The organism is Pseudomonas sp. SR18, assembly GCF_023701505.1.
In the GTDB taxonomy this organism is placed as follows: Bacteria; Pseudomonadota; Gammaproteobacteria; order Pseudomonadales; family Pseudomonadaceae; genus Aquipseudomonas; species Aquipseudomonas cyclaminis.
The window spans coordinates 1-53,050 of sequence record NZ_JAMQAU010000026.1 but is presented as its reverse complement, the minus strand read 5'-3'; the positions used below and the strand labels follow the sequence as shown (position 1 = coordinate 53,050).

At 60.2% G+C, this 53,050-nt stretch carries 52 protein-coding genes and 7 tRNA genes; 25 read left to right on the top strand and 34 right to left on the bottom strand.

Annotated elements, in window-relative coordinates:
* The first annotated feature begins 50 nt into the window (after window positions 1–50).
* From NDJ82_RS26605 to NDJ82_RS26595, 3 genes are all read left to right on the top strand, one after another.
* Window positions 51–126 (top strand) — tRNA-Gly (locus NDJ82_RS26605).
* A 103-nt stretch (window positions 127–229) separates the two neighbouring features.
* Window positions 230–305 (top strand) — tRNA-Glu (locus NDJ82_RS26600).
* Between the two features lie 3 nt (window positions 306–308).
* Window positions 309–384, top strand: a tRNA-Gly gene (locus NDJ82_RS26595).
* A 108-nt stretch (window positions 385–492) separates the two neighbouring features.
* On the opposite strand, the gene NDJ82_RS26590 is transcribed toward NDJ82_RS26595, so the two are convergent.
* The gene (locus NDJ82_RS26590; RefSeq protein WP_250926616.1) at window positions 493–2,232 is read right to left on the bottom strand and encodes a dipeptidase; all 1,740 of its coding nucleotides are present in this window, start codon (window positions 2,230–2,232) and stop codon (window positions 493–495) included.
* 213 nt (window positions 2,233–2,445) lie between these two features.
* Window positions 2,446–3,072, bottom strand: coding sequence for an alanyl-tRNA editing protein (locus NDJ82_RS26585; RefSeq protein ID WP_250926615.1), 627 nt, complete (start codon window positions 3,070–3,072; stop codon window positions 2,446–2,448).
* 89 nt (window positions 3,073–3,161) lie between these two features.
* On the opposite strand from NDJ82_RS26585, the gene NDJ82_RS26580 reads away from it, so the two are divergent.
* The gene (locus NDJ82_RS26580; RefSeq protein WP_099582804.1) at window positions 3,162–4,109 is read left to right on the top strand and encodes a LysR family transcriptional regulator; all 948 of its coding nucleotides are present in this window, start codon (window positions 3,162–3,164) and stop codon (window positions 4,107–4,109) included.
* Here the strand turns inward: NDJ82_RS26580 and NDJ82_RS26575 are convergent, their stop codons facing one another.
* Together NDJ82_RS26575 and NDJ82_RS26570 are read right to left on the bottom strand one after the other, a co-directional pair.
* On the bottom strand, window positions 4,110–4,517 hold the full coding sequence (locus tag NDJ82_RS26575) for a PA2817 family protein (RefSeq protein ID WP_078732357.1): 408 nt from the start codon (window positions 4,515–4,517) through the stop codon (window positions 4,110–4,112).
* A gap of 75 nt (window positions 4,518–4,592) precedes the next feature.
* Window positions 4,593–7,040 carry an acyl-CoA dehydrogenase gene (locus NDJ82_RS26570; protein WP_158877371.1) on the bottom strand — a complete coding sequence of 816 codons (2,448 nt, stop codon included), beginning with the start codon at window positions 7,038–7,040 and terminating at the stop codon, window positions 4,593–4,595.
* A gap of 158 nt (window positions 7,041–7,198) precedes the next feature.
* Between NDJ82_RS26570 and NDJ82_RS26565 the strand changes: the two genes are divergently transcribed.
* The 4 genes from NDJ82_RS26565 (at window position 7,199) to NDJ82_RS26550 (ending at window position 10,375) form a co-directional block, all read left to right on the top strand.
* Complete coding sequence (locus NDJ82_RS26565; protein ID WP_191960402.1) at window positions 7,199–7,858, top strand: transglutaminase-like domain-containing protein; 660 nt, start codon at window positions 7,199–7,201, stop codon at window positions 7,856–7,858.
* A gap of 56 nt (window positions 7,859–7,914) precedes the next feature.
* A complete protein-coding gene (locus NDJ82_RS26560; protein ID WP_112194368.1) occupies window positions 7,915–8,532 on the top strand; it encodes a glutathione S-transferase in 618 nt (205 codons plus the stop codon).
* Window positions 8,533–8,666: 134 nt separating this feature from the next.
* Entirely contained in the window at window positions 8,667–9,599 is a 933-nt protein-coding gene (locus tag NDJ82_RS26555) for an ABC transporter ATP-binding protein (protein WP_099582808.1), read from the top strand.
* Window positions 9,596–10,375, top strand: coding sequence for an ABC transporter permease (locus tag NDJ82_RS26550; protein ID WP_099582809.1), 780 nt, complete (start codon window positions 9,596–9,598; stop codon window positions 10,373–10,375). The genes NDJ82_RS26555 and NDJ82_RS26550 overlap by 4 nt, the downstream gene beginning before the upstream one ends.
* Before the next feature lie 70 nt (window positions 10,376–10,445).
* Here NDJ82_RS26550 and NDJ82_RS26545 read toward each other — a convergent pair whose 3' ends face one another.
* Window positions 10,446–10,985: a TetR/AcrR family transcriptional regulator gene (locus tag NDJ82_RS26545; protein WP_099582810.1), complete on the bottom strand. Its 540-nt coding sequence runs from the start codon at window positions 10,983–10,985 to the stop codon at window positions 10,446–10,448.
* 91 nt (window positions 10,986–11,076) lie between these two features.
* On the opposite strand from NDJ82_RS26545, the gene NDJ82_RS26540 reads away from it, so the two are divergent.
* The 3 genes from NDJ82_RS26540 (at window position 11,077) to NDJ82_RS26530 (ending at window position 15,436) form a co-directional block, all read left to right on the top strand.
* Window positions 11,077–12,279: an MFS transporter gene (locus NDJ82_RS26540; protein ID WP_250926614.1), complete on the top strand. Its 1,203-nt coding sequence runs from the start codon at window positions 11,077–11,079 to the stop codon at window positions 12,277–12,279.
* 77 nt (window positions 12,280–12,356) lie between these two features.
* Complete coding sequence (locus NDJ82_RS26535; RefSeq protein ID WP_250926613.1) at window positions 12,357–13,505, top strand: TDT family transporter; 1,149 nt, start codon at window positions 12,357–12,359, stop codon at window positions 13,503–13,505.
* Between the two features lie 56 nt (window positions 13,506–13,561).
* A complete protein-coding gene (locus tag NDJ82_RS26530; RefSeq protein WP_099582813.1) occupies window positions 13,562–15,436 on the top strand; it encodes an MFS transporter in 1,875 nt (624 codons plus the stop codon).
* Between the two features lie 117 nt (window positions 15,437–15,553).
* On the opposite strand, the gene sugE is transcribed toward NDJ82_RS26530, so the two are convergent.
* The 3 genes from sugE to rdgC form a co-directional block, all read right to left on the bottom strand.
* Entirely contained in the window at window positions 15,554–15,868 is a 315-nt protein-coding gene (sugE, locus tag NDJ82_RS26525) for a quaternary ammonium compound efflux SMR transporter SugE (RefSeq protein ID WP_017136389.1), read from the bottom strand.
* 105 nt (window positions 15,869–15,973) lie between these two features.
* Window positions 15,974–16,939 carry a bile acid:sodium symporter family protein gene (locus NDJ82_RS26520; RefSeq protein ID WP_099582815.1) on the bottom strand — a complete coding sequence of 322 codons (966 nt, stop codon included), beginning with the start codon at window positions 16,937–16,939 and terminating at the stop codon, window positions 15,974–15,976.
* Window positions 16,940–17,032: 93 nt separating this feature from the next.
* The gene (gene rdgC / locus NDJ82_RS26515; protein ID WP_150675788.1) at window positions 17,033–17,953 is read right to left on the bottom strand and encodes a recombination-associated protein RdgC; all 921 of its coding nucleotides are present in this window, start codon (window positions 17,951–17,953) and stop codon (window positions 17,033–17,035) included.
* A gap of 159 nt (window positions 17,954–18,112) precedes the next feature.
* Between rdgC and NDJ82_RS26510 the strand changes: the two genes are divergently transcribed.
* The 4 genes from NDJ82_RS26510 to NDJ82_RS26495 all read left to right on the top strand — a co-directional run bounded on the left by NDJ82_RS26510 (window position 18,113) and on the right by NDJ82_RS26495 (window position 18,632).
* Window positions 18,113–18,188: transfer RNA gene (locus NDJ82_RS26510), tRNA-Val, on the top strand.
* A gap of 19 nt (window positions 18,189–18,207) precedes the next feature.
* Window positions 18,208–18,284, top strand: a tRNA-Asp gene (locus NDJ82_RS26505).
* Between the two features lie 176 nt (window positions 18,285–18,460).
* A tRNA-Val gene (locus NDJ82_RS26500) sits at window positions 18,461–18,536 on the top strand.
* Window positions 18,537–18,555: 19 nt separating this feature from the next.
* Window positions 18,556–18,632 (top strand) — tRNA-Asp (locus tag NDJ82_RS26495).
* Between the two features lie 78 nt (window positions 18,633–18,710).
* Here the strand turns inward: NDJ82_RS26495 and NDJ82_RS26490 are convergent.
* From NDJ82_RS26490 to NDJ82_RS26480, 3 genes are read right to left on the bottom strand one after another with little or no spacing between them, the layout of a single operon-like run.
* Window positions 18,711–18,884, bottom strand: a complete 174-nt coding sequence (locus NDJ82_RS26490; RefSeq protein ID WP_250926612.1) for a hypothetical protein — start codon at window positions 18,882–18,884, stop codon at window positions 18,711–18,713.
* 57 nt (window positions 18,885–18,941) lie between these two features.
* Window positions 18,942–20,108: a catalase family protein gene (locus NDJ82_RS26485; protein WP_250926611.1), complete on the bottom strand. Its 1,167-nt coding sequence runs from the start codon at window positions 20,106–20,108 to the stop codon at window positions 18,942–18,944.
* Window positions 20,105–21,913 (bottom strand): di-heme-cytochrome C peroxidase, encoded by a 1,809-nt coding sequence (locus NDJ82_RS26480; RefSeq protein WP_250926610.1) that lies wholly within the window; start codon window positions 21,911–21,913, stop codon window positions 20,105–20,107. The genes NDJ82_RS26485 and NDJ82_RS26480 overlap by 4 nt, the downstream gene beginning before the upstream one ends.
* A gap of 247 nt (window positions 21,914–22,160) precedes the next feature.
* Here NDJ82_RS26480 and bamJ point away from each other — a divergent pair, with 247 nt between their 5' ends.
* From bamJ to NDJ82_RS26460, 4 genes are all read left to right on the top strand, one after another.
* Window positions 22,161–22,892, top strand: coding sequence for a BamJ family beta-barrel-assembly machinery protein (bamJ, locus tag NDJ82_RS26475; protein WP_099584450.1), 732 nt, complete (start codon window positions 22,161–22,163; stop codon window positions 22,890–22,892).
* Between the two features lie 311 nt (window positions 22,893–23,203).
* Window positions 23,204–23,662: a YkvA family protein gene (locus NDJ82_RS26470; protein WP_099584451.1), complete on the top strand. Its 459-nt coding sequence runs from the start codon at window positions 23,204–23,206 to the stop codon at window positions 23,660–23,662.
* Window positions 23,663–23,754: 92 nt separating this feature from the next.
* Complete coding sequence (locus tag NDJ82_RS26465; protein WP_250926609.1) at window positions 23,755–24,093, top strand: helix-turn-helix domain-containing protein; 339 nt, start codon at window positions 23,755–23,757, stop codon at window positions 24,091–24,093.
* Window positions 24,090–24,461, top strand: coding sequence for a hypothetical protein (locus NDJ82_RS26460; RefSeq protein ID WP_005786715.1), 372 nt, complete (start codon window positions 24,090–24,092; stop codon window positions 24,459–24,461). The genes NDJ82_RS26465 and NDJ82_RS26460 overlap by 4 nt, the downstream gene beginning before the upstream one ends.
* On the opposite strand, the gene NDJ82_RS26455 is transcribed toward NDJ82_RS26460, so the two are convergent.
* Both NDJ82_RS26455 and NDJ82_RS26450 read right to left on the bottom strand, forming a co-directional pair.
* Window positions 24,458–26,227, bottom strand: a complete 1,770-nt coding sequence (locus tag NDJ82_RS26455) for a bifunctional diguanylate cyclase/phosphodiesterase (protein ID WP_099584480.1) — start codon at window positions 26,225–26,227, stop codon at window positions 24,458–24,460. The genes NDJ82_RS26460 and NDJ82_RS26455 overlap by 4 nt on opposite strands.
* Window positions 26,228–26,345: 118 nt before the next feature.
* The gene (locus NDJ82_RS26450; protein WP_177411518.1) at window positions 26,346–28,427 is read right to left on the bottom strand and encodes a carboxy terminal-processing peptidase; all 2,082 of its coding nucleotides are present in this window, start codon (window positions 28,425–28,427) and stop codon (window positions 26,346–26,348) included.
* Window positions 28,428–28,565: 138 nt separating this feature from the next.
* On the opposite strand from NDJ82_RS26450, the gene NDJ82_RS26445 reads away from it, so the two are divergent.
* Entirely contained in the window at window positions 28,566–29,528 is a 963-nt protein-coding gene (locus tag NDJ82_RS26445; protein WP_250926608.1) for a zinc-binding dehydrogenase, read from the top strand.
* Window positions 29,529–29,656: 128 nt separating this feature from the next.
* Here the strand turns inward: NDJ82_RS26445 and NDJ82_RS26440 are convergent, their stop codons facing one another.
* The 6 genes from NDJ82_RS26440 to NDJ82_RS26415 form a co-directional block, all read right to left on the bottom strand.
* Window positions 29,657–30,310: an HAD family hydrolase gene (locus NDJ82_RS26440; RefSeq protein WP_250926607.1), complete on the bottom strand. Its 654-nt coding sequence runs from the start codon at window positions 30,308–30,310 to the stop codon at window positions 29,657–29,659.
* 29 nt (window positions 30,311–30,339) lie between these two features.
* Window positions 30,340–31,329 (bottom strand): ABC transporter ATP-binding protein, encoded by a 990-nt coding sequence (locus NDJ82_RS26435; RefSeq protein WP_099584456.1) that lies wholly within the window; start codon window positions 31,327–31,329, stop codon window positions 30,340–30,342.
* On the bottom strand, window positions 31,326–32,126 hold the full coding sequence (locus tag NDJ82_RS26430; RefSeq protein WP_099584457.1) for an ABC transporter permease: 801 nt from the start codon (window positions 32,124–32,126) through the stop codon (window positions 31,326–31,328). Before NDJ82_RS26430 ends, NDJ82_RS26435 begins: the two co-directional genes overlap by 4 nt.
* Window positions 32,113–32,949, bottom strand: coding sequence for an ABC transporter permease (locus NDJ82_RS26425; protein ID WP_099584458.1), 837 nt, complete (start codon window positions 32,947–32,949; stop codon window positions 32,113–32,115). The genes NDJ82_RS26430 and NDJ82_RS26425 overlap by 14 nt, the downstream gene beginning before the upstream one ends.
* On the bottom strand, window positions 32,946–33,752 hold the full coding sequence (locus tag NDJ82_RS26420) for an alkaline phosphatase family protein (protein ID WP_250926606.1): 807 nt from the start codon (window positions 33,750–33,752) through the stop codon (window positions 32,946–32,948). The genes NDJ82_RS26425 and NDJ82_RS26420 overlap by 4 nt, the downstream gene beginning before the upstream one ends.
* 125 nt (window positions 33,753–33,877) lie before the next feature.
* A complete protein-coding gene (locus NDJ82_RS26415) occupies window positions 33,878–34,954 on the bottom strand; it encodes an ABC transporter substrate-binding protein (RefSeq protein ID WP_032886007.1) in 1,077 nt (358 codons plus the stop codon).
* A gap of 353 nt (window positions 34,955–35,307) precedes the next feature.
* Between NDJ82_RS26415 and NDJ82_RS26410 the strand changes: the two genes are divergently transcribed.
* Complete coding sequence (locus NDJ82_RS26410) at window positions 35,308–36,033, top strand: UTRA domain-containing protein (protein WP_099584460.1); 726 nt, start codon at window positions 35,308–35,310, stop codon at window positions 36,031–36,033.
* On the opposite strand, the gene NDJ82_RS26405 is transcribed toward NDJ82_RS26410, so the two are convergent.
* The 9 genes from NDJ82_RS26405 to soxR all read right to left on the bottom strand — a co-directional run bounded on the left by NDJ82_RS26405 (window position 36,014) and on the right by soxR (window position 42,753).
* Window positions 36,014–36,928 carry a metal ABC transporter substrate-binding protein gene (locus NDJ82_RS26405; protein WP_250926605.1) on the bottom strand — a complete coding sequence of 305 codons (915 nt, stop codon included), beginning with the start codon at window positions 36,926–36,928 and terminating at the stop codon, window positions 36,014–36,016. The genes NDJ82_RS26410 and NDJ82_RS26405 overlap by 20 nt on opposite strands.
* Entirely contained in the window at window positions 36,928–37,827 is a 900-nt protein-coding gene (locus NDJ82_RS26400; RefSeq protein ID WP_250926604.1) for a metal ABC transporter permease, read from the bottom strand. Before NDJ82_RS26400 ends, NDJ82_RS26405 begins: the two co-directional genes overlap by 1 nt.
* Window positions 37,824–38,570 carry a metal ABC transporter ATP-binding protein gene (locus NDJ82_RS26395; protein WP_112194397.1) on the bottom strand — a complete coding sequence of 249 codons (747 nt, stop codon included), beginning with the start codon at window positions 38,568–38,570 and terminating at the stop codon, window positions 37,824–37,826. Before NDJ82_RS26395 ends, NDJ82_RS26400 begins: the two co-directional genes overlap by 4 nt.
* A complete protein-coding gene (locus tag NDJ82_RS26390) occupies window positions 38,567–39,487 on the bottom strand; it encodes a metal ABC transporter substrate-binding protein (protein ID WP_250926603.1) in 921 nt (306 codons plus the stop codon). Before NDJ82_RS26390 ends, NDJ82_RS26395 begins: the two co-directional genes overlap by 4 nt.
* Window positions 39,488–39,506: 19 nt before the next feature.
* Window positions 39,507–40,067, bottom strand: coding sequence for a DUF6162 family protein (locus tag NDJ82_RS26385; protein ID WP_250926602.1), 561 nt, complete (start codon window positions 40,065–40,067; stop codon window positions 39,507–39,509).
* The gene (locus tag NDJ82_RS26380) at window positions 40,064–40,387 is read right to left on the bottom strand and encodes a hypothetical protein (protein ID WP_099584466.1); all 324 of its coding nucleotides are present in this window, start codon (window positions 40,385–40,387) and stop codon (window positions 40,064–40,066) included. Before NDJ82_RS26380 ends, NDJ82_RS26385 begins: the two co-directional genes overlap by 4 nt.
* Window positions 40,384–40,920, bottom strand: a complete 537-nt coding sequence (locus NDJ82_RS26375; protein WP_099584467.1) for a PA2404 family protein — start codon at window positions 40,918–40,920, stop codon at window positions 40,384–40,386. The genes NDJ82_RS26380 and NDJ82_RS26375 overlap by 4 nt, the downstream gene beginning before the upstream one ends.
* On the bottom strand, window positions 40,920–42,119 hold the full coding sequence (locus NDJ82_RS26370) for a PepSY-associated TM helix domain-containing protein (RefSeq protein WP_191948293.1): 1,200 nt from the start codon (window positions 42,117–42,119) through the stop codon (window positions 40,920–40,922). Before NDJ82_RS26370 ends, NDJ82_RS26375 begins: the two co-directional genes overlap by 1 nt.
* A 193-nt stretch (window positions 42,120–42,312) precedes the next feature.
* A complete protein-coding gene (soxR, locus tag NDJ82_RS26365) occupies window positions 42,313–42,753 on the bottom strand; it encodes a redox-sensitive transcriptional activator SoxR (protein ID WP_112194403.1) in 441 nt (146 codons plus the stop codon).
* Window positions 42,754–42,853: 100 nt separating this feature from the next.
* Between soxR and NDJ82_RS26360 the strand changes: the two genes are divergently transcribed.
* A complete protein-coding gene (locus NDJ82_RS26360; protein WP_099584470.1) occupies window positions 42,854–43,219 on the top strand; it encodes an antibiotic biosynthesis monooxygenase in 366 nt (121 codons plus the stop codon).
* On the opposite strand, the gene NDJ82_RS26355 is transcribed toward NDJ82_RS26360, so the two are convergent.
* The 4 genes from NDJ82_RS26355 to msuE are packed head-to-tail and all read right to left on the bottom strand — an operon-like array spanning window position 43,208 to window position 47,279.
* Complete coding sequence (locus NDJ82_RS26355; protein WP_099584471.1) at window positions 43,208–44,311, bottom strand: sigma-54 interaction domain-containing protein; 1,104 nt, start codon at window positions 44,309–44,311, stop codon at window positions 43,208–43,210. The genes NDJ82_RS26360 and NDJ82_RS26355 overlap by 12 nt on opposite strands.
* Window positions 44,312–44,323: 12 nt before the next feature.
* Complete coding sequence (locus NDJ82_RS26350; RefSeq protein WP_250926601.1) at window positions 44,324–45,511, bottom strand: acyl-CoA dehydrogenase family protein; 1,188 nt, start codon at window positions 45,509–45,511, stop codon at window positions 44,324–44,326.
* A gap of 55 nt (window positions 45,512–45,566) precedes the next feature.
* The gene (ssuD, locus tag NDJ82_RS26345; protein ID WP_250926600.1) at window positions 45,567–46,706 is read right to left on the bottom strand and encodes an FMNH2-dependent alkanesulfonate monooxygenase; all 1,140 of its coding nucleotides are present in this window, start codon (window positions 46,704–46,706) and stop codon (window positions 45,567–45,569) included.
* 9 nt (window positions 46,707–46,715) lie between these two features.
* On the bottom strand, window positions 46,716–47,279 hold the full coding sequence (gene msuE, locus NDJ82_RS26340; protein WP_099584481.1) for an FMN reductase: 564 nt from the start codon (window positions 47,277–47,279) through the stop codon (window positions 46,716–46,718).
* Window positions 47,280–47,678: 399 nt separating this feature from the next.
* Between msuE and NDJ82_RS26335 the strand changes: the two genes are divergently transcribed.
* The 3 genes from NDJ82_RS26335 (at window position 47,679) to NDJ82_RS26325 (ending at window position 51,190) form a co-directional block, all read left to right on the top strand.
* A complete protein-coding gene (locus tag NDJ82_RS26335) occupies window positions 47,679–47,948 on the top strand; it encodes a hypothetical protein (protein ID WP_191960387.1) in 270 nt (89 codons plus the stop codon).
* Between the two features lie 233 nt (window positions 47,949–48,181).
* Window positions 48,182–49,342, top strand: a complete 1,161-nt coding sequence (locus NDJ82_RS26330; protein WP_250926599.1) for a cysteine desulfurase family protein — start codon at window positions 48,182–48,184, stop codon at window positions 49,340–49,342.
* Between the two features lie 39 nt (window positions 49,343–49,381).
* Complete coding sequence (locus NDJ82_RS26325) at window positions 49,382–51,190, top strand: aminopeptidase P family protein (protein WP_250926598.1); 1,809 nt, start codon at window positions 49,382–49,384, stop codon at window positions 51,188–51,190.
* A gap of 107 nt (window positions 51,191–51,297) precedes the next feature.
* Here NDJ82_RS26325 and NDJ82_RS26320 read toward each other — a convergent pair whose 3' ends face one another.
* On the bottom strand, window positions 51,298–51,579 hold the full coding sequence (locus NDJ82_RS26320) for a hypothetical protein (protein WP_099584478.1): 282 nt from the start codon (window positions 51,577–51,579) through the stop codon (window positions 51,298–51,300).
* Window positions 51,580–51,743: 164 nt separating this feature from the next.
* Complete coding sequence (gene rhtA, locus NDJ82_RS26315) at window positions 51,744–52,631, bottom strand: threonine/homoserine exporter RhtA (protein WP_158877418.1); 888 nt, start codon at window positions 52,629–52,631, stop codon at window positions 51,744–51,746.
* Window positions 52,632–53,050: the final 419 nt, after the last annotated feature.

The window sequence follows — 53,050 nt, the reverse complement described above, 5'->3', positions numbered from 1 at the left end:
GCCCTTTCACGGCGGTAACAGGGGTTCGAGTCCCCTAGGGGACGCCATTTGCGGGAATAGCTCAGTTGGTAGAGCACGACCTTGCCAAGGTCGGGGTCGCGAGTTCGAGTCTCGTTTCCCGCTCCATTTTAAGCAGTGTTGCCTTCGGGCGGCACTGAGTGAAACCAGGGCCTAATCTTCGGATTCGGCCTCTGGGCACTGAAATACACACCATGTGTTTCAGTAGCGTGTCCCCTTCGTCTAGTGGCCTAGGACACCGCCCTTTCACGGCGGTAACAGGGGTTCGAGTCCCCTAGGGGACGCCATTTGCGGGAATAGCTCAGTTGGTAGAGCACGACCTTGCCAAGGTCGGGGTCGCGAGTTCGAGTCTCGTTTCCCGCTCCATATTCAAGAAAAAAGCCACTCAATCGAGTGGCTTTTTTTTGCCTGGGATTTGAGCAACACCCTGAAGTGAGACACCAACGCCCGCCTGGCGACGGGCGCGAACGCGGGTCAGAGCGTGGGCAGTTGGCCGATGCGGCCCATCATTTCGGTGACGATTTGCAAGTCCAGCAAGAACTGGTCGACCGTCTTGAACTCGTTGTCGGTATGTCCGGTGTACTTCACTTCCGGGCGCGCGAGGCCAAACTGTACACCGTTCGGCAGCTCGTGGACCGAGGTGGCGCCGGCCGAAGTACCGAATTTATGTTCCATGCCCAGGTTTTCGCTGGCGACCGCGAGCAAGGCCTTCACCCATTCACCTTCCGGGTTGCGGAACATCGGCTCGGCCACCGAGTAGGTGAAGTCCACGTTGACCTTGGTCTTCTTGTCCCAGGCGCTCAGTTTCTCGGCGATCTCAGCCTTGAGTTTCTCCGGGGATTTGCCCTTCGGCACCCGCAGGTTGACCGCCAGCTTGAAGGCGTTGTCGTCCAGCCCGACAAAGGTCAGCGACGTGGTCAGCGGCCCCATAAAGTCATCGGAGAAGCCCACGCCCAATTTGCCACCCAGGTAATCCAGGCCCCAATTGTCGGACGCATACCGTGCTGCGTCGGTGATGTGGTTGTGCTTGAGGGCAATCTTGCCGTCGACGCTGTGGATCAGCTCCAGCATGCGCGCCACCGGGTTGATACCGGCCTCTGGCTCGGAGGAGTGCGCCGACACCCCGGTGACGGTCAGTTTGACATCCTTGCCCACGACCTTGGCGCTCACCTCAAAATCACCACCGTTGCGCTTGGCGTATGCCGTGCCGGCGTTTTGCAGGCTGGCTGCAAATTCGGCAGGTTTTTCGCTGACGAACGTGGCCACCGACGCCGACGGAATCTGGTTGGTGGCCATGCCGCCGGTCATTGCGATGATTTCTGCACCTTTGCCTTCCCCTTTACGGCGCGGGAAAGTGGCCATGACGGTGCCATAACCTTTTTCGGCAATCACCACCGGATAGCCGCCGTCCAGCGCCAGGTTGTATTGCGGCGTCGGGTTGCGTTCGAAGTAGTAAGGGATTGCGTCGCCGGAGGTTTCTTCAGTGGTGTCCACCAGCAGCTTGAAATTACGCGCCAACGGCAGCTTTTCTTCCTTGATCACCTTCATGGCATACATCGCTACCACAATGCCGTTTTTATCATCCTCGGTGCCCCGGCCATACATGCGGTCGCCGATCAGCGTGACCTTGAAGGGATCGAGGTGGGTGCCGTCCTTCAATACCCAGTTTTCCGGTGTCACCGGCACCACGTCGGCGTGAGCGTGGATACCCACTACCTCGTCGCCGCTGCCTGCCAGGGAGATTTCATACACGCGGTTGTCGACGTTACGGAAATTCAGGTCAAAGCTCTCGGCCAGGGCCTGGATCTTGTCGGCAATCCGAATGAATTTCGGGTTCTTGTATTGCGGCACACCGTCCACGTTGAAGGTCGGGATTTCCACCAGTTCGCGCAGGGTGTCGAGGGCGGCTTTGCCGTACTTCACTCGGGTGTAAATGCCCAGCAAGCGATGGATGTCGTTCTGCTGGTCGGCGCTCAGGGTCTGGTTGTCGAGGAAGGCGCTGATGGCCGGGCCCACGTCAGCGGTTTTACCCAGGTCGCTCTTGGCCAGGGTGCTGAGGAAACCACGAAAATCGTTAACTGACGTTTCGTTGAAACCCTTCAGAATTGCCGTGCTTTGCTCCGGCGTAATGTTGGCAAAAACGGCGGTGCTCATCACCGAAAGGCTCGCCGCGAGCAAGGTCGCAGCTGCCAATTGCTTGAGGGGAAAGTGCATGGTTAGAGGCATTCCTTTGCAAAGGGAGAGTAGGGGGTTTCTGATCAATGTGTCAGAAACATTTCCACACACTAACACTGCAAAGGTGGGCCAGGGAGGCCAAAAAGAGGCTTATCTAAAAACTCGATAGCACCCTCGAATGCGCACGTTGCAGCGCTGTAACCTGCGGTTTAGAGGCGTCTCTGGGCGCAGTGCTCGAAGAATCGTCGCGGTTTAGTCCAGGCTGTACCGCACCGACAGCGCGCCCTTTTTTTCCGACAGGGCCAGGATAGTTACCTCACCCAGCTCGCCAAGTGTTTGCACATGGGTACCGCCGCAAGCGTAGGTGGGCAGCTCGCCGAAGCCCACCTCGCGGGTGCCGTCATCCAGGGCCATATGGCGCGGATAATCTGCGGCGATCCATTGGTTGATCCGCTGCTGGAGGGACTCGGCGTCAATGGCTTGCGCGCTTTCGCCACGGATAAAAGTGATCTTGCCTTCGCCCGGCCAGTGGTGCGCCTTGATCGGCATCCAGCCCAGGGTTTCGCCGGCGTTGCCGATCAAATGTCCGGCGGAATGCAGGCGTGTGTGCAGGGTACGGCGTGGTTCATCGACCCGCGCGGTGATGGGACCCACAGCTACAGGTTGGTTGACATAGTGCACCACGCGATCAGCTTCCTGAGTGACGCGCAGGACCTGAGCATCACCGAGCCAGCCCGTGTCGAACGGCTGGCCACCGCCCTGGGGATGGAAAATCGTCGACTGTAAAATGACCGCAAACTGGTCGTCGCAGTGCGTGCAGCTCAGTACTTCAAGCTCGGCACTGAGGTGATCGTGGGTGAAAAACAGGCGCTCGGTCATCTTCTACATCCGCATCAGGGTTCTGCGGGCAGTATAAATAGTGCTTGGATAGGTGATAATCCGCTCAAATATCAATGGACCTGTGCGTCATGAGCATCAATCTTCCGTTACCGCTGCTGGGGGAAATGGCGATTTTCGTCAAGGTGGTAGAGACCGGCAGCTTCTCCGGAGCGGCACGGCAATTGAGCGTTTCGCCCTCGGCGGTGAGTCGCAGTATTTCGCGCCTGGAAAAGGCCCTGGCTACCCGGTTGCTGCAACGCACCACGCGCAAACTGCGCTTGAGCGAAGGCGGTGAAGAGGTGTTCAAGCGCTGCCAGGAGATGGTCAGCGCAGCGCGTTCGGTGATGGAAATAAGTGGCCAATTCACCCATGAGGCCGAGGGGCTGGTGCGGGTCAGTGTGCCTAAGGCGGTGGGGCGGTTTGTGGTGCACCCACATATGCCGGAGTTTCTGCGGCGGTATCCCAAGGTGGATGTGCAGTTGATCCTAGAGGACCGGCAGGTAGACATGATCGATGACAATGTTGATCTGAGCATTCGCATCACCGACAGCCCGCCGCCGGGGCTGGTGGGGCGTCAGCTATTGCCGATTGAGCATTTGCTGTGTGCGACGCCGCAGTACCTGGCCGATCACGGTATGCCGGAGCATCCCCACGATTTGCTGGAACACAGCTGCATTTACCTTGGCGAAACCCCCGGCGACTCGCGTTGGAAATTCCGACAGGACGGTAAGGCAGTGACCGTGGGCGTGCACGGGCGTTATGCAGCGAATCACACCGGCGTGCGGTTGGATGCGGTGTTGCAACATGTGGGGATTGGCAGTCTGCCGTTCTTTACGGCGCGCCATGCGCTGGAGGAGGGGCGTTTGGTACAGGTGTTGCCAGGGTGGGATTTTATTGCGTCCTACCATGGCGAGGCGTGGTTGCTGCATTCGCCCACGCGCTACCTGCCACCGAAGCTGCGGGTGTTTATTGATTATCTGGTGGAGTGTATGGCGAAGGAGCCGACATTGCGTCGGCCCTCTGGTACGGCTGGCTGATCAGTGCTTGCTCTGATCCTGGGGCATGGCCAGCAGTTGCTTTTCCTGGTTCCAGTCGAACGGTTCGTCGTTCTGTTCGGCCTCATAACGACGTTCTTCCAGGGCCTGGTACAGGTCCAGCTCTTCGTCGGGCATAAAGTGCAGGCAATCGCCGCCGAAGAACCACAGCAGATCGCGTGGCACCAGGTGGGCAATTTGCGGGTAGCGCAGAATGACTTGGCTCATCAGGTCCTGGCCCAGGTACTGGCTTTCGATCGGGTCAATCGGCAGCAGGGCGCGCAGTTCGTCGAAGCGCTCCAGGAACAGGGTGTGGCTTTCCTCGGGCACCTGTTCGGCTTCGCCGACGGCAACCAGGATGCTGCGCAGGTGGTCGAGCAAGACGAGATGATCGGCAACGACGTTGGACACGAGATAAGTCCTCTAAAGCAAAAACGGGCGCGAGAGTATATAGCCCTCGCGCCCGTTTTTATATGACCGCTGGGATCAGCGGACTGTGCCCTCAGCCTGGGTCAGTTCTTCCTTGCTGAAATCATCCACGTCGATCACCTTGCGCCGCGCTGCTTCAGCGTCGCGCAACGTCTGCGCCTCGCCCGGTTGCAGCACGTTGGCATGCAGCGCGGCGTCGATGGCATGCTCGCCGGCCGTCGGTTTGACCTGGCCGCTTTTGAGCGCGGTGTGGAGTTTTTTCTGCAGCGGATGGCTGGCACCCAACAGGTCGTAGGCGTGTTGCAGGGCGCCGACCGGATCGTCCGCCGATTGTGGGCGGTAGCAGCCGGCGAGCAACTCTTCCAGTGTCGGGTCGCCTTTGGCGCGGCCGATGACGGCGGCCACCTCGGCATCCAGTGCATCGGACGGCCCGGTATGGCGACGGCCGAACGGGAACACAATCACCCGCAGCAGGCAGCCGAGCACCTTGTTCGGGAAGTTGCCCAGCAACTCATCCAGCGCACGTTCCGACTCGCCGAGGCTTTCTTCCATGGCCCAGGCGAACAGCGGTTCCAGGTGGTCCGGCGAATCCAGATCGTGATAGCGCTTGAGCGCCGCTGAAGCCAGGTACATATGGCTCAGTACATCCCCCAGGCGTGCCGACAGGCGTTCGCGGCGTTTCAGCTCGCCGCCCAGCAGCATCATGCTCAAGTCCGCAAGCAGGGCGAAGGCCGCAGCCTGGCGATTGAGTGCACGGAAATAACCCTGGCTCAAGCGGTTACCCGGCGCTTTCTCAAAGCGGCCAAAGCCCAAGTTCAGTACCAGAGTGCTTGCGGCGTTGCTCACGGCAAAACCGATGTGTTGCATCAGCAGGCCGTCAAATTCCTTCAGCGCCTGGTCATGGTCTTCGCGACCGGCCAGGGCCATTTCCTTGAGCACGAACGGATGGCAGCGGATGGCGCCCTGGCCAAAGATCATCAGGTTGCGCGAGAGGATATTCGCGCCCTCGACAGTGATGAAGATCGGCGCACCTTGCCAGCTACGGCCCAGGTAATTGTTGGGGCCCATGATGATGCCCTTGCCGCCGTGCACGTCCATCGCGTGGCTGATGCATTCACGGCCGCGCTCGGTGAGGTGGTACTTGAGGATTGCCGACAGCACTGAAGGTTTTTCCCCGAGGTCAACGGCATTGGCGGTGAGCATGCGCGCACTGTCCATCAGCCAGGCGTTGCCGCCGATACGGGCCAGGGCTTCCTGGATACCTTCGAAGGCGGAGAGTGGCACGTTGAATTGTTCGCGCACCTGGGCGTACTGGCCGGTGACCAGGCTGGTGAACTTGGCCGCGCCGGTGCCGACTGCCGGCAGGGAAATCGAACGGCCCACCGACAGGCAATTCATCAGCATCATCCAGCCCTTGCCGAGCATTTCCTGGCCGCCGATGAGGAATTCCAGGGGGATGAACACGTCCTTGCCGGAGTTGGGGCCGTTCATGAAGGCGGCGCCGAGCGGCAGGTGACGACGGCCGATTTCCACACCGGGGGTGTCGGTGGGAATCAGCGCCAGGCTGATACCCAGATCTTCCTCTTCGCCCAACAGATGGTCCGGGTCATGGGCTTTGAAGGCCAGCCCGAGCAGGGTCGCGACCGGGCCGAGGGTGATGTAGCGTTTTTCCCAGTTCAGGCGCAGGCCGAGGGTTTCCTTGCCTTCCCATTCACCTTTGCAGATCACGCCGGTGTCAGGCATGGCGCCCGCATCGGAGCCAGCCAGTGGCCCGGTTAGGGCGAAGCACGGAATATCATCGCCGCGGGCCAGGCGTGGCAGGTAGTGGTTGCGTTGTTCATCGGTGCCGTAGTGCAGCAGCAGTTCGGCCGGGCCGAGGGAGTTTGGCACCATCACGGTGGAGGCGAGGTCGCCGCTGCGGGTGGCGAGTTTCATCGCCACCTGGGAGTGAGCGTAGGCTGAGAAACCCTTGCCGCCGTACTCCTTGGGAATGATAAGTGCGAAGAAACCGTGGGTCTTGATGTGCTCCCAGGCAGCCGGCGGCAAGTCCATGGCCTGGCCGATTTCCCAGTCGCTGACCATGGCGCAGAGTTCTTCGGTGGGGCCGTCGATGAAGGCTTGTTCCTCTTCGGTCAGTTGCACCTTGGGGTAGGCCAGCAACTTGTCCCAATCGGGGCGGCCGCTGAACAGCTCGCCGTCCCACCACACGGTGCCGGCGTCGATGGCATCGCGCTCGGTTTCGGACATGGGCGGAAGGACTTTCTGGAACCAGCTGAACAGTGGCTTGGTGAAATATTGGCGGCGCAGGTCCGGCAGCAGCAAGGGTGCGGCCACAACGGCGATCAACACCCAGAAGATCAGCAACAGCCATCCCGGTGCATGGCTCCAGGCGCCCATCGCCAGCAGGTAGACGGCGACCACGCCCAAGGCGGGCAGGGGCGCGGTGCGGCGATGTGCCAGGTAGGCAACGCCGACCACCAGAACCAGTATCCACAACAACAGCATATTCAATCCTCCGTGAAACCAGGGGCGAAACCACCAAGGAGCTTAGTCGGCATCCGAGAAGGCGCGGTGATCAGGGTGTTACGAGATTTGGCCGATTCGTCGTTATCTCCACGGCCGACCTGTCGTTAGACTCCAGGCTTCCCTCGGAGACAGCGCTCATGGAAACGTACCTGAGTCCCAGCCGCTTCATCGATAGTGACCACCCTGCGGTGGTGGAGTTCGCCGAAAAACATCGCGGAACCCGTGCGGATTTAACTGACCAGGCAGTCAGTCTCTATTACGCCGTGCGTGATGCCGTGCGCTACAACCCCTACACCTTCAGCCGCGATCCAGACACCTTGAATGCCAGCTCTGCGTTGGCCACCCGTGAGAGCTACTGCGTGCCCAAGGCCACCTTGCTTGCTGCCTGCGCGCGCCACTGTGGGATCCCGGCGCGCATTGGCCTGGCGGATGTGCGCAATCACCTGTCGACCCCGCGCCTGCTTGCGTTGCTCAAGAGTGATGTGTTTGCCATGCACGGCTACACCGAACTGTACTTGAACGGCCGCTGGGTCAAAGCCACGCCGGCATTCAATCAGCAATTGTGCGAAGTATTCGATGTTCCGCCGTTGGACTTCGACGGGCGCAACGACAGTGTGTTTCACGCGTTCAATCGCCAGGGCCAGCGCTCGATGGAGTACGTGGTGGACCACGGGCAATTTGCAGATGTGCCCGAGGAATTGTTCTTCACCCATATTCAGAAATGTTACCCGCACCTGTTTGTCGACGACATGCCAAACCTGTTGGGCGACCTGCAGAGCGATTTAAGCCGCGGGTGAACCGGCGTATGCTGCTGCGTCCATCAAGCCATGTTCATCAACAATAAGGCGCGGTCATGCTGAAGATCTGGGGTCGTAAAAATTCATCAAACGTCAGGAAAGCACTGTGGTGCGCCGAGGAACTCGGCCTGGACTATGAGGCGATTGATGCGGGCGGGGCTTTTGGTGTGGTCGACACCCCGCAATACCGGGCGTTGAACCCCAATGGCCGGGTGCCGATGATTCAGGACGATGACTTTGTGTTGTGGGAATCCAACACCATCGTGCGTTATCTATGTGCTAAGCAAGCGTCGGAATTTTATCCGACCGATCTGCAAGCCCGAGCCAGCGCGGAGAAGTGGATGGACTGGACCACCTCGACCCTGGCCGAGCCGTTCAAGGCGGTGTTCTGGGGTGTCGTGCGTACCCCGGCGGAAAAACAGAACTGGGACAGCATCAATGCCGGGCGCCAAGCGTGTATCGATGCGCTCAAAACAGTCGACCAGGCCCTCGCCGAGCAGCCTTACCTGTCCGGCAGCGCCTTCGGCATGGGCGATATCCCCTTGGGCTGCTTTGCCTACGCCTGGTTCGAAATGCCCATCGAGCGCCCGGCAATGCCCCATCTTGAAGCCTGGTATCAGCGCCTGCAACAACGCCCGGCCTATCGCAAAGCGGTCATGACCGCGTTGACTTAATACTGACTATTAATACAGGTGACTGTACTTGTGCGGCGCGGGCAAGCACCATGCTTGTCATGCGCCGCCGTTGAACTACGTGGGCTGCGCGCTCATCTACTCTTTTCATTCCCTTCTTTGGTGCGTATTCCGATATGAGTTCCGCTCTGTCCATCCGGCAGCTAACCAAAACCTACGGCAACGGTTTCCAGGCCCTGAGTGGTATCGATCTGGATGTTGCCGAAGGTGACTTCTTCGCCTTGCTCGGCCCCAACGGTGCCGGCAAATCCACCACCATCGGCATCCTCTCCACCCTGGTCAACAAGACCAGCGGCACGGTGAATATCTTCGGCCATGACCTGGATAAATCCCCGGCGGCGCTCAAGCGCTCCATCGGTGTGGTGCCTCAGGAATTCAACTTCAACCAGTTCGAAAAGACCTTCGATATCGTGGTGACCCAGGCCGGTTACTACGGCATCCCGTCGAAAGTCGCCAAGGAACGCGCCGAGCAGTACCTGACCCAGCTCGGCCTGTGGGACAAGCGCGACGTGCCGTCCCGTTCATTGTCCGGCGGTATGAAACGTCGTCTGATGATCGCTCGCGCCCTGGTGCATGAGCCACGCCTGCTGATCCTCGATGAGCCCACCGCTGGCGTGGATATCGAGTTGCGCCGTTCGATGTGGACCTTTCTCACCGAGCTGAACGAGAAGGGCATCACCATCATCCTCACCACCCATTACCTGGAAGAGGCTGAGCAGTTGTGCCGCAACATCGGCATCATTGACCACGGCACCATCGTCGAGAACACCAGCATGCGTAACCTGCTGGGCCAGTTGCATGTGGAAACTTTCCTGCTCGACCTGAAGAACAATCTGTCGGCGCCGCCGCAACTGCTGGGCTACCCGAGCCGGCTGTTGGACAGCCACACTCTGGAGGTCCAGGTCGACAAGGCCATGGGCATCACCGCGCTGTTCACGCAGTTGGCGACCCAGAACATCGAAGTGCTGAGCCTACGTAACAAAACCAATCGCCTTGAGGAGTTGTTCGTGTCCCTGGTGGAGAAAAATCTGACGAAGGTGGCGGTATGAGTTCCGAACTGCAACCCAACCTTGTCGCGCTGCAAACCATCGTTTACCGTGAAGTGAAGCGCTTTACCCGGATCTGGCCGCAGACCCTGCTACCGCCAGCGATCACCATGGTCCTGTACTTCGTGATCTTCGGTAACCTGATCGGCCGGCAGATCGGTGACATGGGTGGTTTCACCTATATGGAGTACATCGTGCCGGGCCTGATCATGATGTCGGTGATCACCAACTCCTACGGCAACGTGGTTTCAAGTTTCTTCGGCAGCAAGTTCCAGCGCTCGATTGAAGAACTGATGGTCTCGCCGGTGTCACCGCACACCATCCTGCTGGGCTACACCGCAGGTGGTGTGTTGCGTGGCTTGATGGTCGGGGTGATCGTGACGCTGTTGTCGCTGTTCTTCACTCACCTGCAGGTGCATCACCTCGGGGTCACCATTCTGGTGGTGGTGCTGACGGCGACGATCTTCTCGCTGCTGGGGTTCATCAACGCAGTGTTTGCACGCAACTTCGATGATATTTCGATCATCCCGACCTTTGTGCTGACGCCGCTGACCTACCTGGGCGGCGTGTTCTACTCCATCACCTTGCTGCCGCCGTTCTGGCAGACCGTGTCGCTGGCCAACCCGGTGTTGCACATGGTCAACGCCTTCCGTTACGGCATCCTGGGCGTGTCGGATATCAAGATCAGCGTGGCGATCACCTTCATGATCGTTGCGACCATCGTCTTGTATATCGGTTGCGCGAAGTTGCTGGTCAGTGGACGCGGGATGCGTACATAACTCACTGAATGCATGTGGGAAAGTGTGGGAAGGGGCTTGCCCCTCCCACATTGGGTTATGAGTGAGGCTTTTATCTCCCCAAGGCGAGTTCAATCAGTGCAGACAGTTCTTCAACCGCCAACGGTGCCGTCGAAAACAGAATCCGAAACACCGTCGGCGCCGCCAGCAAGTTGATCAGGCGGTCGACGCTGGGTGGGTTGTCATCCGGGTAGCGCTCGACAATCGCCTGAAACTGCCCACTCAAGATGCTCACGCAATACCCAGGCGTCACGCTGCATTGCACGTCGCGCATCATGTTGCGCCCCGGTTCTGAACTCATTTCATCCAGATACTGCTCGGCCCAGGCTTGCAGGTCGCCGCGCAGACTGCCGGTGTTGGCCGGCTCGCTATCAGGCTGCATGCGCGCCAGGGCCACATCGGCCAGGAGAACGGAGAGGTCGCCCCACCGTCGGTAGATGGTCGACGGCGTGACGCCTGCGCGAGTGGCAATCATCGGCACGGTGACGCTGGAGCGCTCGTGGGTTCCGAGCAGCTCACGCACGGCCGAATGAACGGATTCTTGTACCCGGGCACTACGGCCCCCCGGGCGGAGGCCTTCTTTAATCGCCATATTTACGACCTTAACACAAAGAATTTGCTTTAAGCGCTGACCAGTCGCACACTCCACAAAAGCAATATATTAGCTTTAGCGGAGCGTGCCGATGTCCAGTCCTATTTCCCACCGTTCCAGCCTGGTGTTTCTGGCGATCACCTTGCTGACATTCCTGGCCGCGTCCAGCGCGCCGACGCCGTTGTATCACCTGTATCAGCAAGGCCTGCATTTTTCTGCAGGTATGCTCACGCTGATCTTCGGTGTATACGCGCTGAGCCTGCTGGCGGCGCTGTTGACGGTGGGTTCGCTGTCGGACCACCTGGGGCGCAAGCCGGTGATTTTTGCTGCGCTGCTGCTGAATATGTTGGCGATGCTGCTGTTTATCAATGAAGACAGCGTGGCCTGGCTGATCGCGGCGCGTACATTACAGGGCTTTGCCACCGGCATGGCCACGGCGGTGCTGGGCGCGGCGCTGTTGGATACCGACCGCCAGCAAGGGCCATTGGTCAATAGTGTGGCACCGTTGCTGGGGATGGCGTGCGGGGCGATGGGTAGCAGTTTGCTGGTGGAGTTCGCGCCATTGCCGACGCAGTTGATCTACGCGGCGCTGCTGGCACTGATGTTGGTGCAGGCACTGTATGTGTGGCGCCTGCCGGAAACCGTCAGCCGTATTCCGGGTGCATGGGCATCGCTGCGGCCAACCCTGCATGTGCCGCCCCAGGCACGCCGGGCGCTGTGGTTGTCGTTGCCGGTGGATGTGGCGGTGTGGGCGATGGGTGGGTTCTATTTGTCCCTGGCGCCTTCGTTGGTGCGGGCGGCGACGGGGTCCACGTCCAACCTCATCGGTGGCGGTCTGGTCGCGGTACTGACGTTGAGCGGGGCGCTGATGATCTTCACCTTGCGCAATCGCCCGGCCGACAAGGTGCTGCGCCTTGGCGCGGCATTGCTGGCAGTGGGGGTGGCGCTGATCCTGGCGGCGGTACACAGCGCCAGCCTGTCGTTGTTTTTTATCGCCACTCTGATCGCTGGCAGCGGCTTCGGCGCAGGCTTTCTCGGGGCGTTGCGCAGCGTGGTGCCGCTGGCGTTGCCCCATGAGCGAGCCGGGTTGATGTCGGCGTTTTATGTGCTCAGTTACCTGGCGTTCTGCCTGCCGTCGTTGCTGGCGGGCAACCTGATCCGAGGTTACGGCCTGATCGTGACCACCGACGGCTACGGCGCGGCGCTGATCATACTGGCCCTGTCTGCTCTGGTGGGGTTGAGGGTGCAGGACTCTTCACGCCAATCGAGTATCTGCAAAATAGATAACAGTTAGAGATATTACCCGTTATATAGATATTCGGTCAGGTTCTATGATGGTCTCAACCTCATGCGAGGAAGAGGATTTTCATCATGACCTGCTCGAACACCATCAGCTACAAACCCCTCAGCCACCTGACCCGTCCCCGGGAAGTGATTCGCCAATTCACCCCCAACTGGTTCGCCGCAACGATGGGCACGGGGGTGCTGGCTCTGGCCCTGGCGCAATTGCCGGTCAACCTGCCCGTATTGCACACCATCGCTGAAGGCCTGTGGATGTTTACCATTGGGCTGTTCATCCTGTTCAGCGTCTTGTATGCCGCGCGCTGGGTGATGTTTTTCCACGAGGCGCGGCGGATCTTCGGGCATTCCACGGTTTCGATGTTTTTTGGCACGATTCCCATGGGGTTGGCGACGATTCTCAACGGTTTGCTGTTGTTCGGCCTGCCGCGCTGGGGCGTTGAGGTGATCCCGGTGGTCGAAGCCCTGTGGTGGTTGGACGTCGCGATGGCCCTGGCCTGCGGTGTATTGATCCCATTCATGATGTTCACCCGCCAGGAACACAGCATCGACCAGATGACCGCCGTGTGGCTGTTGCCGGTGGTCGCCGCCGAAGTCGCTGCGGCCAGCGGGGGCTTGCTGGCGCCGCATCTGGCGGACGCTCATTCGCAACTGGTGATGCTGGTGACCAGCTATGTGCTCTGGGCGTTTTCCCTGCCGGTGGCGTTCAGCATCCTGACCATCCTGATGTTGCGCATGGCCCTGCATAAATTGCCCCACGCCAGTATGGCCGCGTCGAGTTGGTTGGCGCTCGGCCCTATTGGCACCGGCGCCCTCGGTATGTTGCTGCTCGGTGGCGACGCGCCCGCGATCTTCGCTGCCAATGGCTTGCCGGGTGTCGGCGAGATCGCCAACGGCATCGGCCTGATCGCGGGGGTAACCCTGTGGGGCTTCGGCTTGTGGTGGATGCTGATCGCGGTGCTGATCACCCTGCGTTACCTGCGCGCTGGCATTCCGTTTAACCTGGGCTGGTGGGGCTTTACCTTCCCCCTGGGCGTGTACGCCCTGGCCACGCTCAAGTTGGCGAATGTGCTGCATCTGACATTTTTCTACGTATTTGGCAGTGCGCTGGTGCTGGCATTGGCGCTGATGTGGCTGATCGTCGCCAGGCGCACCGTGCAGGGCGCCTATAAAGGTGAGCTTTTTGTTTCGCCATGTATTGCAGGGCTAGCGAATAAGTAAGCGGGATTAGGTAAAGTCGTGGCCTGATAAATAAAGGCCACGCAGGAACACGGACGATGAGCCACCCCTCGCAATTCACCTTGCTGCGCACGCGGCGCTTTCTGCCGTTTTTCATCACCCAGTTGCTGGGCGCCTTCAACGACAACATTTTCAAGCAATCGCTGATCCTGGCGATCCTCTACAAGCTCACCATCGACGGCGATCGCTCGATCTGGGTCAACCTGTGCGCCTTGTTGTTTATCCTGCCGTTCTTCCTGTTCTCGGCGCTGGCCGGGCAGTTTGGCGAGAAATTCAACAAGGATGCATTGATCCGCGCGATCAAGATCGGCGAGATCGTGATCATGGCCGTTGGCGCCACGGGCTTCCTGACTAACCACCTCGAATTGATGTTACTGGCGCTGTTTGCCATGGGCACCCACTCGGCACTGTTTGGCCCGGTGAAGTACTCGATCATGCCCCAGGCCCTGCGCGACGATGAGTTGGTCGGCGGCAATGGCCTTGTGGAGATGGGCACGTTCCTGGCGATCCTGGCCGGCACCATTGGCGCCGGGATCATGATGTCGTCTACCCATTACGCGCCGATTGTGGCGGTGGCGATTGTCGGCGTGGCGGTGCTGGGTTACCTGGCCAGCCGCAGCATTCCACGGGCGGCGGCGTCTACCCCGCAACTGCGGCTGGACTGGAATATCTTCACCCAGTCCTGGGCCACGCTGCGCATGGGCCTGGGGCAGACGCCGGCGGTGTCGCGCTCCATTGTCGGCAACTCGTGGTTCTGGTTTGTCGGCGCGATCTACCTGACCCAGATCCCGGCCTACGCCAAGGAATGGTTGTACGGCGATGAAACCGTGGTGACCCTGATCCTCACGGTGTTCTCGGTGGGCATCGCCCTCGGTTCGATGCTTTGCGAAAAGCTCTCCGGGCGCAAGGTGGAAATCGGCCTGGTGCCGTTCGGTTCATTCGGCTTGACGGTGTTCGGCCTGCTGCTGTGGTGGCACTCTGGCGGCTTCCCGCAGAACGTGCAGGCCAATGACTGGCTGGCGGTGCTCGGTTACGGCCAAGCCTGGTGGGTGTTGATCGATATCCTCGGCCTCGGTGTATTCGGCGGCTTTTATATCGTGCCGCTGTACGCGCTGATCCAGTCGCGCACCGCCGAGAACGAGCGTGCGCGGGTGATCGCCGCCAACAATATCCTCAACGCGTTGTTCATGGTGGTGTCGGCCATTGTGTCGATCCTGCTGCTGAGCGTGGCCAAGCTGTCGATCCCCGAGTTGTTCCTGGTGGTGTCGCTGCTCAACATCGCGGTCAACACTTACATCTTCAAGATCGTCCCCGAGTTCACCATGCGTTTCATGATCTGGCTGCTCAGCCATTCCATGTACCGCGTGGAGCATAAAAGACTCGACCTGATCCCGGACGAAGGCGCGGCCTTGCTGGTGTGCAACCACGTGTCGTTTGTCGATGCGCTATTGATTGCAGGGTCCGTGCGTCGTCCGATTCGCTTTGTCATGTACTACAAGATCTACCGCCTGCCGGTGCTCAACTTCATCTTCCGCACCGCCGGGGCGATTCCGATTGCCGGGCGTCATGAAGATATCCAGATTTACGAAAAGGCCTTCACACGAATTGCGCAGTATCTGAAGGAAGGTGAGTTGGTATGCATCTTCCCCGAAGGCAAGTTGACCGCTGATGGCGAGATGAACGAATTCCGTGGCGGGGTGACGCGGATTCTGGAGGAGACGCCAGTGCCGGTGATTCCGATGGCGTTGCAGGGGTTGTGGGGGAGTTTCTTCAGTCGTGATCCGAACAAGGGGATTTTCCACCGCATCTGGTCGCGGGTGGTGTTGGTGGCCGGTGAGCCTGTTCGGGTAGAGGAGGCGACACCTGCGCAATTACAGGCTGTGGTTGGTGTTCTGCGTGGGAGTGCAAGGTAGTTCTGCGCTGGATGTCCGGGCCTCATCGGGGGCACGCCCCCTCCCACATTTGACCGAGTTGTTCTGACAAGCGCGGTCCAGTGTGGGAGGGGGCTTGCCCCCGATGGCGGTAGCGGCCTAAGCGCTGATCTTAAGCCCAACAAGCCCGCAGATAATCAACGCCACACTTGCCAACCTAAACAACGCCATGGATTCCCCAAACAGGATAATCCCGGCAATAACGGTGCCCACGGCACCGACACCGGTCCAGATGGCATAGGCGGTGCCCAGTGGCAGCTCCTTCATGGCCAGCCCCAGCAGGCCAAGGCTGATGGCCATCGCCGCAATGGTCAGGGCGGTGGGCAGTGGCTTGCTGAACCCGTCGGTGTACTTCAGGCCCACGGCCCAGCCGACTTCAAACAACCCGGCAAAAAACAGAATGATCCAGGACATGATGACCTCGCTTATTCAGGCGGGGTCGTCCCCGGATTCAACGCTCGTTGGCGTCGCGAGGTCGTCCCCGCGAAGCCCGTAGAGTGCCGAAAACGGATCAGGCGATCAAGTTTGTGGGGTGTTCTCCAGGATACGACGGTCTTCCTTCTCGCTCATGCGACGGAAGTACGTCGACAGCAACGCCCCGGAAATATTGTGCCAGACACTGAACAGCGCACTCGGCACGGCAGCCAGCGGCGAGAAGTGCGCACTGGCCAGCGCGGCGCCCAGCCCGGAGTTCTGCATGCCCACTTCCAGCGCCAGCGACTTGCGTTGCGCCAAAGGCAACTTGAACAGGCGCCCGGTGAAGTAGCCCAGCAGGTAGCCGAAGCTGTTGTGCAGCATCACCACGGCCATGATCAACAGGCCCGATTCGGCGATCTTCGCCTGGCTGGCCGCAACCACCGCCGCGACGATGATCACGATGCTGACCACCGACACCAAGGGCAATACGTCCACCGCATGGCGAACCCGTTCGCCGAGTACGCGCTGGGCGACCACACCAAGCACGATCGGCAGCAGCACCACTTGCAGGATCGACCAGAACAACTCCATGAACGATACGGGCAGCCAGGCCGAGGCCAGCAGCCAGATCAGCGCTGGCGTGAGCAGCGGGGCGAGGAGGGTGGTGACGGCGGCGATGGCCACCGACAACGCCAGGTCGCCACGGGCCAGCCAGGTCATCACGTTGGACGAGGTGCCGCTTGGGCAGCAACCGACGAGGATCACGCCGACGGCAATTTCCGGTGGCAGGTGAAACACCTGGCACAGCAGCCAGGCCACGCCGGGCATGATCACAAAGTGCGCAACCACGCCGAGGGCCACACGCCAGGGGTGGCGAGCGACTTCGGCGAAGTCATCGAGTTTGAGGGTCAGCCCCATGCCGAACATCACCAGCCCCAGCAGCGGGACGATGGCGCTTTTCAGGCCGATGAACCAGCTCGGTTCGAGGAAGGCCAGCACGGCAAAAATCAACACCCAATAGGCGAAGGTATTGCCGACGAAGCGGCTCAAGGCGGCGAGTGCGCGCATGGCAGTGTCCTTGTTGTTAGATTCTTGAAGTACACATGCGATCAAATGTGGGAGGGGGGAAGGCCCCCGCCCACATTTTGATCTTCACATGGCTTAAATGCCCTGTGGAGTTTCTTCACCGCCCAGTGCTTCAACCAACGCCGGCAGGAACTCGCCGAAGGTCAGCATCATCAACGTAAAGCTCGCATCCAGTTGGCCCAGGGCTTCGTCGCCGCCGTCCTGTTCCGCCTGGTCTTGCAGCAGGTCTTCGAACTTCAGGCGCTTGACGGTCATCTTGTCGTCGAGCATGAAGGACAGCTTGTCCTGCCAGGCCAGCGATAGTTGAGTCACGACTTTGCCGGTGGTCAGGTGCAGTTGGATTTCTTCGCCAGTCAGGTCCTGGCGCTTGCAACGCACGATGCCGCCGTCTTCGTGGGTGTCACGCAGTTCACATTCGTCGAGGACGAAAAAGTCATCGGCCGGTTTCTGGGTGGTGACCCAGTCGGTCATGATCGCGGTTGGTGCGGTTTTCACGGTGAGCGGACGTACTGGCAAGGTGCCGATCACTTCACGCAGGGTGGAGAGCAGGTCTTCGGCGCGTTTCGGGCTGGCCGAGTTGACCAGGATCAGGCCTTGTTTCGGCGCAATGGCGGCGAAGGTCGACGAGCGACGGATAAATGCGCGGGGCAGGAAGGCCTGGATGATTTCATCCTTGATCTGATCGCGTTCCTTCTTATAGACCTTGCGCATCTGCTCGGCCTCGATCTCTTCAACTTTCTCTTTAAGCGCGTCACGCACTACGCTGCCCGGCAGGATGCGTTCTTCCTTGCGCGCGGCAATCAGCAGGAAATCTCCGCTGACGTGAACCAGGGGAGCGTCTTCACCTTTACCAAAAGGCGCGACGAAACCGTAAGTGGTCAACTCCTGGCTTGCACAAGGGCGCGCCAGTTTGGTGGCCATTGCAGTTTCCAACGCCTCGGCATCAACAGGCAGATCTTGGGTCAGGCGATAGATAAGCAGGTTCTTGAACCACATGGGGTGAGTCTCTCCTTTATACAAAGGGGGGCATTATTCTCTTGATAGCGCCCCAGGCCAACCCTGCCTAAGCCATTGGAAGGCCTCAAAAAAAAGATTTAAGAAAGTGCTTGCCAGACCATAGGTCGCTCCGTAGAATGCGCGCCACACCGAGACGAAGGGTGATTAGCTCAGCTGGGAGAGCATCTGCCTTACAAGCAGAGGGTCGGCGGTTCGATCCCGTCATCACCCACCATTCGCTTCATGTGTTACGCGCAGCGGTAGTTCAGTCGGTTAGAATACCGGCCTGTCACGCCGGGGGTCGCGGGTTCGAGTCCCGTCCGCTGCGCCATATTCGGTAACCTGGAATGCTGAACGCCAGGTCACCACAGAAAGCCCGCTCATTGAGCGGGTTTTTTTTGCCCGAAATATGGCAAAAAATCGTGCGGTGAACTTTTTTTAAATAAATTGCATTTAAATCAAGACATTACGATTTTTTGGTGTATGATGCGCCCACACCGAAACGAAGGGTGATTAGCTCAGCTGGGAGAGCATCTGCCTTACAAGCAGAGGGTCGGCGGTTCGATCCCGTCATCACCCACCATTCGCTTCATGTGTTACGCGCAGCGGTAGTTCAGTCGGTTAGAATACCGGCCTGTCACGCCGGGGGTCGCGGGTTCGAGTCCCGTCCGCTGCGCCATATTCGGTAACCTGGAACACTGAACGCCAGGTCACCACAAGAAGCCCGCTCAATGAGCGGGTTTTTTTTGCCTGCGATTTATACCGTTGGTTTTTTCTTGCGTGGCTGGCGGCGCGTCGCCATGTGATCAAAGAAAAAAGAGGCGGTGCCGAACACGGCGATCAAGGTCAGTATGAGCATGCCAAGGGTCGAGCTTTCCACGGTTATTTCCGACGTGACGGGGTAAGCCTTCACCGTAGAGGTGGGACGCATACAGCTCAATAGACCCGACGCATTCTTTACGGCGTCGGGCCCATTGCTACGCACTTTTTACGGCGCGTTCCGGCTGTGACGATAGTCGCTGACCGCTTCATACACCGCCTTGCGCAAGCGGTTGATGCCGCCGATAGGGCGGTGCTCCGCCACGCCAAACCAGGGGTTGAATGATTGGTTGTCACAGGCCAGGTTCAGCTCAGGCGTATCGAAATCCTGGGCCGGGATCCGCACCTTGGCCACGCTTTCATACGGCGCGTCGCTTTCCTTCCATTCGATGCTGGTGTCTTCGATCGGCATGAATTTCTGCGGGTTCTGCCGCTGGATCTGCAACACGAAACAGACCGGCACGCGGTCGGTGGATAATTGCTGGCTCAGGGCGCTGCGCAGGAAGTTCGGCAGGTCCTGGTTCTGTTTGGGCAGCGCGTATTCCGGGCAGCTTTGCGGGTCGGGCGCGACGCGGAACTTGGCGTTGGCCGCGCCGAACTTGTAGGGCGATACGGAAAAGTACGTGGTCTGCGTCGGGCTGGCCGGTGCGGGCGCCAGGGTTGCCAGGGCGATAAACAGATGGCGCACTTGCCAACTGCGCGGGTCGGCCTTTGGGAAGAACGCCAGGACTTTCTTGCCATCGGCCTGGGCACCGATGTTCTGCGCGTATTCCGCCACATCGCTGACGAAGAAGTTCGGATGGCTGAACATCACGAAGTCCTGTTCGGCACGGGTTTGCTGGTCGGCGAGCAACTGTTTGCCCGGCACATCAAGCAGCTTGATCGCCATGCCACGGGCATCACGAATGCTGTCGAACTGCGGGTAGGCGTTGCCGTTGGACAGCCGTATCAGCGCCTTCCAGGTCTTGCCCGGTTCGGCGAACACCCCCTGGCGCAACGCCGGGTCGAGGTCGGCGAGCACGCTGACTTCGGCCTTCACGCAACCGTGGGCCTTGGCGTGGGCATCACGCAGGTAGCGCGTGCTTTCGCGGTGCTGGTCGACGATGCGCACGGCGGTCTGGATGATGCCCTGGGTCATTGCCGCTTCACCCGGCGGGATCTGCTCATTGGGCGACACCGGTCCGCTGTGCTGCCAGGCGTACCAGGCGGTAGCGGCCAGCCAGCCGAGCAAGCCCAGGCCCATCAGCCACAGCAAGCTCTTGCCGAGGAATCTACCCATGCGCAGCCACAGGCGTGCGAGCAGGGACGGTTGGTCGTATCGAGATCGGATCATCATGGCAGTTGTTGCTCCAGCGGGCCGCCCAGCACTTTGAGGTATTCCAGCAGCGCCCAGCGTTCCTGCGGCAGCAGGCCGCGGCCGATGACGCCGTTGCCACGAGCGCCGGCCCGGAGTTCGTGGCCGCTGTTGTGGTTGCCGGTGATTTTGGTATCGAAGACAAAGGCATTCTTGAACGCCGTGGTCTCAAAGCCGAGATGGCGCGGGTCGTAATTGAAGGTGCCTTTATAGAAGGTGGTGCTGCGCTCGTCCTGGGGCGAGAGCAATTGGTAGATTGTCGGCACCGAACCGTTATGCAAAAACGGCGGCGTGGCCCACACGCCGGCCAGTGGGCGTGCCTTGTAGGCGCGCAGCTCGCGCACGCCAATCGGCAGGCCGTAGCCATCCATGCGCGGGCGCTCGGCCGTGGTGACACCGGCGGCGCGGTAGGCGTGGTCTTCGACAAAGGCAGTGACATAGGCCAGGCCCTTGGCCACAGACATACTTTTCGGGTCCAGGGGCTCGGTCGGTGTCGGGTGCAATTGGACATTCAGCTTGGCCAACTCCGCCGGGTCCCATTGCAGGGCGCTGAGGTCGTAGCGCTGGTCGGCGATATTGCTGGCAGTGCCGGGGTCGGTGCCGATGTAGTCCACCGGCAGCATTTTCAGGGTTTGCACCGGGCGACCACCTTCCTGGCTGACAGTGGGCACGTGGCAGCCGGCGCAGTTCTCGGCGAACAGCGCTCGGCCTTGGGCGGCGAGCGGCTTGTCGACGGCGCCGAACAACTCCTCGGGCCAGGTAGGCGGTTTGAGGCGTTGCAGGGTTTCTTCGATCAGGTTGAGGTCGCGCACGCGTACGCTGGACGGATAACGTGCATCGCCTTGAAGGGGCTGGCCCGCGCCATCGAAAAACGTCAGGGTCGCCCCCACGCCGAGGGCTTCGCCGATATTGCGTGCCATAGGCTGCTGGGCCGAGCCGTTCCATTGCACCCAGTCGAAGGTCCAGATGTCCCACAGTTGCGGGTAGTCCACCGGTGCGTTGGCGACGCGATAATTGTCCGGGGAAATGGCATCGCCAAAGCTGGCGTTGGCGATGCGGCCAAACGCATCGGTACGCCCTGGGCCTTCTTCGGTGGGGTAAAGGCCACGGTGGGTGTCGTTCCAGGCGACCTTGAGGAATTGGTTCAGCGACTGCTTGAAGTCCTGGCGCAGCTGGCTGTGCTCGGCCTCGTAGCGATCGCCCAGCACTTGGCGGGCGAAGCGCTCAAATTTCCATGGGTTGTAATAGGTCGCGGCCAGGCTGGCGACCAGGGCCTGGCCGAAGCTGCCGCCGCGCAAGGTGGGCACGCTGGATGGCAGCACATGTTGCGCCGAGCCGCCGTCGATCCGCAGAGCCTGGCCCTTGAAGTGCAATTCGCCGGTGTGGCAGGCGGCGCAGGTGATATCCAGGTACTCAACGTTGCTGCCAGCGTTTTTATGGCGGGCAAACCCTACGGGCAGGTTGCCGGGGTTTTGTGTGGTGGGCACTTGCTTGGGATCCACCAGGAAGCCGAAGCGCGCCAGGTATTGCGGCGTGGCAAAGCGTCCCTCGGCGAACGGTAGCTCCAGGGCGGTGAACCAGTCGTAATGCAGGCCTTTTACCTGGGTGCCCTGGGGCGTGAAGTAATAGGTCTGGCGGTCGGCGGCACTCCATTGGTCCTGGTAGTGCACCTGCTCCACAGGCACGTAGTCCGGTAGCTTGGGGTTGACGGTGTAATAGATCACCACGGCCAGCAACAGGACCAGAAGGGTGAATATCAGGAGTAAAACACGGGAAAAAATGCGCAAGATAACTATCCTTGTCGAGTTGTCGCGTTGTTATGCCACTACGGCACAAGTGCGGCAAGTGGCCATGAGCCAGTTGGCAGGCGGTCCCGCGATCCTTCGCGGGTGCTCATCATGAATGAAAATGCTTTTAAACACGTGAACTTATCGGAAGTTTCCTGCTCACATGCCGGTAGCCATTGGTCGTGGCCGCCTGATAAGCTCGCGACTTTATTCGAATGCCCTATTGGCGCATGAACAAGGAAATAGCATGAAACAGCATCGGTTGGCGGCGGCGGTGGCCCTGGTTAGCCTGGTACTTGCGGGTTGTGATTCGCAGACCAGCGTAGAGCTGAAAACCCCGGCGCAGAAAGCTTCCTACGGCATCGGCCTGAACATGGGCAAAAGCCTTGCTCAAGAAGGCATGGATGACCTGGATTCCAAAGCAGTAGCCCAGGGCATCGAAGATGCCGTCGGCAAGAAAGAGCAGAAGCTCAAAGACGACGAACTGGTAGAAGCGTTCGCCGCACTGCAAAAGCGTGCTGAAGAACGCATGACCAAAATGAGCGAAGAGTCGGCTACCGCCGGCAAGAAATTCCTCGAAGACAACGCCAAGAAAGACGGCGTCGTTACCACCGCTTCCGGTCTGCAGTACAAGATCACCAAGAAAGCCGATGGCGCCCAGCCTAAGCCGACTGACGTGGTGACTGTTCACTACACCGGTAAACTCACCAACGGCACCACTTTTGACAGCTCCGTGGATCGCGGTAGCCCGATTGACCTGCCGGTCAGCGGTGTGATCCCGGGTTGGGTCGAAGGCCTGCAACTGATGCACGTCGGCGAGAAGGTCGAGTTGTACATCCCATCCGACCTGGCCTACGGCGCCCAGAGCCCGAGCCCGGCGATTCCAGCCAACTCCGTGCTGGTTTTCGACCTGGAACTGCTGGCCATCAAGGACCCAGCCAAGGCTGAAGCCCCTGACGCACCAGCCGCCAAGAAGTAACAGGCGCCTGAACACACAACGCCCCGTCTCGACGGGGCGTTGTTGTATCTGAAGCTTGCACATTGCGGTTCGGGCAAATCCAAACGAACGTCCCTGGGCGGTAACAGTCTGATATAAGACTTAAGCAGGACTAGCCGCACGCAATCGCCAAGTCAATGAAATCTTGGGTTTTTTTGATGTGCGCAAAAAACGCCCGATCTGACTGCAGGCCTTGTAAACCGTGGCTTTCAGCCAGTAAAACAGGCTCTGTTCACAAGGTTATCCACAATTTGTGTGGATAACCTTTCTGTTTGATGGAACTGGAGTGACAGATGAAACCACCCTTCAATTTCACCCGCTTCCTGCCCATGGCTGCACGCTTGCTGGGCCGTGGGCGTCTGCCGACCCTGCTGTTCGCTGTCGCCGCCAAGGGGTCGAGCCAAGGCAATCGCCTGGGCAAGCTCAAGGACGATTTCAAGTTGCTCCAATCTCTGTGTCTGGCCTACTGGCGGGGCGAGTATCGAGCCATCAGCCCCAAAGCGCTGATCTCGGTGGTGGCGGGGCTGATGTATTTTCTGAGCCCGATTGACGCGATCCCGGACTTTATCCCGATGTTCGGCATGCTCGATGACATCGCCGTACTTGCGTGGGTCATGAAGGCCCTGGAGGGCGAACTGAGCGCTTTTCGCGCCTGGCGTGACGCGCAGCGCCCGGAAAAACTTGCGGTGGTTGAGCGCCTGCCTGCGACGCCCGCGTTGCTGGCCAGGGAAAACCCGCAAAAAAACGGATGAGGTGGCTATCCCCTGCGACCTTTGTGGCTGTTAGGATTACACTCCTAAGGAAAGAACTTACTCAGTAAGTGTAGTTATCCTACGGGGCAGTCATGGATATTCAGATAATTTCACGCGATGGCGAACCGGAATACGCGGTGTTGCCATGGGATCAGTACCAGGCGCTGCTAAAGGCTGCCGGTCAGCAACAACCTTCACCGACTCCTCCTCCTACTGTCCAAGCCGCACCTGACCAGGACTTGCGTGCGCTCGCAGACCTGCGCGGCTTGCGTGAAGCCAAGGGGCTGGCCATTGAAATCCTGGCCCGCACCGTGGGCATCAGCCCGTCGTATCTCGGATTGATCGAAAGTGGTGAACGCCAGCCGGATGCCGCGATCCGCCGCAGCCTGGCTTGGGAATTGGGCGTTGCAGGTTGGAGGGATGAATCTTGAGCCTACGTATCAGTCGTCAACACTGGGATGGGTTGCTTAACGAACTGGACCAGGCGCGCCGCCAGCGCCATCTGTTGACCTACCGCGCGCTGCTGGAGCGCCTGCAATTTCCGACGCCGGCGATGCAAACCCTGGCCGCGGCCCTGGAGCATCTGGCCGCGTTGGACGCCAAGGCCGAGCAACCGCTGCGCAGCTCCCTGGTGATCAGCCAGGGCGCCAGCCGCCTGCCGCGTACCGGTTTCTTTGAGTGCGTGGAGCGCCTTGGGCGCTTCAGCGGACCCTCCGATGGCGTGGCCGCTGCGTCCTGGCACGCCTCTGAAGTGGTGCGGGTGTTTGAATACGAGTACCCGGAGTCTGCCGAGGCTTAGAGCGCCTGGGGCAGCACGTCCATGCTGTCGATCACATGGATGCTGTAACCGGCCACATCCTTGGCATGGTGCTTGGCCTGCGACGCCAATTCCGCCAACTGGCTGGCATCGAGTTGTCCACAGGCCTGTGGATACAAATGCACCACCCCAATCGACAACGACAGCAGCGCAAACTCCTGGCGCACGCCCTGACGGTTCAGTGCCACGAAACAACCGGCGTCCAGATGCTCCGCGCGGTAGAAACGCCGGCATTGGGTATGGAAGTCATCCAGCAACTGGTTGAGCCGCTTGCGCCAGTCCTGTGGCCCGAGCACCAGCAAAAAGTCATCGCCGCCGATATGCCCGACAAAGTCGCGGCTCGGGTCGACCCGGTCGTTCAGGCACTGCGCCAGGCACAGCAACACCTCGTCCCCACGGCCATAGCCGTAGATGTCATTGAACGGTTTGAAGCTGTCGATATCCACGTAGCAGATCACTGATTCACGCTGTTGCTGCAACAGCCGCGTGAGGCACTGCTGGATCGGTACATTGCCGGGCAGCAGGGTCAGCGGGTTGGCGTAGCGGGCCTGCTGGATCTTCAGTTCGGTGATCAACTTGAGCACATCGATCACCCGACCCAGGCCCAGGTAATCGCCATTGAGCGTGATGATGAAGTCTTCTTCGATGCGTTGCCGTGCGCGGCTGGTCAGCAAACGGCTGACCTGCTGCAGTGACTGGCTCAGCTCAACCGCCAGAAAATCGGTGCTCATCAAGCGGCTGATGGGTTTGCGGGCGAAGAGATCGGTGGCAAACGGCTTGAGCAGCGCGTCGGACAGCGAATGCCGGTGGACGATACCCACGGGGTGTCCGCGCTCATCCAGCACCGCCAGGGAATTAAGGTTGGCCTGGCGGCGGAATGCCTCCAGCACCTTGGCCGTGGCGGTGTCCTGGTCCACCGCTGGTTGCTCGTTGAGCAGGGCACTGAGGTCGCTGCCTTCATCGTTGAGCACCACCGTGGATTGGTCCGGTTTGGGCAGCATCAGCCGTGCTTCCTGCGGCGGTTGTTCTTGTGGGCGGCAGAGCAGGTAACCCTGGACCAGATCGACACCCATCTCCGTTAACACCGCCAGTTCTTCCGGCAGTTCGATACCTTCGGCGATGACTTGGGCACGGGACGCCCTGGCGATTTGCAGGATCGAGCCGACAAACTCGCGCTTGAGCGCATCCTGGTGGATGCCGTCGATAAAGTGCCGGTCGATCTTCACGTAGTCCGGGCGCAGCTCCGACCACAAGCGCAGGCTGGAATAGCCGGCACCCAGATCATCCAGAGCGATTGAAAAGCCCATGTTGCGGTAATGGTGCAGGGCGGTTTGCAGCAGGTCGAAATCGTCGGTGGGGGTTTGCTCGGTGAGTTCGATCACCACTTGGCTCGGCGCAATACCGAAGTCGCGCAGCAGTTGCAGGGTGCGTCCCGGTTGGTGCGCCGTTTCCATCAAGGATTCTGGCGAGATATTCAGGAACAGCTTGCCCGGCAGCTTTTGATCACTGAAGCGGCGGCATGCGCTTTCGCGGCAGGCCATTTCCAATTCGCTGAGGCGCCCGGCCTGGCCGGCCACCGAGAACAGGGCGACGGGGGAGTGCAGCGGGCTGTTGGACGGCCCGCGGCTAAGGGCTTCGTAGCCTAGGATGCGCCGTTCAGACAGGCAGATGATCGGTTGGAACAGGCTGTGCAAACTGCGTTGAGCCAGGATAGAGCCCAATGCATTCAGCTGTTCGGTCATGGTCATGGCGATCTCGATCGAAAAAAAAGGACCGCAGGCGATGAGCCTGCGGTCCTTCATTTCACGACAGAATGATGTCTATATGATGACACTCCGGAGAGCGATCACATTAAATCGCCATCATTTACTGCTTGGCCACCTGTTTGGTGATTTTCAGGTAGTCCAGCAGGATCCGGCCTGTCTCGGCCAGGTAAGCGTCGTCTTCCGGTTTGGTTTTATCCGCTTCGGTCGGCAGCGCGTCTTCGTCTTCTTTCTTCAGCTCCTTGAGTGGTTCTTCGCCCTTGGCCTTGCGGCGGACGTTTTCCAGCACAAGTTGCTTGTTTTCGATGTCGCTGTGCTGCGCGCGACGGTCCACTTCGTTGAGGCTGACGGTTTTTTCTTCCATCAACTTCTTGGCCAGGGCCAGCTTGTCGCGGATAAACACGAACTCGGCATCCTTGGCGGAGCGGGTGTCGTGGTCAGCCTTCAACTGCGTCAGGAACGGCTTGAATGGATCCGAAGCAGGCTTGATCGCAGGACGGATGGTGTCCCACGGCATGGCTTCCGGCAGGGCGCTTTCGCCGATTTCCTTGGTGTCGATGATCGACGGGAAATCGATGTCCGGCAGTACGCCCTGGTGCTGGGTGCTCTGCCCGGAAACCCGGTAGAACTTGGCCAGCGTCAGCTTGAGTTCGCCATGGTTCAGCGGCTGGATCGTCTGCACGGTGCCTTTGCCGAAGGTCTGGCCGCCGATGATCAGCGCACGGTGATAGTCCTGCATGGCGCCGGCGAAAATCTCCGAAGCCGAGGCCGAGAGGCGGTTGACCAGCAACGCCATCGGACCTTTGTAGAAGGCGCCCGGGTTCTCGTCTTCGAGCACGTCGACACGGCCGTCAGCATTGCGCACCAACACGGTCGGACCTTTGTCGATGAACAGACTGGTCAGCTCGGTGGCTTCCTGCAGGGAACCGCCGCCGTTGTTGCGCAGGTCGATGACCACGCCGTCGACTTTTTCTTTCTGCAGTTCCGTGAGGATTTTCTTCACGTCGCGGGTGGTGGACTTGTAGTCCGGATCGCCAGCTCGGAAGGCTTTGAAGTCGAGGTAGAAGGCCGGGATTTCGATGACGCCCAGTTTGTAGTCCTTGCCATCCTGCTTGAGGTTGAGGACTTTCTTCTGCACGGCCTGGTCTTCGAGCTTCACCGCTTCACGGGTGATGGACACGATCTTGCTGGTCTGGTCGTTTGGCGCATTGGTGTGCGGAATCACTTCCAGGCGCACCACGCTGCCTTTCGGCCCGCGGATCAGCTTGACCACTTCGTCCAGGCGCCAGCCGACCACATCGACCATCTCTTTGTCGGCCTGGGCCACACCGATGATCTTGTCCGCCGGAGCGACCTGCTTGGTCTTGTCTGCCGGACCGGCCGGCACCAGACGCACGATCTTCACTTGGTCATTGTCGCTTTGCAGGACGGCGCCGATGCCTTCCAACGACAGACTCATATTGATATCGAAATTTTCCGCGTTATCTGGCGACAGATAATTGGTGTGCGGGTCGTAGGACATTGCGAAGGTGTTGATGTAGGCCTGGAAGATATCTTCGGCACGGGTCTGGTCCAGACGCGCCAGTTGATTCTTGTAGCGCTTGGTCAACAGCTCCTGAATGGCCTTGGGGTCTTTGCCGGCGATCTTCAGGCGCAGCACTTCGTCCTTGACGCGTTTGCGCCACAGGTCGTCGAGGGCGGCGGTGCTGGTCAGCCAAGGCGCGTCCTTACGGTCCACCAGAAGGGTTTCCTTCTGGGTGAAGTCGAGTTTGTCGGTACCTTTGTTCAGCTCAGCCAAGGCGAAGTCCAGACGCGCTTTGACGCGGTCCAGGTAACGCTTGTAGATGGTGAAGCCGGGCTGCAGGTCGCCGCTCTTGAGGAAGTCGTCGAACTGCATCTTCCACTTGTCGAACTCAGCGATATCGCTGGCCAGGAAGTAGCTGCGCGACGGATCCAGCAGCTTGAGGTAGCTGTCATAGATGATCACCGAGCGAGCGTCGTCCAGCGGCGGCTTGCTGTAGTGATGGCGCTTGAGCAACTCGACCACGTTAAGGCTGGCAATCACCTCGTCGCGATCCGGTTGAAGGTTGTCCCAGCTGTTGGCTGCGAACGTATTGGTCGACATCGACGTGAAGCCGAGACCAATGAAAAGAGCGAGGGCGGTGCTGGGGAACAGATGCTTCATGCTGATTCGACGCGGGGGCAATTGATAACGCATATTAGGCCGTCTTTGAAGTTGCCGGTTCCATAGGGGCCGGTCGCATAATGCAAAAAGCCCGGCGCTACTGCTACGGGCTCAGTCCAGACTCACTATGGAGGCACTGTGAAAGCATTGCAAGGCGTTGAAGGTCATGTGGAGTGGTTGGACGAACCAAGTCCTACATGTGACGTAGGCCAAGTTCGCATTCGCGTGGCGGCTGCGGGTCTTAATCGCGCCGATTTATTACAGCGTGCCGGACTCTATCCGCCGCCGCCTGGCGCCAGCGCTGTGCTGGGCCTGGAATGTTCCGGCGTGATCAGCGAAGTGGGGCCAGGTTCTTCGTGGCAAGTGGGTGATCGCGTCTGTGCCCTGCTCGCCGGGGGTGGCATGGCCGAAGAAGTGGTGGTGGATGCGCGCCACGTGCTACCGGTGCCGGAAGGTTTGTCGTTGATTGAAGCGGCGGCCTTGCCCGAGGTGTACAGCACCGCCTGGCTCAATCTGTTCCAGCTGGCAGGCCTCAAGCCCGGCGAGAAAGTGCTGCTGCATGCCGGTGCCAGTGGCGTGGGCTCAGCGGCCATCCAGCTGTGCAAGGCGTTTGGCAGCCCGTGCTGGGCCAGCGTTGGCTCGGCGGAGCGCCTGGCTTATTGCGAGGAACTGGGCGCCCAGGGCGGCGTGGTCCGTACCGACGGGATCGAAGGGCTGCGCGACTTCGGGCCGTTTGATGTGATCCTCGACCCGGTGGGTGGCAACTATGCGGCGCTGGACCTCAAGCTGCTGGCGCTGGATGGACGCTGGGTGTTGATCGGTTTGATGGGCGGCCGCGAGGCGCAGATTGATTTGGCGCAGGTGCTGGGCAAGCGGGTGCAACTGCTCGGATCGACCTTGCGCAGCCGCAGTGATCAGTTCAAGGCTGACCTGTTCAGTGATCTGAGCCAGCATGTGTGGCCACTGTTTGGTGACGGGCGACTGAGCCCGCAATTGGCCAAGACGTACCCGATCAAGGATGCCGAGGCCGCGTTTGCCGAGTTGGCGACTAACCAGATCGCCGGGAAACTGGTGCTGGTAATTGACGAAAGCCTGGCCTGATCCCGGATTGGAATAGGATCAATGTAGGAGGGGGCTTGCCCCCGATGACGGTGTTTCAGTGAAGAATGTTTCATCTGACGTACCGCGATCGGGGGCAAGCCCCCTCCCACATTTGGATCTCGGTTGAGTCAGACCCAATGGTGGATCGGCCAACCTGCCTTTTCAGCATGCTCGCGCAACACCGGGTCCGGATTCACCACCTGCGGGTGGTCCACCTTGAGCAGCAACGGTAGATCATTGCGCGAATCCGAATAAAAATAGGCCCCCTCCAGCGTTTCACCTTCCTGCTCCAACCACTCCAGCAACCGCGTGATCTTGCCTTCGCGATAGGTCAGTACACCGACGGTACGGCCGCTGTACACGCCATGGCTGACGTCCAGCTCAATGCCCAGTACCTCATCGATACCGATGCGCGCGGCAATCGGTTTCACCAGATGGGTGCCCGATGCCGAGATCACCAGAATCCGGTCGCCGTTGGCTCGGTGCCTGGCGATGGTCTTGGTGGCGTCGCTGTAGATCAACGGTTCAATCACGTCCTCCACCCACGGCTCGACCAGGTGATCAATCTCTTCCGGGCTACGGCCGATCATCGGCTCCAGGCTGAAGTCCATGAAGTCCTCCATGCGCAGCTTGCCCTGGCTGTAGGCCTCCATCAGTTCATTGTTCTTGCGCATGAACGACTCCGGGTCGACCCAGCCCAGGCGGCCCATCTGCTGGCTCCACAAGGTGGCGCAGTCGCCGTGGATCAAGGTCTCGTCCAGATCAAAAATTACCAATGCCATCCGTCACGCTCTCTTTGTAAATCGTTGCATCAGGCTACTTCACACAGCGCACTGGGGTCGATGGAAAGTGCCAGGCGCTGGCCGTCCGGGTGCAAATCGTCGGCCGAGCGGTTGAGCACGTCCACCACCAATTCCACGCCACGGGCTTCGATGCGGTAGCGGATGACGTTGCCCAGCAGGCTGTGGCTGCGCACCAGTGCATCCAGCTCGCCGCTGCGGCTGAGCTCGATGGCCTCGGGGCGAATTGCGATGCGCCCGCTGATCGGGCGTTGCAGCAACTGACTGGCCTTATCGGCGTCCAGCAGGTTGTAGTTGCCGATAAAACCGGCGGCGAACACGTCGATCGGCGCCGTATAGAGGGTCTCGGCATCGCCGCTCTGCACGATCTTGCCCTGGTTCATCAGGAAGATGCGGTCGGACATGGTCAGGGCTTCTTCCTGGTCATGGGTCACGAAAATCGTGGTCAGCCCCAGCTCGCGCTGGATCTGACGGATCTGCTCACGCAGGTGCTTGCGAATCCGTGCGTCCAGCGCCGACAGCGGTTCGTCCAGCAGCAACAGGCGCGGGCGCGTGACCAGCGAACGGGCAAGGGCCACGCGCTGGCACTGGCCGCCCGACATCTGGTGCGGGTAACGCCCGGCCAGGTCCTTGAGCTCCACCAGTTGCAGGACTTCCTGCACGCGCTTGTGGCTGTCGTCGGCGTTGACCTTTTGCATGCGCAAGCCGAAGGCGACGTTCTGCTCCACGGTCATGTTGGGGAACAGCGCATAGCTCTGGAACACCATGCCGATGTTTCTTTTCTGCGGGCTCAGCGGGACGATGTCCTGGCCATCGAGCAGAATTTTCCCACTGTCCACCGAGGTCAGGCCGGCGATGCAGCGCAACAGGGTCGACTTGCCGCACCCGGACGGGCCGAGCAGGGTGACGAACTCGCCCTTGGCAATTTCGCAGTTGATATCACTGAACACCGGGGTGCCGGCGTAGCCCTTTTGCAAATGTTGGACGCTGACGAAGCTCATTGGCTTTTGTCCTTGTTCAAGGTATTGGCGGCCCAGGTCAGCACCAGCACAAAGAAGAAATAGGAAATCACGACGGCACTGGTGAAGTGGCCGCTGCTGTTGCGCATGTTGTTGAGGTAGACCTGCAGGGTTTCGTAGCGGGTGCCCACCAGGATGTTGGCGAACACGAACTCACCGAACAGGAACGAGAACGACAGCAACAGCGCCACCATCAGACCTTTACGCAAGTTGGGCAGGACCACGAAGATTGCCGCCTGCCAAGTGCTGGCACCCAGCAGTTGCGAGGCGTCCATCAGGTCGCGCAGGTTGATGGCTTGCAGGTTGTTGGTGATTGCCCGGTACATGAACGGCAGCGCCACGGTGAAGTAGCAGCCGATCAGAATCCACGGCGTGCCGACCATCGCCAACGGCCCGGAACCGTAGAGCTGCAGCAGGCCCACCGATGACACCACCGGCGGCACCGCGAAGGGCAGCAGGATCAGGATGTTCATCAACGCGTCGAGCTTGGGAAAGTGGTAATGCACCACGAACAGCAACGGCAGGATCAGCACCACCGACAGGATCAACGCGCCGACGCACACCAGCAACGATTGACCGAAGGCCATCAGAAAGCGCGGGTCGCTCCACAACTGCACGTACCACTTCACAGTGAAGCCAGCCGGCAGGATGGTCGCCGACCAGCTGCTGGCGATGGAGTAGACAAAGGTGCCTACCAGCGGCAACACCAGGATCGCAAACAGCAGGTACACCACTACACGGTGGTAGAGGGAGGCCGGGCCGGCTTCAGCGCGAGACATGGTAGCTCCTCTTGAGCAGCAGTTGATGGACCACCGTGACCAGGGTCATCAGCGCCACCAGCACCACGGCCAGGGCGCTGGCCATGTTCGGATCCAGGGACACATCGCCGGAAACCAGCCCTGCGATACGGATCGGCAGCACGTTGAAATTGCCGGTAGTCAAGGCGTAGACCGTGGCGTAGGCGCCCAGGGCATTGGCCAGCAGGATCACGAAGGTGCCCAGCAGCGCAGGCGTCAGCACCGGCAACCCGATATGCCGCCAGAACTGCCAGCCATTCGCACCGAGCAAGGCCGCCGACTCGCGCCAGTCTTCACGCAGCGCATCAAAGGCCGGGTACAGCAAAAGCACGCCGAGGGGGATCTGGAAGTAGGTGTAGAGGATGATCAGCCCGGTCTTGGAATACAGGTTGAAGTCCTGAATGATCCCGGCCTGCTTGAGCATGAGCGTGATGCTGCCGTTGAACCCGAGCAAAATGATGAACGCGAACGCCAGGGGCACGCCGGCAAAGTTGCTGGTCATGTTGGCAAAGGCGGTGACGAAATTGCGCAGTGGCCCGTCGACGCGGCGTAGCGAATAACTGCCGAGGGTGGCGATCACGATGCCGAAAATGCTGGAGTAGAAACTGATTTCCAGGCTGAACTGGATCGCTTGCCGGTAGAACTTCGAGCTGAAGATGCGGGTGAAGTTTTCCAGGCCCCAGCCGGCTTCTTCGGTCTGCAGGCTGTTGATCAGTACCCACACCAGCGGGGCGATCTCGAACACGATAAAGAACAGTGCGAAGGGCACCAGGCATAGCAGGGCCAGCCATTTGCCTCGGGTCATTTCAACAGCTCCCGGCATACAGGTTTGTCGTGGGGCACGCCCAGCAGTTCGCAGACGGTGCCGCACAGGTCGGTCTGTTTCGGCGTAGCGTTGGCGTCCAGGCTGAAGGCGTCGCCAAGGACGAACAGCGGCACTTGCCGTTCTTCCGGCAGCAGGCCGTTGTGGGAGCGGTCGTTGTTCATGCCGTGGTCGGCGGTTACCAGTACCTGGTAGCCGGCGTCGATCCAGCCTTGCAGGTAATCAGCCAGGATGATGTCGGCCGAGCGCGCACTGTTGCGGTATTGCGCGCTGTCGAGGCCGTGCTTGTGCCCGGCGTCGTCGATGTTCATCGGGTGCACCAGCAGGAAGTCCGGCGAATGCTTGAGTCGCAGGCTTTCGGCGTCGGCGAACAGGTGGGAATCGGGGTAATGGTCATTCCAGTAGAAATGTCCGTGCTGGATCGCCAGCGCCTTGTCGTCGGTGTGACGATCGCGGGCCGCGAGAAAGGGCGTGCGGTTATACAACTCGCTGACCCAATGGTAAGCCGCCGCCGCGGTGGTCAGGCCGGCGTCGGTGGCGTAATGGAAAATGCTGCGCTGGTTCGACAGGCGCGCGACCTGGTTGTGCACGATGCCGCTCTGGATCGGTGGCACGCCGGTGAGGATGCATTCATACAGTGGGCGGGACAGCGAGGGCAGTTCACATTCCAGCGCGTAGAGGGCTGCGCGTCCTGCGCCGACATAGGCCTGCAAGTGCCCCATGGCGTGCCTCGCGACCTCGAAGTTGAGGCCATCGAGCACGACAAGGATGACTTTGTGCTTCATGGGGGGAGACGCTCCGCAACAATAGACTTGACTCCATTTCCTGGAGGAACGAGGTCAAAACTGTGGGAGGGGGCAAGCCCCTCCCACATTGGATCTCCACAGTGTCTCTAATGTGGGTGATCGGCTTACTTCATCTCTACGATGACCTGCTCGTTCCACAGTTGCGGCAGCTTCTTGGAAGTTGCTTCCCAGGCATCGGCATCCTTGATCGGTTGCGGGTTGGCCTTGGTGTACTGTTCGCCCGGGATCAGGTTCTTGGCGATCTCGGCCGGCAGTTTCAGGTCGGTTTCCGCACGGATCGGCCGCGCATTGCCCTTGGCCAGGTTGAGTTGGCCGGCGTCGCTGAAAATGTACTCGCGGGTCAGCTTGGCGGCGTTCGGGTGCTTGGCGTATTTGTTGATGATGGTGGTGTAGCCGGATTTCACCGAGCCGTCCGAGGGGATCAGCACCACGTAATCATCCGGGTTGGCCATCTTGGCTTTGTAGCTCAGGCCGTTGAAGTCCCAGACGATGCCCACTTCGACTTCGCCTTTTTCCATGGTGGCGATGGTCGGGTTGGACAGGCCGAGTCGGCCTTGCTGGGCGATCTTGGTGAAGAACTGCAGGCCTGGCGCGATGTTCTTTTCATCGCCTTTGTTGGCAATGGCGGCAGCCAGCACGGCGTTGGACGCCTGCGCCGCGGTGCTGACGTCACCCACAGAGACTTTGTATTTGCCGGTTTGCAGGTCGGCCCAACTGGTGGGGACTTCGGAACCGTGCAGCAGCTTCTTGTTGACGATAAACGCGATGGTGCCGGTGTAGGCCAGGGCCCAGTGACCGTCCTTGTCTTTTGCCCAATCCGGCACCGAGGCCCAGGTGGACGGTTTGTACGGCTGGGTCACTTCCTGCTTCACCGCAATCGGGCCGAACGCGGCGCCGACGTCGCCGATATCGGCGCTGGCATTGTCTTTTTCGGCCTTGAACTTGGCGATTTCCTGCGCCGAGCTCATATCGGTGTCGATGTGCTTGAGGCCGTAGGTCTTGGCCAGGTCTTCCCAAGTGCCTTTCCAGTTGGCCCAGTCATCGGGCATGCCGACGCTGTTGACGGCGCCTTCCGCTTTCGCGGCGGCTTCGAGAGTTTTTAGATCGGTATCAGCGGCCATGGCGGCGGTGCACATGGCAATGGTCGAGCCTAACAGTGATGCCAGGAAAAGCTGTTTCATCCGAAGCTCCTTTGGGCGTTTTCAACGCTGCGTTTTTATGAACGTTTGCGGTGGTGTTGGTCTAGGTCAGAGCAATACCTGAGCCAATCTAGGCTCGATGGATGACAGTTTCATGTCGATGTCGTTTTTAACCTGTCGATGTCGCTCAGCACAGACTGAGCGTAGACCATGCCCAAGTGCCCGCAGGCTCGGGACTTGGCCGATGTATTGCAAGACATGCGGCATGCACTTCAGGCGAGCTGTCATCTGTCGGTCATCTGCAATGCCTACGCTGGCACTCAGTCGCAAGGGCCCGATTGCGCAGTGTTTTATGCACCTGAACGGTGCTGGTCTAGTCCAGAAAGGTAACGTTGATGCGTGATGAGGCAATCAAGGCGGTGACCTCCATCGGCCTGGCGCTGCAAGAGCAGATCGATCATGGACTTTTGCCGCCCGCCAGCAAACTGCCCGCCGAGCGTAAGCTCAGCGAGTTGTTTGGTACCACCCGGATCACCGTGCGGGAAGCCTTGTTACAACTGGAGGCCCAAGGGCAGATTTATCGTGAGGAGCGCCGTGGCTGGTTCGTGTCCCCGCCGCGATTGGCCTACAACCTGATGCAGCGCAGCCACTTTCACGCAATGGTCAACGATCAGGGCCGCGTGGCCTCCACCGAAGTGATTTCTGCGCGGCTGCAACCGGCGTCGGCGGCGGTGTGTGCGTGGTTGCAACTGCCGGCCTTGTCCAGCGTGATCCAGATCTGCCGACACCGGCGGATCGATGGTCGTTTGGTGTTGTACGTGGAGCACTACCTGAACCCGCAGTATTTTCCGGGGATTCTTGAGTGTGACCTGAATCAGTCGATGACCGAGTTGTATGCGCGCAAGTACGACTTGCATTACGGGCGGGTGCGCTTCGAGATTGTGCCGACATCACTGCCGATCGAAGCCGCCGCCGCATTGCGCGTGTCGGTGGGTAGCCCGGGCTTGAGGATTGCCCGGGTCAACTATGACCAGCACCAGCGGTTGATCGACTGCGACCTGGAGTTCTGGCGGCATGATGCGATTCATGTGGGCGTGGATGTCATGAGCTCAGCGTCTTGATCACCTGATCCACATTGGTTTCCAACTCAGTCACCGGGTCGGTGCCGTCGACATTCAGCACCAGCAACTTCGAGCCACCTGCCGTGATGGCGGCTTTCACCGCCTCACTCGGCTGGCGATGGTGCAGCACCACGGCCACGTCGTTGTCCTTCAACTGGGCACTGAGTGCCTGTAACGCCTCAGGCGTCCAATCGGCATCCGGCCGTGCATCGGTGCGAACCAGTTCCAGGTTCAGGCTACTGACCAGATACCCAAAGTGATCGCTCAAACTGACCACACTCAGGTTGTCCGCCTTGGCCAATCGGGCTTCGCTGTCGGCGGTGAGCTTGAGCAGGCGTTGCTTGAGCGCGGCCAGGTTGGCGTCGATCCTGGCCTTGGCGCTCGGTGCCAGACGGCTCAGGTCGGTCGATAGCACGTCGGCCATGCGCCCCAGATTGTTGCTCGATTGCCAGGGCTGGCTGTTCAGCCCATCGGCTACGCCAGGTTGCACGGCGATCCCCGGCAAGCCGCCGTCCACCGGGCGAGCGGCATCGACTTCGACAATCCGGATGTTGCTGCGCCGTGCCACGGGGTACAGCGGATCATCGGCCCACAATGAGCGAAGGCCAATAGCGGCATCGGCGTCCTGGGCCAGCGCGCTCAGTGCGGGGGCGCCACGGCCGGTGAAGTACGACACCTGGCGCGAGCCTGGCAGGTTGGCCGGGGCCGCGCGCTCAAGCTGCACGTCGGTGCCCTTGAGCAGCACCTCGGCCAGGCCGTAAGTGATGGGCAGTGAGGCCAGCACCTTGACCGGTCTGGCGGCATGGGCAGCCGGTTTTACTGCCTCGGCGGCCATCAGCGGCAGGGCGATTAAACAGGCGATGGCCAAGGCCAGAGGTTGAAGAGCAGAGCGCATTATCCAAGGTTCCCTTTGAGGCTGGGCACGGTGCCGCGCGCGATGGCGGCAAGGGCGAAGGCGATACCGGCCATCAGGATGATCGCGGCACCGGAGGGGATCGGCAGGTCGAAGATGATCGGCAACAGGATCCCGCACAGGGTGCTGACGGTGGCGATCACTACCGAGATCCAGAAGAAGCCTTTGAGTGACTGGCTCAACAGGCGTGCGGCGGCGGCGGGAATCACCAGCAGGGCGCCGACCAGGATCGCGCCGATGACTTTGACTGCCGCGACGGTGATCAGCGTTACCAGGATCACGAACAGGTAATCCAGGGTCTTCACCGCTACCCCGCGCACTGCCGCCAACTGCGGGTTGAAACTGGCGAGCATGATGCGGTTGTACAGCGGCAACGCCAGGGCCATCACCAGCGAGCCGACAATCGTCAGCACCAGCAGGTCGTTACCGTTGACCGTCAACACCGAACCAAACAGCACGTTTTCCAGGATGTGCACGTTGATCTTGCCCGCCAGGATCAGCAGCAGGCTCGCGCCCAACGCCAGGGACACCGACAGGAATACGCCGATCAGGGTGTCTGGCGCCAGGCCGGTGCGGTTGCGCAGGTAATTGAGCAGGATGCCGAACAGCAGGCAGTAACCAAACAGGCTGCCGTAGGGACCGGTGTAGGGTTCGCCGAGCAGGATGCCCACGGCGACGCCGGTCAACGCGGCATGGCCAACTGCTTCGGAGAAAAACGCAAAGCGCTTGACCACCACCAGCGTGCCCAGGCCGCCGAGCACCGGGCCGATCAGCAAACCGGCGAGCAGGGCGTTGACCACAAAACCATAGGCCAATGCTTCGGGTAGATAACCGGATGAGGCCCAGCCCTGGACCATCAGGCGAAACGCTTCATAACTCATTGCGCCGGGCTCCGAGGGTGGGTGGAAAACAGGGTCAGCAGGCGGTCCGGGGTCAGTGCCTCTTTGGGGGTGGCATCAAACAGCACGCGGCGGTTCAGGCCGGTGACGCGGTCGGCCAGGCGGCCAACGGCTTCCAGGTCGTGCTCGATCCACAGCACGGTGATCCCGGCCAGGCGCCAGTCATTGAGCAGTCGCTCAAACACCTGGATACCGGCTTCATCGAGCGCCGACATCGGCTCATCCAGTACCAGCAACTGCGGCGCCGGAATCAGGCCCTGGGCCAGCAGCACGCGCTGGCGTTCACCGCCGGACAGCGCGCCCATGCGCCGCTTGCGTTTGTCCTGCATGCCAACCCGTTCCAGGGCCTCGCCAATCGCAGCGGCGTAATGTTTGGACAAACCCAGAAACGCCGGGCGCCGCTGGCACATCGCGGCCATGAAGTCATCCACGGTCATCGGCAAGCCCCGGTCGAATTCCAGCGCCTGAGGCACATAGCCGATGGTGCCTGGCGTTGTCGGCCACGCCAGACTCAAGCGCCCTTGGTGCGGGGTTTGCCCCAGGAGAGTCTTGATCAGCGAGCTTTTGCCGCCGCCATTGGGGCCGACCAGCGCATGGATGCTGCCCGGTTGCACCTGAAAACTCACGCCGTCGAGGATCACGGTGCGGCCCAGGGTCAGTGACACGTTGTCGAAGTCGAGTGTCGGGCCGACGTTGGCGACCCTTAGCTGTTCTGCCGCCGTCATGTGCCCGACTCCTGAATCGCCCGGACCACGGTGTTGAGGTTGCCGGTCATCTCCACTTCGTACTTATCGGCGCTGTATTCGCCGTAGGAAATGTGTGAAAGCGGGTAGAGCTTGACCCCGGATTCACGCTGGATGGTGTCGACGTAGGTGGACGGGAAATCCATCTCCGAGAAGATCACTTTCACATCCAGGGCGCGCAGTTCGTCGATGGTCTTCTTCAGCTGGCTGGGGCTGGGCTCAATGCCGTGGGCGGGTTCGACCACGGCGGTGACTTCCAGGCCAAATTCACGCAGCAGGTAGTCGTAGGCCGCATGCACCGTGGCAACGCGCAGGTCCGGGTTGGGCGCGCTGGTCAATTTGGCGAGGGCGTCGGCGCGCATCTGGCGCAGGCGTTTGCCATAGGCACGGGCGTTCTGGGTGTAGGCCTTGGCGTTGTCCGGGTCGAGCTTGCCCAGCTCACGGGCGATGTTGTTGACCTGGGCAATCGAGGCGCTGATCGACAGGAAGGTGTGCGGGTTGACCACCTTGCCCGCACCGCGCGCGGCATTGCCGGTGGCGGCCAGCAATGGCACGTTGGCGTTGGCTTCGATCACCGCAATGTCCGGGCGCTCGCTGGTGGCGATCATGCGGTCGGCGAAGTCATCATGACCGACGCCATTGAGCACGATCACGTCCAGGGTGCCAATGCGCTTGATGTCTTCGGCACGCGGCTCGTAGGCATGGGGGTTGAAACCGGCGGGAATCAGCGGCACCACGTCGGCCTTGTCGCCGACGATATTGGCCACGTAGCTGTAATAAGGATGCAGGGTGATGCCGATACGCAGGCGTTTAGCCGCCTCGGCATTGGCCAGCGGGGCGAGCATCAGGCTCAGCAGACTGACCAGCAACAGGCGCAACAGGGGGGATGAAATAGACATGGGCAATCGGTCTTCTCGTTCAGTGACGGTGCTGGCGGGTAACGCCGGCGTCGAATTGCGCAACCACTTGCTGCCAGCCGGCTGCGATCAGCGCCTGGTCAGTGAGGTCGGAGGGGGCGGCCAGGTCGACGCGGCGATTGAGCCAGATGTCCGGCTCGGTGCCCTGAACGCGCATCAGCAGTGAACCGCTGGTGGTCGGCGCCTGGCTCAAGCCGAAGTAGGCTGCAGGCGCGAGCAACTGCCAGCGGTGATCGCCACGGCTGACCGAACTGGCATCCTGGGCGAACGGCGCGAAGCCTTCTTTGGCCAATTGCTCAGGCGTCGGCAGGGCGCTTTGTTCCTGCTGCAGCAGGTGGATTTCATCCAGGGTCACCCGCAGGTCGGCGTAGATGCCTTGTTCGGCGGCGTTCAGGTCGCGGCGGGCGTCCAGTTGGTGGCTGGGTACGGCGGCGACTTCCTGGGATTCGCCGTGCAGCGCCACCACCGTGCCGGCCACCGCGAGGATGATCAGGCACAGCAGTAGAACATAGAGGGTTTCGTGACCAGCACCGGCGGGGCGTACAACCTGTGTCGTACTCATTGGGGCTGGATATCCGCTTGGTCGATTTCGACGACATGGCCGGGGCCTGCGTCAAACAGCACGTAGAACTCGGCGGATGGCTTTTTGAAGGTCAGGGTCGAGTCCTGGCCGAGCTTGCCCGGTACCAGGATGGTCTCGTCGTAGCCGATCACATCCAGGGTCACGCCGGGGGCGCCGCTGCCGTCGGAAAAACCGCCCTTGCACTGGATCTGCTCGCCGGGGATTTCCTTGCATTCGCACATCGGGTTGTGGGCCAGCGCCACGGTACTGAAACCTGCGCACAGCAATAGCGCAGCGCGGGACAGGTGCTTGATCATCATGGTTTGACTCCTTGCTTGTTCAGCCAGGCGATGGTGGCAGGCGAGGCCTGGCTCAGCGGGATGGAACCCTGGTGCATCGTGCCGTCCCAGCCTTCCATGGTGACCCACAGCTCGGCGTCGGCTGGCGTGCGTTCCGGGACAGGCAGGGCGGCGCCCATGCGGTACGGTGTGCCGAAAAAGATCACCCCGGCCGCCCGCAGGCTGCGTGGCTTGCCGATGCGCAGGTAAGTGGCCTTGACCTGGTCGGCGCAGGTGTCGCACAGGGCAGCGTTGAAGAATTTCATTGGGCCGGCCGGGTCCGGTCTGGGGCCTTCATTGCGGAATTCGGCAAGGGTCAGGCTCCAGGGGCCGACCTTCACCTCGCCGGCCACCCGCTCGCCGATACCTGTGTCACCGCGAAACAGCGCGGCGTCGGCAAAATACTTGGGCATGAAGCCCAGGGGCACCAGCAATAGCAGCACATTGATATGGAAACGCCATTTCAGCCAGAAAGCCCGCAGGGGTGTCGGCGGTGTCGCTGCGACCTTGCTCATCAGTGGCTCTCCGAGGTTTCAGCCTGCAAGGCCGGGGTGGAAACAGACTTGCGCTGGGTCTTGGCCTCGCGCTTGAGGGCATTGAGGGTGGCCAGGGCCGTGCGCTTGGTCCAGATCAGCAAGCCGCTCAAGACCATCATGCTCAGCACCAGGCCGAAGAACGCCCAGATCAGCTTGATCCACAGCCCGCCAAAGTCGCCGGTGTGCAGCGGGCGCATGGATTCGGTGACGAACTCAAGCGCGGTACGGTCGGACAGGAGGTGCGAGACCGCGATTTCGCCGTTATAGGGGTTGAGTTGGGCGGTCTGGTACATCAGCGGGTACCAGCCGCGTCCGCCGATTTGCAAGTGGCTGTAGGCATTGAGCGGCAGTCGCACGAAGCTGGCATCCAGACCGGGGATGCGTTGGGTCGCGATTTCGATCGCTTCGTCCAGGGCAATCATGGGCGCTGGCACGCCGGGAGCGGACATTGGCACTTTCTCCCGTGCAATCACCGGCACCACCGGCTCGCTCGAAATGGAAATCTGGTTATCGAAGAGGATCGCCTGGATCAGGAACCAGGTCCCGGTGATGGAGATTACGGCAATGAACCAGATTGACCAGATGCCGCTCAGGCGATGGAAGTCGCCCCAGAAAATCCGAGCGCCGTGGCGGAACCGCAGGGTCGGCTTGAAAAAACCTTTCCAGAAACGCTTGTACACCACCAGCCCGGTGATCAAAGACGCCAGCAGTGGCAGGCCCAGCAGCGACACCAGGTACCAGCCCCAGCTGAATCCGTTGGTAAACGGCACCAGCCACCAGCCGTGCAGGGCTCGGGTGAATTGGGGGAAGTCAAAGGAAGGGCTGATGCCCTGGACCGCTCCGGTGTACGGGTTGACGTAGGCCTCTACCGAACGGCCGTCGGGGTAGTTGAGGTTGACGGTCAGGGCAAAGTGGGACTCATCCGGTCGAGTAATGGAGTTGACGATCACTTGGGGGTCGGAGTGTTTGATCGCGCCGAGCAGTTGATCGTAGCTCAGCATTTCGGCATCAGACGACGGCTTGCTCGCACGGATATCCGGGTTGGCCAGCCAGACGATTTCCTGGCTGACCACCGCCAGGGTACCGGTGACGCAGACGATCAGTACAAAGAACCAGATGGGCAACGCCAGCCAGCTATGTACGAGAAACCAGAGTTTGGAGCGTGACTTCTTCGACATGTGAATGAGGGTCTTGATCGGAGGGGGGCGAGGGAGGCCCGGAAATGGCCAGTCGTAGCTTTTGCTGACGCGACAGGCTGTATCTAAGTTAAGACGGATGAGAATGAGAAATCCCTAACCCGGAAATGAAAGAAAATGTTTCGGGTGCGTATTGAATGTGTTTTTACTTCGCCCCACGGCGCTTCACGTGCCCTTAAGTCGGTTCGAGCAACTGCGCCCCGGGGCCGCGCTCACCGAGCAGGTCATCCTGATTGCGCAGCGGGCATGCCTCCAACGATAAGCAGCCGCAGCCGATGCAGCCGTTGAGCTTGTCGCGCAGCAGCATCATCTTGTTGATGCGCTCATCCAGGTCTTCGCGCCAGAGTGCCGACAAACGCTCCCAGTCCTTGGCGGTGGGGGTGCGGCCATTTGGCAGCGTCTGTAACGCTTCGCCAATCGTCGCCAGCGGAATGCCCAGGCGCTGAGCGATTTTGATCACCACCACGCGGCGCAATACATCCCGTGGATAACGCCGTTGATTGCCCGCGTTACGATTGCTGTGGATCAGCCCCTTGGTTTCATAGAAATGCAGGGCCGTGACGGCCACACCACTGCGGGCGGCCAGTTGGCCGACGGTGAGTTCCTTGGTAATCATGAAAAACTCCGATTAAGCGCTTGACCTTGACTTAACTGGAGGTTTTACCCTGCGTGGCATTGAATCGCAAGATTCTGCCTACAGAGAAAGGGGAGTGTTCATGCAGGTATCAGAGAAAAATCGCAGCTTCACTCAGTTGATCGAGTTCCATATCGAGCCCCAGCAACACGTTGCCCTGGTGGCGGCCCTGTCCGTCCAGAGTGAGCGTTTGGCCGAGGGCCATGACGGTTTCCTCAGTGCGAGCGTACAGGTCAGTGATGACGGACGGCGGGTGCTCAATTACCTGCAATGGGCGTCCCGCGAGGACGGCGAGGCCGCGTTCAAGCGTTTTGAGCAGGGCGAGGAAGATTTCTGGACGCTGCTTCGCGCCCATCAGGCCACGGCGGTGACCTTTGGTTCGTTCCAGGTGCTGCGCAGTTTTGAGCGCAGTCACGACAATGCATTGCACTGCCGACTATATGGATAAATGCAGCATCCGTTCACCTTGCACGTTTTCCCCCGGCCGCCGTTTGTTGACCGCCAATTCGCCGATCTTGATCAGGCGTGTGCGCGTGACGTTGCGGCTCAGGCCCAGCAGGTTGGCGGTGTGCACCTGGTTGTAGTGGCTGAAACGGTAAGCGGCCCGCAGCAGGGCGTCTTCCACCTTCTCATGCAGGGCGCCGGCCTGTTCTTCGAAGAGCTTCTGGAAGGCGCGCGCGAGCAGGGCTTCGGCACTGTTGTCGGTGCCGTGCTGGCTGTCGTCCTGGCGCTCGATGCGCATGTTCGACAGGCGTAGATCATCCCGTTCGATCACGCCGTTACGGCAAATCAGCAGGGTGTGGTGGATGACGTTTTCCAGCTCGCGGATATTGCCCGGCCAACTGTAACTCTTGAGCTTTTGTTCGGCTTCGCGGCTGATGGTGATCGGGCCGTAGCCCAGGCGCCGGCTGTACGCTTCGATAAAGTGTCGGGTCAGCGGCAGGATATCGCCGGGGCGTTCGCGCAGCGGGCTGAGTTCCAGGCTGACCACATCGAGCCGGTAGTAGAGGTCTTCGCGAAAATGCCCGGCGTTGATGGCTTTCTCCAACTGCACGTTGGTGGCAGCCAGTACGCGCACATCAATGGGAATGCTCTTGCGCGAACCCAGGCGCACGACTTCGCGTTCCTGTAGGACGCGTAGCAATTTGACCTGGATGGCCATCGGCAAATCGCCGATTTCATCCAGGAACAACGTGCCGCCATCGGCCTCTTCGAACCAGCCGGCCTTGGCGCTGAGGGCGCCGGTAAAGGCACCTTTTTCATGGCCGAACAGTTCAGCCTCCACCAGGGATTCAGAGAACGCGCCGCAGTTTACCGCCACGAACGGCCGGTTGCGCCGCGCACTGAGATTATGAATGTGGCGCGCCACCAGCTCTTTACCGGTCCCGGTTTCGCCGATGATCAGCACGCTGGCTTCGCTGGGTGCCACTTGCTGGATGTGGTCGAGCAGCGCCTGGGATTTCGGGTCTTCGAAGACCTGGGCCGTGGCGCGGATCGAGGTCGCAAGGGCGGGCGAGGGCGGTAGGGTTAGAAGCTGCATGGGCACCTCTTTTTATGAGTAGAACGTAGGAATCGGCAGGGATTGGTTCAACGCCCAGTCCCCCAGTTCGTGGAGCTTGTAGTCCACCGGGTCGTGCAGGGTTTGCGTACGCAGGTTGCGCCAGTGGCGATCCAGGCGCAGGGACGCGTGGGTGGAACGTGCCCCGGTGACTTCAAACAGACGGCTGCACAGGTCCAGGCCTTGGCGGGTGGCAGCGACCTTGGCCGTTGCGATGGCAATCGCCAGTTGGCCGCGTTCGTGTTCGCTGAGGTTCGGTCCTTTGGCCCAGGCCTGGTCCAGTATCTCGGCGGCGCGTTCCACTAACAGACGCACGCCTTCGAGGGCCACCCAGAATTCGCCATAGTGTTGCAGCACGTAAGGGTCCTGGCGCACGTCTTCGGCTGAGGATTTGTGCCAGGCACGCGTTTCGGTGAGGGTGTAGGTGCGCGCTTCTTCGAAGGCTCCCTCGGCAATGCCGAGAAACATATGGGTGAAGGTCAACTGCGCGATCAGTGGGCGCAGGCAGGCGAAGGGGGTGCTCAGCGGGCCTGGATCGAGTAGCAATTCCGACTCTTCGACGCGCACCCGCTCGAAGCTGGCGCTGCCGCTGTCGGTCTGGCGTTGGCCGATATTGTTCCAGTCGTTGTGCAGCGTAATGCCACTGCGCCCGCTGGGAATGGCGGCGATCAGTAGCTTGCCGCCGGCATTTTCGTCCACGGCCGAGGCGATCAGCATCTGCGAGTCGCTGGCGCCGGAGCAGAAGCTTTTCTTGCCAGAGAATTCGCGCCAGCCGCCGAAATCCTTGACCACGGTGCGCGTGTCCAACGGGTTGAGGGCATTGCCCCAGAACCAGTTCTTGCGGGCGGTCTGTTCGAACCAGGGTTGCCATTGATCCGGGCGCGAAAACAGGCGCACGGTGGCCAGCATCAGGTGATGGAAGCCGAAGACGTGAGCAATGGAACTGTCCACCTTAGCGAATTCGCGCACGATGCCCAGGGTGTCGCTCCAGCGTGCGCCGAGGCCGCCGTATTGGGTGGGAATGCTCAGGGCCAGCAGGCCGCTTTGGCGCAGGGCGTCACGCTCGGTTTTGGGTGTGCCGCCGCGCTCGTCGCGTTCGACCGCGCTGAGGGCGAATTCGGCGGCCAGCAGTTTGGCGGTCTGCAAGGGGCATGGCAGGACGCTGTGGGGTTTGGCTGTCACGGGGTTTCCTCTCTATAAGCAGCAGCGGCCAGCGCAGTTGCCGCCGCTGCGCCGATCAGGCCTTGGCCGGTAGGACATCGTTGGCAATCATTTCGCCGAACGGGCCGGTGAGGTTGGTGATGCCGCGTCCGGCGAGGCTGGCATAGGGTTCCGGCAGCAGCGGGAACACCAGCTCGGCGAAGCGATAGGCCTCTTCCAAATGTGGATAGCCGGAGAAGATGAAGCTCTCGATGCCCAAGTCGGCGTATTCCTTGATGCGTTCAGCCACTTGTTGCGGGTTGCCCACCAGCGCGGTACCGGCACCGCCGCGCACCAGGCCGACACCGGCCCACAGGTTAGGGGCGATCTCCAGGTTGTCGCGGCGTCCGTCGTGAAGGGCGGCCATGCGGCGTTGGCCTTCGGAATCAAAGCGCGAGAAGGACTTTTGCGCGGCGGCGATGGTGTTGTCGCTGATGTGTTCGATCAGTTTATCGGCGGCTTTCCAGGCGTCTTCTTCGGTTTCGCGCACGATTACATGCAGGCGAATGCCGAACTTCACGGTGCGCCCGTGGCGCGCGGCGCGCTCACGTACATCCGCGAGTTTTTCCGCGACGGCGGCGGGTGGCTCGCCCCAGGTCAGATACACGTCCACCTGTTCGGCGGCGAGATCGTGGGCGGCGTCGGAGGAACCGCCGAAGTACAACGGTGGATAAGGCTTCTGCACCGGTGGGTAAAGTGCCTTGGCGTTCTGCACACGCAGGTGTTTGCCTTCGAAATCTACCGATTCGCCCTGCAACACGCGGCGCCATATCCGCAGGAATTCGTCGGAGACTTCGTAACGCTCGGCGTGGTCAAGGAAGCTGCCGTCGCCACGGTTTTCGTCGGGATCGCCGCCGGTCACTACATTGATCAGCAGGCGGCCATTGGACAGACGATCCAGCGTGGCGGCCATGCGTGCCGAGACGGTGGGCGAAATGATGCCGGGACGAATCGCTACCAGATAGCGCAGGCGCTCGGTCAGCGGTACCAGCGCCGAGGCGATGACCCAGGAGTCTTCGCACGAGCGGCCTGTAGGAATCAACACGCCGTAGTAACCCAGGCTGTCAGCCGCCTGGGCGACTTGCTTCAGATAATTGAGGGTGACGGGCCTGGCACCTTGAGTGGTACCCAGGTAATGACCGTCGCCATGTGTCGGTAGAAACCAGAAAACATCCATGACCAATCCTTAAGCGATTTTCAGCAGAGAAGGGGAGTGCGCCGCAAACAAGGGTGCCGCGCGTTCTGCTGCCAGTTGAATCCGTGCTTTTAGTAATTCACTGGTTATTTGGTAGTCGGTGAAGTCGGCTTCGGTGGCGTACACACCGATCGGCAGGGTCAGGGCCTGGAAGAAGGCAAACAGCGGGCGCAGTTGATGGTCGAGGACCAGCGCGTGGCGCTCGCTGCCACCGGTGGCGGCGAGCAGCACCGGGGTGTTGACCAGGGCGTTGAGGCCGACCAGATCGAACAGGTGCTTGAGCAGGCCGGGGTAGGAACCGCGATAGACCGGCGCGGCGACGATCAGCAGGTCGGCCTGTTCGATGGCCAACAGTTGGGCTTCGACGTCGTCGGGCAATTCATCGCGCGACAATGCGCCGCCCAGGGGACGGGCAATGTCGCCCAGTTCGATCAGGGTGGTCTGGATCGGCAGCAACGTGGCCAGTTCGGCCAGCAGGGCTTGGGTCAACACCAGGGTGCGCGACGGGCGCCAGGTTCCGCCGGAGAGGGCAACGACATTCAGGGGACGGGTCATGAACAGTTCCTTTTTCAACAGTGGTTCATAGCAAGTGAGGTGCAAGGTGTTGAGCAAGAGCTGTACCAACGGCTGAAGGCCTTGATTGGCGGGGGCTGCGGCTTTACTGCTGAAAAGTGTTGCTGTTGCCCGCCTGGTGATTTGTTGAATGGCTGTTGCCTGGGCAACAGTTGCGTGGCGAACAGTGCCCGGCAGGCGTGGAGCTATTTATAGAAGGTTATGGTTATTCCGTAAATGAACCTATTTCCATATTTATAGATCATAAAGAAATATGAGGAGGGCCTATCGAGAGTGCCTGGGCGGTTGATAGCAACTATCACGGACGGTGATTTTTCGCTGCGCAAGGCGAGGAGTAGCCTGTGTTCATTGACTCGAAACCACCTTCGCAGAGCCGCCGCCATGAACCGATTTCTCGCCGTTTGTTTACTGATTGTCAGCTCCATACTCGCCGGCTGTGCGAGCCATCCATCGCCAGAATTGCGCCCCTACTCGGCTGAAGAGACCAAGCAGCTGGCCCTGGAAGCGCTGAGTCGTCGCGGCTTGTCGTTCGATGAATATCAACAGCAGCGTGCCGCGCTGACCGGCCAGCCACAGAAGCCCTTCGGCTTTGATCGCCAGGGTGAAATGAATGCCGAGCGCAATGTGGTACTTCACGGTCGTCCCAGTTGATCGCGTCCTGCGCAGCAAAAAGCCCGAGGCTCCCCTTAAGGAACCTCGGGCTTTTTGTTTGCCATGGTGCGACTTCAGCCTGTTAAGCTGAATTTCAGGAGCGTTCCTACGCACATTTACTTAAAGTCGTCCTTCTTTAATGGCATCCAATCCGGTAAACCTGACGACCTCTGTTCCGGTCGATGCCCCTGAGACGCTGCTCTCGGGAACCTGCTCTGCGAGTCTTAACTGTCATGAATAAACGTCCGTTGTATTTCGACTACGCCGCCACCACGCCGGTGGACGAGCGAGTCATCCAGGTGATGGTCGATTGTCTGGGCTTCAACGCCAATTTCGGTAACCCCGCGTCCAGTTCCCACGCGTTCGGCCAGGCGGCCCGGCAAACGGTTGAACAGGCCCGTGGCCAGGTGGCCGAGTTGGTGGGCGCGCAGCCTGAGCAGATCGTGTGGACCTCCGGCGCCACTGAATCCAACAACCTCGCCATCAAGGGCGTGGCCCAGGCGCGGGGCGTGACGGGTGGGCATATCATCACCAGTCAGATCGAGCACAAGGCGACGCTGGACACCGCACGGCAGTTGCAGGAAGCCGGGGTGGCCGTGACCTACCTGGTGCCCGACGCGGACGGTTTGATCAGCGCCGATGCGGTCAGTGAAGCGTTGCGCGAAGACACCTTTCTGGTTTCGCTGATGCTGGTGAATAACGAACTTGGCACCCTGAATGACATCCCCGCCATCGGCGCGCGCGTGCGTGAACACGGGGCGCTGCTGCATGTGGATGCTGCCCAGGGTGCAGGCAAGGTGGCGATCGATCTGGCGCAGTGGCCGGTGGATCTGATGTCGTTCTCTGCGCACAAGTTGTACGGCCCCAAGGGCATAGGCGCGCTGTACGTCGGGCCTCGGGCGCAACAGAAAGTGTTTGCGCAGATTCATGGTGGCGGTCACGAGGGCGGCTTGCGCTCCGGCACGTTGGCGACTCATCAGATTGCGGGGATGGGCGCGGCATTCGCCCTGGCAGCGCAGTCGTTCACCGAGGAGAAAGCGGTGATCGTCGCGTTGCGGCAACGCCTGCTGGATCAGTTGGCGTCAGTCGCCGGTGTGCGCCTCAATGGCAGCGCGACGCAGCGTATTCCCCATACCCTGAGCCTTACGTTCGACGAAGGTGAATTCAATTCGGCGGCATTGAGCGCCGGTATTGCTTTTTCCGCTACGTCGGCCTGCAATTCAGCGAGTAATGCACCGTCCCACGTGCTACTTGCCCTTGGTCATGACGCCCGCTCGGCCGGCCGCACCATTCGTTTGAGCCTGGGTCGGTTTACCACCGAACAGGACATTGACCAGGCGGTGCAACTGATCAAGGCTGCACTGGCCAGCGCGCCGGCGTTCTGGGCCGTCTGATTTTCATATAACAATTATTAGTGGTTAGCAGGAGACACAATGAGTACGCAGCCTTTGACCCATGGAACGGTTCCCCAGCGCCTGGCGCACACCCGCGAACTGATGAGCCGCGAGGGCATCCACGCCCTGCTGGTACCGTCGGCGGACCCGCATTTGTCCGAATACTTGCCGGGTTACTGGCAGGGTCGTCAATGGTTGTCAGGGTTCCATGGCTCGGTGGGGACGCTGATTGTCACCGCGGATTTCGCTGGCGTGTGGGCGGATAGCCGTTACTGGGAACAGGCGACCAAGGAGCTCAACGGCAGTGGCATTGAGTTGGTCAAGCTGCAACCAGGTCAGCCGGGGCCGCTCGAGTGGCTGGCCGAGCAAACCCCGGAAGGCGGTGTGGTGGCGGTGGATGGTGCGGTAATGGCCGTCGCTTCGGCGCGCACCCTGGGCACCAGGCTGGCGGAGCGTGGGGCGCGTTTGCGCACCGATATCGACGTGCTTGATGCGGTTTGGACAAACCGGCCGAGTCTGCCGAGCCAACCGATTTATGCCCATCTGCCACCGCAAGCGACCGTCAGCCGCGGCGAGAAGCTCGCTGCACTGCGCGCCAGTTTGAAAGAGAAGGGCGCCGATTGGCACTTCATTGCGACCCTGGATGACATCGCCTGGCTGTTCAATCTGCGTGGCGGTGATGTTTCGTTTAACCCCGTGTTTGTGTCGTTTGCGTTGATCAATCAACAGCAGGCCACGTTGTTCGTGGCGCTGAGCAAAATCGACGCGGATCTGCGTGCTGTGCTCGAACAGGATGGCGTGACCTTGCGCGACTACAGCGAGGTAGCGGATGGCCTGCGTGGAATTCCTGGGGGGGACAGTTTGCAGGTTGACCCCGCCCGCGTAACCGCCGGGTTGCTGGAAAACCTCGATGCTGGCGTCAAGGTGATCGAAGGGCTTAACCCGACTACATTGGCCAAATCCCGCAAGAGTCTGTCAGATGCGGAACATATCCGCCGGGCCATGGAGCAGGATGGCGCGGCGCTGTGCGAATTCTTCGCCTGGCTGGACAGTGCGCTGGGCCGGGAGCGCATCACGGAGTTGACCATCGATGAACACCTGACTGCTGCGCGCACGCGTCGCCCCGACTATGTGTCGCTGAGTTTCAATACCATTGCTGCGTTCAACGCCAATGGCGCAATGCCGCATTACCATGCCACTGAAGAAGAGCATGCGGTGATCGAAGGTGATGGCTTGCTGCTGATTGACTCAGGTGGCCAATACTTGGGCGGTACGACAGATATCACGAGAATGGTGCCTATCGGTACGCCGAGTGAGGAACAGAAACGAGACTGCACCCGAGTGCTGAAGGGTGTTATTGCGCTGTCCCGTGCGCATTTCCCCAAGGGGATTCTGTCGCCGTTGCTGGATTCCATTGCCCGTGCGCCGATCTGGGCTGAAGGCGTGGACTACGGTCACGGTACTGGGCATGGTGTGGGCTATTTCCTCAACGTGCATGAAGGTCCCCAAGTGATCGCCTACCAGGCTGCCGCTGCGCCGCAAACGGCAATGCAGCCTGGGATGATCACATCCATTGAGCCGGGCACTTACCGTCCGGGGCGTTGGGGCGTACGTATCGAGAACCTGGTATTGAACCGAGAAGCGGGCAAGACCGAGTTTGGTGAGTTCCTCTCGTTTGAAACGCTGACTTTGTGCCCGATAGACACTCGTTGCCTGGAGCCGTCGCTGCTCACGGCGGATGAGCGCGAGTGGTTCAACGCGTATCACGCGCAGGTGCGTGAACGCTTGAGCCCTTTGCTCGATGGCGCAGGGCTTGAGTGGTTACAACTGCGTACGGCGGCTATTTGATCTAATGCAAACGCCGCTTGCGATCTGCTGCAAGCGGCGTTCAAGGATGAGTGTTAATCGAGCGCTGATTACGCACTGAGCAGTCGTCGGTGACTGCTCGAAGGCGATTACTTACAGATGACGATCATGCTGCGGCTGGTGTAGCCGGCAGGGTTGAGTCCGAAGGGGTAGTCCCCCGGTTCCTCTGAGTTGTCACCGGACTTGGCGATAACCCGATAACCCTTGGTGCCGCACGAGTTGGTTGCACTGGTGTAGCACTGGTCCCAGGAGGAGGACAGGCCTGAGCAGTTGATATGCAGCCCTTTTTTGCCACGTTTCACTTCTGTCTTGGTAGTCGCGGCACAGCCAGCAATGGCCACGACCATTAACAGTATCAAAATTCGTTTCATTCCCATCCTTAATAGCCACTTCGCAATACTTGAAGCCGGCTTTACTCGCTCTCGAGTGTAGCGTTCGCGCTGTCCCTGTCGAAAAACTCCATTAATGACATTCGTTTACCACTTAAACATGGCCTAAATGAGTGGCAAATGCCAGAGCTACATTCAAAGATGATTCAATCTGCCGGAACCAACGGTTTCGAGTCATTGCGCATCGTCAGCGTCGCGCCTACCGAGGCCAGAATAATGCAGGTGATGGCCAGCCATTGCGCCAGGGACAAGTGCTCTTGCAGGAAGAACAGGCCTGAAAGCGCGCCGAATGCGGGTTCGATGCTCATGAGGGTGCCAAAGGTTCGGGCGGGGAGACGCGTCAGCGCTACCATCTCCAGGGTGTAGGGCAGGGCGGTGGACAGGATGGCGACGCCGATGGCTATTGGAATCAGCGCAGGGGTCAGTAGTGCGCTTCCGGCATGCACGATGCCGATGGGCGCGACAAACAGGGCGGCGATCATCACGCCCAATGCGGCGGTCTGGACGCCATTGTCGTTACCGGCCTTCTGTCCGAACAGTATGTAGAGTGCCCAGCAGACGCCGGCCCCCAATGCATACGCTGCGCCGACCAAGTCGATGCCGCTGCTGGCTTCCCCAATCGGAATCAAAAGAAGCAGTCCGACGATCGCAAGGGCGATCCACAGGAAATCTACTGCTCTGCGTGACGCGTAGATGGCGACAGCAAGCGGCCCGGTGAATTCAAGGGCTACAGCGATGCCCAGAGGTACGCTGCGCAATGACATATAGAAAAGGAAGTTCATGCCGCCCAGGGCCATCCCGTAGATGAGCACGGTGCGCAGGGACTTGGCGGTCAATTTGGCGCGCCACGGTCTTAATATAAGAAGCATGATCACACTGGCGAAGATCAGGCGCAGGGTGGTGGTGCCTTGTGCGCCGACAATCGGGAACATGCTCTTGGCCAAAGAGGCTCCGGACTGGATGGAAGCCATGGCAATCAGCAGTAGGCCGACAGGAAACAATGCAGAGGCCAGGCCGCGGGGGGAGGTGGTCATTGGCGGTGTGCGTCCAAGGTCATATTTGATAGTCAGAGTTCGCTATGATGCTTAACAGTACGGTTTTGAGCAATATATTGCTCACTTTTGTGCGGTTGGCTGTCTATATATAGAGGGATAAGGGGGTATATGGGCGGTTTGATAGAAAAACCAAATTAACGCTTGACCGCAGATTCTGGAAGCCTATAATTTGCCCCACTTCCGGCGCAGTCGAAACGGAAAACTCCTTGGTAAACAATGAGTTACGCAGTTTTCGGCAGCAGGTTGCTTCAGTTCATCGAAGCCAAAAGGGAGTTGAAAAAGAGGTGTTGACAGCAGCGTGTAACGCTGTAGAATTCGCCTCCCGCTGATGAGAGATCTGAAGCGCAAGTGGTTGAAGTTGTTGAAGAAATCTTCGAAAGCTTCTGAAAATAATCACT

Coding starts and splice junctions, on each gene's coding strand:
- NDJ82_RS26380 (WP_099584466.1), bottom strand. CDS start 40,387: ATGATGATCAAGCACCTGTCCCGCGCTGCGCTATTGCTGTGCGCAGGT.
- NDJ82_RS26395 (WP_112194397.1), bottom strand. CDS start 38,570: ATGACGGCGGCAGAACAGCTAAGGGTCGCCAACGTCGGCCCGACACTC.
- NDJ82_RS26530 (WP_099582813.1), top strand. CDS start 13,562: ATGAGCCACCCCTCGCAATTCACCTTGCTGCGCACGCGGCGCTTTCTG.
- NDJ82_RS26440 (WP_250926607.1), bottom strand. CDS start 30,310: ATGGCATTGGTAATTTTTGATCTGGACGAGACCTTGATCCACGGCGAC.
- NDJ82_RS26540 (WP_250926614.1), top strand. CDS start 11,077: ATGTCCAGTCCTATTTCCCACCGTTCCAGCCTGGTGTTTCTGGCGATC.
- NDJ82_RS26430 (WP_099584457.1), bottom strand. CDS start 32,126: ATGTCTCGCGCTGAAGCCGGCCCGGCCTCCCTCTACCACCGTGTAGTG.
- NDJ82_RS26555 (WP_099582808.1), top strand. CDS start 8,667: ATGAGTTCCGCTCTGTCCATCCGGCAGCTAACCAAAACCTACGGCAAC.
- msuE (WP_099584481.1), bottom strand. CDS start 47,279: ATGACCCGTCCCCTGAATGTCGTTGCCCTCTCCGGCGGAACCTGGCGC.
- NDJ82_RS26435 (WP_099584456.1), bottom strand. CDS start 31,329: ATGAGCTTCGTCAGCGTCCAACATTTGCAAAAGGGCTACGCCGGCACC.
- NDJ82_RS26320 (WP_099584478.1), bottom strand. CDS start 51,579: ATGAAACGAATTTTGATACTGTTAATGGTCGTGGCCATTGCTGGCTGT.
- NDJ82_RS26535 (WP_250926613.1), top strand. CDS start 12,357: ATGACCTGCTCGAACACCATCAGCTACAAACCCCTCAGCCACCTGACC.
- rhtA (WP_158877418.1), bottom strand. CDS start 52,631: ATGACCACCTCCCCCCGCGGCCTGGCCTCTGCATTGTTTCCTGTCGGC.
- NDJ82_RS26330 (WP_250926599.1), top strand. CDS start 48,182: ATGAATAAACGTCCGTTGTATTTCGACTACGCCGCCACCACGCCGGTG.
- NDJ82_RS26375 (WP_099584467.1), bottom strand. CDS start 40,920: ATGAGCAAGGTCGCAGCGACACCGCCGACACCCCTGCGGGCTTTCTGG.
- NDJ82_RS26355 (WP_099584471.1), bottom strand. CDS start 44,311: ATGCAGCTTCTAACCCTACCGCCCTCGCCCGCCCTTGCGACCTCGATC.
- NDJ82_RS26385 (WP_250926602.1), bottom strand. CDS start 40,067: ATGAGTACGACACAGGTTGTACGCCCCGCCGGTGCTGGTCACGAAACC.
- NDJ82_RS26565 (WP_191960402.1), top strand. CDS start 7,199: ATGGAAACGTACCTGAGTCCCAGCCGCTTCATCGATAGTGACCACCCT.
- NDJ82_RS26335 (WP_191960387.1), top strand. CDS start 47,679: ATGAACCGATTTCTCGCCGTTTGTTTACTGATTGTCAGCTCCATACTC.
- bamJ (WP_099584450.1), top strand. CDS start 22,161: ATGAAACAGCATCGGTTGGCGGCGGCGGTGGCCCTGGTTAGCCTGGTA.
- NDJ82_RS26405 (WP_250926605.1), bottom strand. CDS start 36,928: ATGCGCTCTGCTCTTCAACCTCTGGCCTTGGCCATCGCCTGTTTAATC.
- NDJ82_RS26390 (WP_250926603.1), bottom strand. CDS start 39,487: ATGTCTATTTCATCCCCCCTGTTGCGCCTGTTGCTGGTCAGTCTGCTG.
- NDJ82_RS26490 (WP_250926612.1), bottom strand. CDS start 18,884: ATGCGTCCCACCTCTACGGTGAAGGCTTACCCCGTCACGTCGGAAATA.
- ssuD (WP_250926600.1), bottom strand. CDS start 46,706: ATGGATGTTTTCTGGTTTCTACCGACACATGGCGACGGTCATTACCTG.
- NDJ82_RS26415 (WP_032886007.1), bottom strand. CDS start 34,954: ATGAAACAGCTTTTCCTGGCATCACTGTTAGGCTCGACCATTGCCATG.
- soxR (WP_112194403.1), bottom strand. CDS start 42,753: ATGATTACCAAGGAACTCACCGTCGGCCAACTGGCCGCCCGCAGTGGT.
- NDJ82_RS26455 (WP_099584480.1), bottom strand. CDS start 26,227: ATGACCATGACCGAACAGCTGAATGCATTGGGCTCTATCCTGGCTCAA.
- NDJ82_RS26485 (WP_250926611.1), bottom strand. CDS start 20,108: ATGATGATCCGATCTCGATACGACCAACCGTCCCTGCTCGCACGCCTG.
- NDJ82_RS26590 (WP_250926616.1), bottom strand. CDS start 2,232: ATGCACTTTCCCCTCAAGCAATTGGCAGCTGCGACCTTGCTCGCGGCG.
- NDJ82_RS26420 (WP_250926606.1), bottom strand. CDS start 33,752: ATGAAGCACAAAGTCATCCTTGTCGTGCTCGATGGCCTCAACTTCGAG.
- NDJ82_RS26465 (WP_250926609.1), top strand. CDS start 23,755: ATGGATATTCAGATAATTTCACGCGATGGCGAACCGGAATACGCGGTG.
- NDJ82_RS26370 (WP_191948293.1), bottom strand. CDS start 42,119: ATGTCGAAGAAGTCACGCTCCAAACTCTGGTTTCTCGTACATAGCTGG.
- NDJ82_RS26580 (WP_099582804.1), top strand. CDS start 3,162: ATGAGCATCAATCTTCCGTTACCGCTGCTGGGGGAAATGGCGATTTTC.
- NDJ82_RS26410 (WP_099584460.1), top strand. CDS start 35,308: ATGCGTGATGAGGCAATCAAGGCGGTGACCTCCATCGGCCTGGCGCTG.
- rdgC (WP_150675788.1), bottom strand. CDS start 17,953: ATGTGGTTCAAGAACCTGCTTATCTATCGCCTGACCCAAGATCTGCCT.
- NDJ82_RS26325 (WP_250926598.1), top strand. CDS start 49,382: ATGAGTACGCAGCCTTTGACCCATGGAACGGTTCCCCAGCGCCTGGCG.
- NDJ82_RS26545 (WP_099582810.1), bottom strand. CDS start 10,985: ATGGCGATTAAAGAAGGCCTCCGCCCGGGGGGCCGTAGTGCCCGGGTA.
- NDJ82_RS26560 (WP_112194368.1), top strand. CDS start 7,915: ATGCTGAAGATCTGGGGTCGTAAAAATTCATCAAACGTCAGGAAAGCA.
- NDJ82_RS26450 (WP_177411518.1), bottom strand. CDS start 28,427: ATGAAGCATCTGTTCCCCAGCACCGCCCTCGCTCTTTTCATTGGTCTC.
- NDJ82_RS26425 (WP_099584458.1), bottom strand. CDS start 32,949: ATGACCCGAGGCAAATGGCTGGCCCTGCTATGCCTGGTGCCCTTCGCA.
- sugE (WP_017136389.1), bottom strand. CDS start 15,868: ATGTCCTGGATCATTCTGTTTTTTGCCGGGTTGTTTGAAGTCGGCTGG.
- NDJ82_RS26470 (WP_099584451.1), top strand. CDS start 23,204: ATGAAACCACCCTTCAATTTCACCCGCTTCCTGCCCATGGCTGCACGC.
- NDJ82_RS26360 (WP_099584470.1), top strand. CDS start 42,854: ATGCAGGTATCAGAGAAAAATCGCAGCTTCACTCAGTTGATCGAGTTC.
- NDJ82_RS26400 (WP_250926604.1), bottom strand. CDS start 37,827: ATGAGTTATGAAGCGTTTCGCCTGATGGTCCAGGGCTGGGCCTCATCC.
- NDJ82_RS26585 (WP_250926615.1), bottom strand. CDS start 3,072: ATGACCGAGCGCCTGTTTTTCACCCACGATCACCTCAGTGCCGAGCTT.
- NDJ82_RS26570 (WP_158877371.1), bottom strand. CDS start 7,040: ATGCTGTTGTTGTGGATACTGGTTCTGGTGGTCGGCGTTGCCTACCTG.
- NDJ82_RS26550 (WP_099582809.1), top strand. CDS start 9,596: ATGAGTTCCGAACTGCAACCCAACCTTGTCGCGCTGCAAACCATCGTT.
- NDJ82_RS26520 (WP_099582815.1), bottom strand. CDS start 16,939: ATGCGCGCACTCGCCGCCTTGAGCCGCTTCGTCGGCAATACCTTCGCC.